Annotated in this window: 57 protein-coding genes, 2 tRNA genes and 1 other RNA gene; 18 read left to right on the plus strand and 42 right to left on the minus strand. The window is 69.5% G+C overall.

Annotated features, from left to right (window positions below; genetic code table 11):
* The coding region (locus AB0M43_RS37845; RefSeq protein WP_363732323.1) for a hypothetical protein at nucleotides 1-700 on the minus strand (700 nt) is incomplete at its 3' end.
* A gap of 51 nt (nucleotides 701-751) precedes the next feature.
* Here AB0M43_RS37845 and AB0M43_RS37850 point away from each other — a divergent pair.
* A complete protein-coding gene (locus AB0M43_RS37850; RefSeq protein ID WP_363732326.1) occupies nucleotides 752-1267 on the plus strand; it encodes an RNA 2'-phosphotransferase in 516 nt (171 codons plus the stop codon).
* A gap of 66 nt (nucleotides 1268-1333) precedes the next feature.
* Here AB0M43_RS37850 and AB0M43_RS37855 read toward each other — a convergent pair whose 3' ends face one another.
* A complete protein-coding gene (locus AB0M43_RS37855; protein WP_363732329.1) occupies nucleotides 1334-2491 on the minus strand; it encodes a thiolase family protein in 1158 nt (385 codons plus the stop codon).
* Between the two features lie 23 nt (nucleotides 2492-2514).
* Between AB0M43_RS37855 and AB0M43_RS37860 the strand changes: the two genes are divergently transcribed.
* From AB0M43_RS37860 to AB0M43_RS37870, 3 genes are all read left to right on the plus strand, one after another.
* Nucleotides 2515-3300 (plus strand): GNAT family N-acetyltransferase, encoded by a 786-nt coding sequence (locus AB0M43_RS37860; protein ID WP_363732330.1) that lies wholly within the window; start codon nucleotides 2515-2517, stop codon nucleotides 3298-3300.
* A complete protein-coding gene (locus AB0M43_RS37865; protein ID WP_363732333.1) occupies nucleotides 3297-3932 on the plus strand; it encodes an NUDIX domain-containing protein in 636 nt (211 codons plus the stop codon). The genes AB0M43_RS37860 and AB0M43_RS37865 overlap by 4 nt, the downstream gene beginning before the upstream one ends.
* A 64-nt stretch (nucleotides 3933-3996) precedes the next feature.
* Nucleotides 3997-4158 (plus strand): hypothetical protein, encoded by a 162-nt coding sequence (locus tag AB0M43_RS37870; RefSeq protein WP_363732336.1) that lies wholly within the window; start codon nucleotides 3997-3999, stop codon nucleotides 4156-4158.
* A gap of 121 nt (nucleotides 4159-4279) precedes the next feature.
* Here AB0M43_RS37870 and AB0M43_RS37875 read toward each other — a convergent pair whose 3' ends face one another.
* The 3 genes from AB0M43_RS37875 to AB0M43_RS37885 form a co-directional block, all read right to left on the minus strand.
* Nucleotides 4280-5269: an inorganic phosphate transporter gene (locus AB0M43_RS37875; RefSeq protein WP_363732338.1), complete on the minus strand. Its 990-nt coding sequence runs from the start codon at nucleotides 5267-5269 to the stop codon at nucleotides 4280-4282.
* Nucleotides 5266-5892, minus strand: a complete 627-nt coding sequence (locus tag AB0M43_RS37880) for a DUF47 family protein (RefSeq protein WP_363732341.1) — start codon at nucleotides 5890-5892, stop codon at nucleotides 5266-5268. The genes AB0M43_RS37875 and AB0M43_RS37880 overlap by 4 nt, the downstream gene beginning before the upstream one ends.
* 115 nt (nucleotides 5893-6007) lie before the next feature.
* Nucleotides 6008-6853 (minus strand): polyphosphate kinase 2 family protein, encoded by an 846-nt coding sequence (locus AB0M43_RS37885; protein WP_363732344.1) that lies wholly within the window; start codon nucleotides 6851-6853, stop codon nucleotides 6008-6010.
* Between the two features lie 31 nt (nucleotides 6854-6884).
* Between AB0M43_RS37885 and AB0M43_RS37890 the strand changes: the two genes are divergently transcribed.
* Nucleotides 6885-7772 carry a sigma-70 family RNA polymerase sigma factor gene (locus tag AB0M43_RS37890; protein ID WP_363732347.1) on the plus strand — a complete coding sequence of 296 codons (888 nt, stop codon included), beginning with the start codon at nucleotides 6885-6887 and terminating at the stop codon, nucleotides 7770-7772.
* Nucleotides 7773-8126: 354 nt separating this feature from the next.
* Entirely contained in the window at nucleotides 8127-8618 is a 492-nt protein-coding gene (locus AB0M43_RS37895; protein ID WP_363732350.1) for a DUF402 domain-containing protein, read from the plus strand.
* Between the two features lie 251 nt (nucleotides 8619-8869).
* On the opposite strand, the gene ffs is transcribed toward AB0M43_RS37895, so the two are convergent.
* Nucleotides 8870-8966, minus strand: an RNA gene (ffs, locus tag AB0M43_RS37900) — signal recognition particle sRNA small type.
* Nucleotides 8967-9027: 61 nt separating this feature from the next.
* On the opposite strand from ffs, the gene AB0M43_RS37905 reads away from it, so the two are divergent.
* The 3 genes from AB0M43_RS37905 to AB0M43_RS37915 all read left to right on the plus strand — a co-directional run bounded on the left by AB0M43_RS37905 (nucleotide 9028) and on the right by AB0M43_RS37915 (nucleotide 10930).
* Nucleotides 9028-9115, plus strand: a tRNA-Ser gene (locus AB0M43_RS37905).
* A 158-nt stretch (nucleotides 9116-9273) separates the two neighbouring features.
* Entirely contained in the window at nucleotides 9274-10107 is an 834-nt protein-coding gene (locus tag AB0M43_RS37910) for a helix-turn-helix transcriptional regulator (RefSeq protein ID WP_363732352.1), read from the plus strand.
* 1 nt (nucleotide 10108) lies between these two features.
* On the plus strand, nucleotides 10109-10930 hold the full coding sequence (locus tag AB0M43_RS37915) for a hypothetical protein (protein WP_363732354.1): 822 nt from the start codon (nucleotides 10109-10111) through the stop codon (nucleotides 10928-10930).
* 8 nt (nucleotides 10931-10938) lie between these two features.
* Here the strand turns inward: AB0M43_RS37915 and AB0M43_RS37920 are convergent, their stop codons facing one another.
* Entirely contained in the window at nucleotides 10939-12192 is a 1254-nt protein-coding gene (locus tag AB0M43_RS37920; protein ID WP_363732356.1) for a hypothetical protein, read from the minus strand.
* Nucleotides 12193-12736: 544 nt separating this feature from the next.
* Here AB0M43_RS37920 and AB0M43_RS37925 point away from each other — a divergent pair.
* Nucleotides 12737-13141 (plus strand): hypothetical protein, encoded by a 405-nt coding sequence (locus tag AB0M43_RS37925; protein WP_363732359.1) that lies wholly within the window; start codon nucleotides 12737-12739, stop codon nucleotides 13139-13141.
* A 50-nt stretch (nucleotides 13142-13191) separates the two neighbouring features.
* Here the strand turns inward: AB0M43_RS37925 and deoD are convergent, their stop codons facing one another.
* On the minus strand, nucleotides 13192-13899 hold the full coding sequence (gene deoD / locus AB0M43_RS37930; RefSeq protein ID WP_363732361.1) for a purine-nucleoside phosphorylase: 708 nt from the start codon (nucleotides 13897-13899) through the stop codon (nucleotides 13192-13194).
* 177 nt (nucleotides 13900-14076) lie between these two features.
* Between deoD and AB0M43_RS37935 the strand changes: the two genes are divergently transcribed.
* Nucleotides 14077-14166: transfer RNA gene (locus AB0M43_RS37935), tRNA-Ser, on the plus strand.
* 85 nt (nucleotides 14167-14251) lie between these two features.
* Here AB0M43_RS37935 and AB0M43_RS37940 read toward each other — a convergent pair.
* From AB0M43_RS37940 to AB0M43_RS38000, 13 genes are all read right to left on the minus strand, one after another.
* On the minus strand, nucleotides 14252-15556 hold the full coding sequence (locus tag AB0M43_RS37940) for a tyrosine-type recombinase/integrase (RefSeq protein WP_363732363.1): 1305 nt from the start codon (nucleotides 15554-15556) through the stop codon (nucleotides 14252-14254).
* Nucleotides 15557-15570: 14 nt separating this feature from the next.
* Nucleotides 15571-15789: a helix-turn-helix domain-containing protein gene (locus tag AB0M43_RS37945; RefSeq protein WP_363732365.1), complete on the minus strand. Its 219-nt coding sequence runs from the start codon at nucleotides 15787-15789 to the stop codon at nucleotides 15571-15573.
* Between the two features lie 440 nt (nucleotides 15790-16229).
* Nucleotides 16230-17378, minus strand: coding sequence for a DUF3631 domain-containing protein (locus tag AB0M43_RS37950; protein WP_363732367.1), 1149 nt, complete (start codon nucleotides 17376-17378; stop codon nucleotides 16230-16232).
* Nucleotides 17375-17695 carry a hypothetical protein gene (locus AB0M43_RS37955; RefSeq protein WP_363732369.1) on the minus strand — a complete coding sequence of 107 codons (321 nt, stop codon included), beginning with the start codon at nucleotides 17693-17695 and terminating at the stop codon, nucleotides 17375-17377. Before AB0M43_RS37955 ends, AB0M43_RS37950 begins: the two co-directional genes overlap by 4 nt.
* Complete coding sequence (locus AB0M43_RS37960; protein WP_363732371.1) at nucleotides 17692-17955, minus strand: hypothetical protein; 264 nt, start codon at nucleotides 17953-17955, stop codon at nucleotides 17692-17694. The genes AB0M43_RS37955 and AB0M43_RS37960 overlap by 4 nt, the downstream gene beginning before the upstream one ends.
* Nucleotides 17952-18194 carry a hypothetical protein gene (locus AB0M43_RS37965; RefSeq protein ID WP_363732373.1) on the minus strand — a complete coding sequence of 81 codons (243 nt, stop codon included), beginning with the start codon at nucleotides 18192-18194 and terminating at the stop codon, nucleotides 17952-17954. Before AB0M43_RS37965 ends, AB0M43_RS37960 begins: the two co-directional genes overlap by 4 nt.
* Before the next feature lie 141 nt (nucleotides 18195-18335).
* The gene (locus AB0M43_RS37970; RefSeq protein ID WP_363732376.1) at nucleotides 18336-20573 is read right to left on the minus strand and encodes a cell division protein FtsK; all 2238 of its coding nucleotides are present in this window, start codon (nucleotides 20571-20573) and stop codon (nucleotides 18336-18338) included.
* 11 nt (nucleotides 20574-20584) lie between these two features.
* Complete coding sequence (locus AB0M43_RS37975; protein WP_363732379.1) at nucleotides 20585-21292, minus strand: hypothetical protein; 708 nt, start codon at nucleotides 21290-21292, stop codon at nucleotides 20585-20587.
* Complete coding sequence (locus AB0M43_RS37980) at nucleotides 21289-21432, minus strand: hypothetical protein (RefSeq protein ID WP_363732382.1); 144 nt, start codon at nucleotides 21430-21432, stop codon at nucleotides 21289-21291. The genes AB0M43_RS37975 and AB0M43_RS37980 overlap by 4 nt, the downstream gene beginning before the upstream one ends.
* A 3-nt stretch (nucleotides 21433-21435) precedes the next feature.
* Nucleotides 21436-21801 (minus strand): RRQRL motif-containing zinc-binding protein, encoded by a 366-nt coding sequence (locus AB0M43_RS37985; RefSeq protein WP_363732384.1) that lies wholly within the window; start codon nucleotides 21799-21801, stop codon nucleotides 21436-21438.
* The gene (locus AB0M43_RS37990) at nucleotides 21801-22049 is read right to left on the minus strand and encodes a hypothetical protein (protein WP_363732386.1); all 249 of its coding nucleotides are present in this window, start codon (nucleotides 22047-22049) and stop codon (nucleotides 21801-21803) included. Before AB0M43_RS37990 ends, AB0M43_RS37985 begins: the two co-directional genes overlap by 1 nt.
* Nucleotides 22049-22360, minus strand: coding sequence for a DUF6284 family protein (locus tag AB0M43_RS37995; protein ID WP_363732388.1), 312 nt, complete (start codon nucleotides 22358-22360; stop codon nucleotides 22049-22051). Before AB0M43_RS37995 ends, AB0M43_RS37990 begins: the two co-directional genes overlap by 1 nt.
* 114 nt (nucleotides 22361-22474) lie before the next feature.
* Nucleotides 22475-22639, minus strand: a complete 165-nt coding sequence (locus tag AB0M43_RS38000; protein ID WP_363732390.1) for a hypothetical protein — start codon at nucleotides 22637-22639, stop codon at nucleotides 22475-22477.
* A gap of 428 nt (nucleotides 22640-23067) precedes the next feature.
* Between AB0M43_RS38000 and AB0M43_RS38005 the strand changes: the two genes are divergently transcribed.
* Together AB0M43_RS38005 and AB0M43_RS38010 are read left to right on the plus strand one after the other, a co-directional pair.
* Nucleotides 23068-23934 (plus strand): winged helix-turn-helix domain-containing protein, encoded by an 867-nt coding sequence (locus AB0M43_RS38005; protein WP_363732391.1) that lies wholly within the window; start codon nucleotides 23068-23070, stop codon nucleotides 23932-23934.
* Nucleotides 23931-24635, plus strand: a complete 705-nt coding sequence (locus AB0M43_RS38010; RefSeq protein WP_363732392.1) for an HAD family phosphatase — start codon at nucleotides 23931-23933, stop codon at nucleotides 24633-24635. The genes AB0M43_RS38005 and AB0M43_RS38010 overlap by 4 nt, the downstream gene beginning before the upstream one ends.
* Here the strand turns inward: AB0M43_RS38010 and AB0M43_RS38015 are convergent.
* The 7 genes from AB0M43_RS38015 to AB0M43_RS38045 all read right to left on the minus strand — a co-directional run bounded on the left by AB0M43_RS38015 (nucleotide 24632) and on the right by AB0M43_RS38045 (nucleotide 28911).
* A complete protein-coding gene (locus AB0M43_RS38015; protein ID WP_363732394.1) occupies nucleotides 24632-25633 on the minus strand; it encodes a hypothetical protein in 1002 nt (333 codons plus the stop codon). The genes AB0M43_RS38010 and AB0M43_RS38015 overlap by 4 nt on opposite strands.
* 622 nt (nucleotides 25634-26255) lie before the next feature.
* A complete protein-coding gene (locus AB0M43_RS38020) occupies nucleotides 26256-26447 on the minus strand; it encodes a DUF397 domain-containing protein (RefSeq protein ID WP_363732396.1) in 192 nt (63 codons plus the stop codon).
* A complete protein-coding gene (locus tag AB0M43_RS38025; RefSeq protein ID WP_363732398.1) occupies nucleotides 26444-27265 on the minus strand; it encodes a helix-turn-helix transcriptional regulator in 822 nt (273 codons plus the stop codon). Before AB0M43_RS38025 ends, AB0M43_RS38020 begins: the two co-directional genes overlap by 4 nt.
* A gap of 62 nt (nucleotides 27266-27327) precedes the next feature.
* Complete coding sequence (locus AB0M43_RS38030) at nucleotides 27328-27792, minus strand: nucleoside deaminase (protein ID WP_363732400.1); 465 nt, start codon at nucleotides 27790-27792, stop codon at nucleotides 27328-27330.
* A complete protein-coding gene (locus tag AB0M43_RS38035; protein WP_363732402.1) occupies nucleotides 27770-28273 on the minus strand; it encodes a tRNA adenosine deaminase-associated protein in 504 nt (167 codons plus the stop codon). Before AB0M43_RS38035 ends, AB0M43_RS38030 begins: the two co-directional genes overlap by 23 nt.
* 79 nt (nucleotides 28274-28352) lie before the next feature.
* On the minus strand, nucleotides 28353-28514 hold the full coding sequence (locus AB0M43_RS38040) for a hypothetical protein (RefSeq protein ID WP_363732404.1): 162 nt from the start codon (nucleotides 28512-28514) through the stop codon (nucleotides 28353-28355).
* Nucleotides 28515-28599: 85 nt separating this feature from the next.
* Nucleotides 28600-28911, minus strand: a complete 312-nt coding sequence (locus AB0M43_RS38045) for a hypothetical protein (RefSeq protein ID WP_363732446.1) — start codon at nucleotides 28909-28911, stop codon at nucleotides 28600-28602.
* Nucleotides 28912-29081: 170 nt separating this feature from the next.
* On the opposite strand from AB0M43_RS38045, the gene AB0M43_RS38050 reads away from it, so the two are divergent.
* Complete coding sequence (locus AB0M43_RS38050; RefSeq protein ID WP_363732406.1) at nucleotides 29082-29939, plus strand: prephenate dehydrogenase/arogenate dehydrogenase family protein; 858 nt, start codon at nucleotides 29082-29084, stop codon at nucleotides 29937-29939.
* Between the two features lie 69 nt (nucleotides 29940-30008).
* Nucleotides 30009-31673: a DUF885 domain-containing protein gene (locus tag AB0M43_RS38055; RefSeq protein ID WP_363732409.1), complete on the plus strand. Its 1665-nt coding sequence runs from the start codon at nucleotides 30009-30011 to the stop codon at nucleotides 31671-31673.
* A 125-nt stretch (nucleotides 31674-31798) separates the two neighbouring features.
* Here AB0M43_RS38055 and AB0M43_RS38060 read toward each other — a convergent pair whose 3' ends face one another.
* The 10 genes from AB0M43_RS38060 to AB0M43_RS38105 form a co-directional block, all read right to left on the minus strand.
* Complete coding sequence (locus AB0M43_RS38060) at nucleotides 31799-33319, minus strand: DUF6114 domain-containing protein (RefSeq protein WP_363732411.1); 1521 nt, start codon at nucleotides 33317-33319, stop codon at nucleotides 31799-31801.
* 91 nt (nucleotides 33320-33410) lie between these two features.
* Nucleotides 33411-34028, minus strand: a complete 618-nt coding sequence (locus AB0M43_RS38065) for a DUF6230 family protein (RefSeq protein WP_363732413.1) — start codon at nucleotides 34026-34028, stop codon at nucleotides 33411-33413.
* 313 nt (nucleotides 34029-34341) lie between these two features.
* Nucleotides 34342-35445: a C45 family peptidase gene (locus AB0M43_RS38070; RefSeq protein WP_363732415.1), complete on the minus strand. Its 1104-nt coding sequence runs from the start codon at nucleotides 35443-35445 to the stop codon at nucleotides 34342-34344.
* A gap of 128 nt (nucleotides 35446-35573) precedes the next feature.
* The gene (locus AB0M43_RS38075; RefSeq protein WP_363732417.1) at nucleotides 35574-36341 is read right to left on the minus strand and encodes a hypothetical protein; all 768 of its coding nucleotides are present in this window, start codon (nucleotides 36339-36341) and stop codon (nucleotides 35574-35576) included.
* Nucleotides 36331-36867 carry a SigE family RNA polymerase sigma factor gene (locus tag AB0M43_RS38080; RefSeq protein ID WP_363732419.1) on the minus strand — a complete coding sequence of 179 codons (537 nt, stop codon included), beginning with the start codon at nucleotides 36865-36867 and terminating at the stop codon, nucleotides 36331-36333. The genes AB0M43_RS38075 and AB0M43_RS38080 overlap by 11 nt, the downstream gene beginning before the upstream one ends.
* Before the next feature lie 43 nt (nucleotides 36868-36910).
* A complete protein-coding gene (gene speD / locus AB0M43_RS38085; protein ID WP_363732422.1) occupies nucleotides 36911-37288 on the minus strand; it encodes an adenosylmethionine decarboxylase in 378 nt (125 codons plus the stop codon).
* Between the two features lie 102 nt (nucleotides 37289-37390).
* Entirely contained in the window at nucleotides 37391-37666 is a 276-nt protein-coding gene (locus tag AB0M43_RS38090; RefSeq protein ID WP_363732424.1) for a phosphopantetheine-binding protein, read from the minus strand.
* On the minus strand, nucleotides 37663-38691 hold the full coding sequence (locus AB0M43_RS38095; RefSeq protein ID WP_363732427.1) for an HAD-IIIC family phosphatase: 1029 nt from the start codon (nucleotides 38689-38691) through the stop codon (nucleotides 37663-37665). Before AB0M43_RS38095 ends, AB0M43_RS38090 begins: the two co-directional genes overlap by 4 nt.
* Nucleotides 38688-39146, minus strand: a complete 459-nt coding sequence (locus AB0M43_RS38100) for a GNAT family N-acetyltransferase (protein WP_363732430.1) — start codon at nucleotides 39144-39146, stop codon at nucleotides 38688-38690. Before AB0M43_RS38100 ends, AB0M43_RS38095 begins: the two co-directional genes overlap by 4 nt.
* A gap of 5 nt (nucleotides 39147-39151) precedes the next feature.
* Nucleotides 39152-40324 carry a bis-aminopropyl spermidine synthase family protein gene (locus AB0M43_RS38105; RefSeq protein ID WP_363732432.1) on the minus strand — a complete coding sequence of 391 codons (1173 nt, stop codon included), beginning with the start codon at nucleotides 40322-40324 and terminating at the stop codon, nucleotides 39152-39154.
* Between the two features lie 257 nt (nucleotides 40325-40581).
* Between AB0M43_RS38105 and AB0M43_RS38110 the strand changes: the two genes are divergently transcribed.
* Nucleotides 40582-40767 (plus strand): DUF3073 domain-containing protein, encoded by a 186-nt coding sequence (locus AB0M43_RS38110; protein WP_363732434.1) that lies wholly within the window; start codon nucleotides 40582-40584, stop codon nucleotides 40765-40767.
* 282 nt (nucleotides 40768-41049) lie between these two features.
* Here the strand turns inward: AB0M43_RS38110 and AB0M43_RS38115 are convergent, their stop codons facing one another.
* Together AB0M43_RS38115 and AB0M43_RS38120 are read right to left on the minus strand one after the other, a co-directional pair.
* Complete coding sequence (locus AB0M43_RS38115) at nucleotides 41050-41250, minus strand: hypothetical protein (RefSeq protein ID WP_363732436.1); 201 nt, start codon at nucleotides 41248-41250, stop codon at nucleotides 41050-41052.
* A 246-nt stretch (nucleotides 41251-41496) separates the two neighbouring features.
* Nucleotides 41497-42477, minus strand: coding sequence for a GPP34 family phosphoprotein (locus tag AB0M43_RS38120; protein WP_363732438.1), 981 nt, complete (start codon nucleotides 42475-42477; stop codon nucleotides 41497-41499).
* A gap of 222 nt (nucleotides 42478-42699) precedes the next feature.
* Here AB0M43_RS38120 and AB0M43_RS38125 point away from each other — a divergent pair, with 222 nt between their 5' ends.
* Both AB0M43_RS38125 and AB0M43_RS38130 read left to right on the plus strand, forming a co-directional pair.
* Entirely contained in the window at nucleotides 42700-43245 is a 546-nt protein-coding gene (locus tag AB0M43_RS38125) for a Pycsar system effector family protein (protein WP_363732439.1), read from the plus strand.
* Between the two features lie 33 nt (nucleotides 43246-43278).
* Complete coding sequence (locus AB0M43_RS38130; RefSeq protein WP_363732441.1) at nucleotides 43279-44007, plus strand: Crp/Fnr family transcriptional regulator; 729 nt, start codon at nucleotides 43279-43281, stop codon at nucleotides 44005-44007.
* On the opposite strand, the gene AB0M43_RS38135 is transcribed toward AB0M43_RS38130, so the two are convergent.
* Together AB0M43_RS38135 and AB0M43_RS38140 are read right to left on the minus strand one after the other, a co-directional pair.
* Nucleotides 44004-45386, minus strand: coding sequence for a DUF4407 domain-containing protein (locus AB0M43_RS38135; protein ID WP_363732443.1), 1383 nt, complete (start codon nucleotides 45384-45386; stop codon nucleotides 44004-44006). The genes AB0M43_RS38130 and AB0M43_RS38135 overlap by 4 nt on opposite strands.
* A partial coding sequence (locus AB0M43_RS38140) for a hypothetical protein (protein ID WP_363732445.1) occupies nucleotides 45379-45721 on the minus strand: 343 nt, incomplete at its 5' end. The genes AB0M43_RS38135 and AB0M43_RS38140, both read right to left, overlap by 8 nt.

Consider the following 45721-nt stretch of genomic DNA (forward strand, 5'->3'; position numbering starts at 1 on the left):
AACTCGGGCGGGAAAGCTTTCGGCACGAAGACATCCTTCCAGGAGGACCAAGATCCTCACAGATCAAGGAGTCAACCAAACCGGGTGCAGTCCCCAACGTCTCCCACTCGTCATGTACCTCTCGGCACAGTCGGGCGAATCGCGGAGCGCTCGCAGCCCCCGCCGACTTGCTCGCAGTCAGATTCCGCATCTTCCAGACTCCGGCCGCCTCTCGTCTCCTGCTGTTCAGCGGGGGACGGTGGGCAAGCTGCAGGTGATGCTCCAGCGCGAGGCCACAGACTGCGAGCCCGTCGTTCCGGGGCTCGGGGCTCCTCTTTTTCGGCAGGGCGTCCAGAACCGCGATCTGGACCAGGTCCGCAGGGTCGAGCAGTTCCGGCCAGCGGACGACGACGACCCGCTCCCACAGCTCGGGCGGAACTGTGTTCGCCAGATGATGGCTCTCCCCGATCAGGAGGTCGCGGAGTCGCCGGTTGGCGTCCAGCGTCTGCCCGATGTAGACGAGCCGCGAACCGCTGAGGTAGACGCCGTAGAGCACCGGGCCGGTGATCTCCGGGGATCCGGGCGGCCCCACCAGCGCGTTGGCCACCCGGTGCGCGAAGGCGAACCGTCGTTCCTGCCAGCTCTCCAGGAGCTCACGGCTTCCGGTCAGGTCGCGTAGGGAGTGCAGCCAGTCCTCGAACAAACTATCCGTGTCCCGCATCCGTCGAATATCCCATCGCCCACAGTCGGGCGGCGAACTAGGTTGCAGGGCATGGACGTAGTCAAAGTCAGTAAACGTATGTCGAAGGCGCTCCGGCACCAGCCGGAGCGCCTTGGTCTCTCTCTGGACCCCGCCGGCTGGGTGCCGGTCGAGGACCTGCTCGCCGCGATGCACCTCACCCGCGAGCAGCTCGACGTGGTGGTCGCCGAGAACAACAAGAAGCGCTTCGAGGTCGTCGACGGGCGGATCCGGGCCAGCCAGGGCCACTCCGTGGCCGTGGACCTGGGGTATGAGCCGGCCGAGCCCCCTGCCGTGTTGTACCACGGCACGCCCGCCGGGAACGTGGCCGCGATCCTGGAGCAGGGGCTCCTGAAGGGCAACCGGCACCACGTGCACCTGTCGGGGGATACCGCGACGGCGGTGCAGGTGGGGGCGCGGCGCGGGCGGCCGGTGGTGCTGACCGTGCACGCCGGGCGGATGGCCGCCGACGGGCACGTGTTCTACCGGTCGACCAACGGGGTGTGGCTGGCGGAGCATGTGCCGGCGGAGTATGTGAAGACGGAATGACCCGAAACCCTTCGTCGGGTACCGCGCGGGCGGGCTCCCCCACGCGGCCCCCGACGACGCGGAGCGCTACTCGACCTTGACCACCATCGCGGTCCCCTGCCCGACCCCGATGCACGCCGCCGCGACCCCGTACCCGCCGCCGCGCCGCTTGAGCTCCCGGCACAGGTCCACGATCACCCGGGGTGCCGACGCGCCCAGCGGGTGCCCGATCGCGAGCGCCCCGCCGTGCGGGTTCACCTTGTCCCGGTCGATCTTCAGCAGGGTCAGGCAGGACAGCACCATCGCCGCGAACGCCTCGTTGATCTCCCACACGTCGATGTCGTCGGCCGTCAGCCCCGCCTTGGCCAGCGCCTTCTCGATCGCGGGCACGGGGGCGACGGAGAACCGGTCGGGCTCCACGCCCACGGTCGCCGAGGAGATGATCTGGCCCATGGGGCCGCCGAGTTCGTCGGCGACGGCGTGGTTGCCCATCAGTACCGCGATGGCTCCGTCGTTGATCGGGGAGGAGTTGCCGGCGGTGACCGTGCCGTCCTTCGTGAACGCCGGCCTCAGGGCGGCCAGCTGCTCGATCGTCGACGCCCGGATGCACTCGTCGCGGGTCACGTCGCCGACGGGCAGCACGTAGTCGTGCAGCCCCTGCTTCCAGGCCTCAGCGGCGAGGGTGTGCGAGCGCAGCGCCCACTCGTCCTGGTCGGCTCGGCTGACGCCCAGTTCGGCGGCGACGGACTCCGCGCAGGCCCCGAGCGACCGGGTCCAGGTGTCGGGGAACTGCGGGTTGACCATCCGCCAGCCGACCTGGGTCTGCACGAGCTCCATGGCCGGCGGCAGGTGCTTGTCGGGCTTGGCCAGCACGAACGGCGCGCGGCTCATGCTCTCCACCCCGCCGGCGAGCATCACCGTGGCGTCGCCGGAGCCGATGGCCCGGGCCGCCTGGGTGATGGCCTCGCCGCCGGAGGCGCACAGCCGGTTGACGGTCACGCCGGGCACGGTGACCGGCAGGCCGGCGAGCAGGGCGGCCATCCGGGCGACGTTGCGGTTGTCCTCGCCCGCCCCGTTGGTGTCGCCGAGGATGACGTCGTCGATCCTCGCCGGGTCCAGGCCGGGCGTACGACGGAGCAGCTCGACGATCGGCAACGCTGCCAGGTCGTCGGTGCGGATGTGCGAGAGACCGCCGCGGTGCTTGCCGAAGGGGGTCCGCACGGCGTTGATGAGGTAGGCGTCCACGGGGCAGAGCCTAGTCTGGGGACGTGACCGAACTACTCCAGCTCGAGGCGTATTTCGACGCCGTCCCCCGCACGGCCGCGCGAACGGAGACTTATGGGCCTCTCACCCTGTTTGTCACCATTGACGGCGGCTGGCCCTACTACGCCCGACCTGGCCTGGGTCTCGACGCGTCGATCACCGCAGCGGACGTGACCAAGGTCCGGGACCGCCAGCGCGAACTGGGCCTGCCCGAGACGTTCGAGTGGGTGGCCGAGCTCAGCCCGAGCATGCGGGAGGCCGCAGAGGAGGCCGGGCTGCGGGTCGAGGCCCACCCGATCCTCGTCCTGGACCAGCTCAGCGCCGATCCGGTGGACGACCGGGTCCGGCGGGTCACGGCCGACGACCCCGACCTGGGCCGGGTGCGCGGCGTGCAGAACGTGGGCTTCGGCACCCCGGGCACGGCGGTCGGCGCGGCCGGCGCCACGGAACGCGACACCGCCGCCGTCGACGGGGAACCGCTGGACGCGTTGCGCGCCAGGATCAGGGCCCACACCACCGTCGTGTACGCGGCGTTCGACCCCGAGGGCCCGGTGGCCGCCGGCATCCACCAGCCCGTGGGTGAGGTGACCGAGATCGTGGGGGTGGCCACGCTGCCCTCGGCGCGGCGCAGGGGCCTCGGCGCGGCCGTGACCCGGGCGCTGGCGGCCGACGCCCTGTCCTCGGGGGTGCGCACCGTGTTCCTGTCGGCCGGCGACCAGGACGTGGCCCGGTTGTACGAGCACGTGGGCTTCCGCCAGGTCGGCACCGCGATGACGGGGGAGCCGGCATGACCGACCCCGCGCGGGTACTCCCCGACTGGCTCGTCGAACGGGCCCGGGCCTGGGCCGAACTCCCCGGCACCCCGGTGGAGCCCCGCCGGGCGGCGACCGTGGCGATCCTGCGGGACGCGCCGGCGGGGCCGGAGGTCTATCTGTTCCGCCGGGCCGCCACGATGAAGTTCGCCGCCGAGATGCACGCCTTCCCTGGTGGGGCGGCCGAGCCGGAGGACCCGGACATCGTGGCGACCGCCGTGCGCGAGGTGCTGGAGGAGACCGGGCTGCGGCTGACCGACCTGGTGCCGTGGGCGCGGTGGATCACCCCGGAGTTCGAGCCGCGCCGGTACGACACCTGGTTCTTCGTGGCCGCGCTGCCGGAGGGCCAGGTCCCCGAGTACTTCGAGGGCGGGGAGGCCGACCACGTGGTCTGGCTGCGCCCGGCCGAGGCGGTGGCCCGGCACGCGGCCGGCGACCTGGCGATGTTGCCGCCGACGGCGGAGACGCTGCGCGAGCTGTCCGGGCTGCCGGACGTGGCGGCCGTCCTGGCGGCGGCGGCCGGCCGGGACGCGGAGACCCCGATCGTGCCGCGCGCGGTGGTCACGGCGGACGGCGCGCGGATGGTCCTGCCCGGCGAGCCCGGATACTGACCGGTAACGGGGGATTTGTCGCTTAGGCTACGGCGAACAGTCGCGCGGGGCGAAGGGGGCGGGGATGGCCAAGCAGGACGCATGGGAGTCGACGACGGATCCGACGGTCGACGAGGGCGCGGTCGGCGGCGGACGCCGGAAGAAGATCGCGCTCCTCGTCGGCGCGCTCGCCCTCGTGGGCGCCGGGCTGGCGCTGACGAAGGGCCGCAGGGCACGCAGGGCCTGACCAGGCCCACGAACGCGGAAGGCGCGGCACCCACCAGGGATGCCGCGCCTTCGCCGTGTCCGACCCGGACCGGAGTCCGCGCGCCCGCGCCGTCCAGCGCCGCGGGGAGCCACCAGCCGGGCTAGCCGAACAGCGAGAACACGAAGTACGACAGCGCCGCCACCGCCGCGGCGGCCGGGAACGTCAGCACCCAGGCGACCACGATGTTGCCGGCCACCCCCCAGCGCACGGCCGACAGCTTCTTGGTCGCGCCCACGCCCATGATCGCCGAGGTGATGGTGTGCGTGGTCGAGATGGGCGCGCCGTAGCCGATCGCCGCGACGTACAGCACCGTGCTGGCCGCCGTCTCCGCGGCGAAGCCCTGGGCGGGGCCCAGGTCGATCACCTTGCGGCCGAGGGTCTTGATGATCCGCCAGCCGCCGGAGTACGTGCCCGCCGCCAGGACGGCCGCCGTCATGAAGTACACCCAGACGGGGATGTGGGTGAGGTTGTCCTGGACGCCGCCCGCGTAGAGGGCGAGCACCACGATGCCCATGGTCTTGGCCGCGTCCTGGAGGCCGTGCCCGAACGCCATCCCGGCGGCGGACACGGTCTGCGCGAGCCGGAAGCCCCGGTTCAGCTTGCCCGGGTGCCCGTTCCGGAAGATCCACATCACCGCGAGCATCACCAGGAAGCCGAGCCCGAAGCCGACCACCGGGGACACCACCATCGGGATGAGGACCTTCTTGATGATGCCGTCCCACAGCACGACCGTGCCGCCCGCCAGCGCCGCGCCGACCAGCCCGCCGATCAGGGCGTGCGAGGACGAGGACGGCAGGCCGTAGTACCAGGTGATCAGGTTCCACACGATCGCGCCGACCAGGCCCGCGCCGACGACCGCCAGCACGGGCTTGTCGATGATGCCCTTGCCGACCGTGGCGGCGACCTTCGCGCCGAAGAACGAGCCGACCAGGTTGCCGATCGCGGCCATGCCGAGGGCGATCCTGGGCGTCAGGGCGCGGGTGGAGACCGAGGTGGCGATGGCGTTCGCGGCGTCATGGAAGCCGTTGGTGTAGTTGAAGCCCATGGCCAGCGCGATCACCACGATCGTGCCGACGAGTTGGGCGGTCATGACTCCTTGACCGAGATGGTCTCGATGGTGTTCGCCACATGCTCGAAGGCGTCACAGGCGGCCTCGAGCTCGTCGGCGACCTCCTTCATCTTCAGGACGGTCAGCGCGTCGTACTCGCCCGAGAAGAGCCGGACCAGCAGCATCCGGTACGCCTTGTCTCCGGCGTTCTCCAGACGGTTGATCTCGACCCAGTAGTCCTTGAGGCCCTTCATGCCCTTCAGGCCGGGCATGGCGGCGGCGGTGACCCGGGCCTGCTCGTTGATGACCTCGACCAGGTCGTGCATCTCCCGGGGCAGGTTGGGCAGGCTGGTCAGGCCGTAGAGGTACACCAGGCTGCCGACGGCCTCGATGTGGTCCATGCAGTCGTCCAGCAGCGAGCCGAGCCGGTAGATGTCCTCCCGGTCGAACGGCGTGATGAACGAAGAGTTGATCTTGTTGTACAGCTCGTGCGTGATCTGGTCGCTGTCGTGCTCGACGTCGACCAGGCGCTCGGCGACCGACGGGATGTCGACCTCCGGCAGTCCCAGCTCGCTCAGGATCTCCGCGCCCTTGACAAGGTTCTGCGCGGCCCGACTGAAGAACTCGTAGAACGCGTCCTCGCTGGGACGAAGCTTGAATGCCACGGCAACCTCATGAGCGTATGTGGGCAGGTCCTGGGGAATGCTAGGCACTACCTCGGCGGCGGCTACAGGCGCGTACCCTAATTTGTCAACGATTCAACGCCAGTTCATCTGACGTTCACCCGCTGGACTCCAGACGTTTGACCTCCTTTTTCAGGTCAAAGTCTGCTTTAGGGTACTTCAGGTCGAGGCGCTCGAACGCCTCCCTCAGCAGCGTCGCCACCGCGTAGTTCCGGTACCACTTCCGGTCCGCCGGGACCACGTGCCACGGGGCCGCGTCGGTCGAACACCGCTCCAGCACCGCCTCGTACGCCTCCTGGTAGTCGTCCCAGAACGCCCGCTCGTCGATGTCCCCCGGGTTGTACTTCCAGTGCTTCGTCGGGTCCGTCAACCGCTCGGACAGCCGCTTGCGCTGCTCCTCCTTGGAGATGTGCAACATGACCTTGACCAGGGTGTACCCGTCGGCCACCAGCTCCGCCTCGAACCGGTTGATCGTGTCGTACCGCCGCGCCCACACCCGGCGGGGCACCAGGTCGTGCACCCGGACGATCAGCACGTCCTCGTAGTGCGACCGGTTGAACACGCCCACGTACCCGGCCGGCGGCAGCGCGTTGCGGATCCGCCACAGGAACGGGTGCTCCAGCTCCTCCTTCGTCGGCGGCCCGAAGCTCACGATCCGCAACCCGAGCGGGTCGAACTGGCCCACGACGTTCTTCACCGTGCCGTCCTTGCCCCCGCAGTCCATCGCCTGGAGGACCAGGAGCACCCGGCGCGGATCGGAGCCGGCCTTCGCGTCCGCGTACAACATCTCCTGGTACGCGGCGAGCTCCGCCCCGATCAGCGAAACTTCGACCCGGGACCACTGTTTCGGGTCCTTTCTCGACGTGACCCCGGGCGTGCCGCGCGGATCGATGTCGGCGAGACGCACACCCGGTCTTGCCCTGAGCAGGTCGGAGGTCAACATCCTGCAATCCTGCCCCCGTTACGGTGTCCGCGTGGACGTTTTCGAGGAGCACCGCCCCCACCTGTTCGGCGTGGCCTACCGCCTGCTCGGTACCCGGGCCGACGCGGAGGACGCGGTCCAGGAGGCCTGGCTGCGCTACGCCGCCGCCGACCGGGCCGCGATCAACGACCTGCGCGGCTGGCTGACCACCGTCACCGGCCGGATCTGCCTCGACGTCCTGCGCTCCGCCCGGGTCCGCCGCGAGGCCTACGTCGGCCAGTGGCTCCCCGAACCACTCGTCTCCCGCCCGGCCGCCGACCCCGACCCGGCCGACACCGTCACCCTCGGCGAGGACATCAGCATGGCGCTCCTCGTCGTCCTGGAGACCCTCGGCCCCGAACAACGCGCCGCCTTCGTCCTGCACGACGTCTTCGGCGTCCCGTTCGAGACCCTCGCCGAGACCCTGGGCACCACCCCCGCCGCGGCCCGCCAGCTCGCCACCCGCGCCCGCCGCGCCGTCGCCGACGGCCGCACCCGGCACACCACCGACCGCGCCGAACAGCAGCGGGTGGTCGGCGCCTTCCTCAACGCGGTCCAGGGCGGCGACCTGGACGCCCTGCTCGCCGTCCTCGCCCCGAACGTCGTCGTCACCGGCGACAGCAACGGCCTCGCCCCGGCCGCCGCCACCCCGATCGGGGGCGCGCTGCGCGTGGCCCGGTTCATGCTCGGCCTGGCCCGACAGGGCAGGAAGGCCCAGGCCTACGCCGAGCTGGTCGACGTCAACGGGGACCTCGGGCTGCTCATCCAGGACGGGCAGTCGACGGTGGTGATGTCGTTCGCCGTCGCCGACGGGACGGTCACCGCGATCTACGACCAGCTCAACCCGGAGAAGCTCCGGCACCTGCCCCCGGCGGACCCGACCCGCTCGATCACCTTCTAGCCGGACCGGGTCCGTCCCTACCGTCCGACACGGCTGGGCATGACCGAGCGCGGCCGGGGTAGCGGGCACCGGCCGGGTAGCGGGCACGGCTGGGCCCGCCCTGGGGAGCGGGCGCGGCCCGACCGTCCGACATGGCTGGGCCTGTCCCGGGTAGCGGGCGCCGCCCGGTCGGCGCCCAGGGAACGGCCGGCGGCGCCCGACGCTCGGGTGCGGGCGGCCGGGGGCCACGTTTCGGGGCGGCGGGGACCTCGTACCCGTCGGAGGGGTTTGATCGTCGCCCTGGTGAACGGGAGGTGACGGGCCCCGGCCCGGGATGTGACGGCTGTGACCGGAGTCTCCGGTTAGTGTCTACAGATGGAGACTTTCGTTCGGTACACGAAATACGACGGCAGTCTGCACTGGAACCACCCGGCTACCTACCTGGGTGAGGACCAGCACGGGACGTGGCTCGGGATCCCGGCCGGCGCGACCCTCCTGCGGGACACGACCCCGAAGACGCTTTCGTATAAATTTGTCATGCTTTTCCCCCGGGACGCGTGGTGGACGGCCTGCTTCAACGCCCAACCCACCCGCACCGAGCTGTACTGCGACATCACCACCGTCCCCGTCCTCACCCCCGACGAGGTCACCATGGTCGACCTGGACCTCGACGTCACCCGGTGGCGCGACGGCACGGTGAACCTCCTCGACGAGGACGAGTTCATCGAGCACCAGGCGAAGTACGACTACCCGCCCGAGGTGGTCAAGTCCGCGCAGGCCTCGGCGGACTGGCTGTTGCGTGCCGTGCGGGAGCGGCAGGCGCCGTTCGACGGGATCCACGAGGAGTGGCTGAAGCTCGTGCCGTAGGCGAGCGGCGGCGTGGTCCTGGGTTCGGGGCGGGGCTCCGCTGACGCCTTTGCCCTGCCGGGGCCGGCTGCCCGCTCAGCTGGTGGTCGGCGAACCCGGCTCGGGCCTGGCGCCGAACGTGCGGCCGGGCTGGCGACGTGGTCGGGGTGGCACCGCAGGCGGGCGATCTGGTCGGGGTGGCACCGCAGGCGCGGTGAGCGGGGTGGGCCGCTCACAGGAGCTGGTGAGGAACCCGGGGCTGGCCCGGAAAAATTAAGGGCCCCCCGTGCACCCGTCAGAGCCCGCTTATCCTTGCTGCCTTCCGGCCCTGGGGAGGTTCACGAGATACACGCCGCACGAGGAGCTTCGACAACCATACCGGGGAGTCCCGGAATGCGCGGACCGGGGGGCATCATGTAGCCTCTCCCACGGAGGATTCGCCTAGTGGCCTAGGGCGCACGCTTGGAAAGCGTGTTGGGTGAAAGCCCTCACGAGTTCGAATCTCGTATCCTCCGCCAGCCTGTACAGGCGAAACGTAGGGCCGGAACCCATCGGGTTCCGGTCCTACGTCGTTTCGTAGCTCCCTCGTCTCCGTCTCCGAGAGTGCCCGAATCCCAGGTTTCCAAGCTGACGGCACTACCCTGATGCGAGGCCCGTTGAGGAGCTGGGGGTTCGGATGCCGGACGTAGGCCATGTCACGCGGATTCTCGATCCCGAGGAGCGCGTGAAGGCCGCCACTGCACTGATCAACGATTACCAGGCCACGGTTCTGGAGCTAGCTCGCATCCGGCGTGCGGCGTTGGACGAGTTGCTGGCGCTCGGTAAGACACAGACCCAGCTCGCCGACCTGCTCGGCATCTCACGCTCTCGAATCTCCGCGATGCTGAACGCCGGCACCCGACCGGAGCGCGCGTTCCTGGGCACGAGTCGGCTCACGATCGCGATCGGCAGCGAGGAGGGCGGGACCGACCCTGGCAGCGTCCTGTCCGCCGAGACGTCCAACGCGTACGAGACGCTAAGCGACCTGGCCAAAGCCGTCGACCTCGAAGCCTCGAATGAGGTGGTCCCGCCGCCCGGACTGGTCGACCTGAACCGGCCGAACCTGATCGTCCTGACCAGTCCGCGGCTGCTGCCGTTCGTCGGCCAGGTCATGGGAGCAGACGCTCACCTGCGGTTCGCCACCGACGACAGCGGCTGGTACCTCGTGGACCAGACGACGGGAACCGAGTACCGGTCGCCGCGCGATCAGGGAGCCTCGACCGACTACGCCTACGTGGGACGGCTCCCGCGCCCGGACGGCAAGGGGAACTTCCTCTACCTGGCCGGCATCCACGCCCAGGGCACGCTCGGCGCAGCCCACTGGGTGGCCGACAACATCACGGAGCTGTACCGGGAACTCAAGGCCCGGAGGTTCTCCACCGTGATCTCGTGCCGCTTCGACCCGAAGGACAAGCGGAAGATCCTCGCCACTGAGCGCGTCACGCCGCTGTACAAGCACGAGGGGAACTGACGTGCGGGTCGACATCGCAACCGAGCCCGGCTCACCGGACAAGCCGAACGAGGACTACGCAGCCACCGGCCCGAACATCGTCGTCGTCCTTGACGGCCAGACGGCCCGGACTGGCACGGGCTGCATTCACGGAGTCGCGTGGTACTCCGCCCGCGTCGCGGAAGCGATCATCGAAAATGCCGCACTCGGCCCAACCAAGGCACTCTCAGCTGCCATCACTCGGACGGCAGACCTGCATCGGGACACGTGCGACCTATCCCACCCCGGCACGCCTTCAGCGGCTGTCGCGGTTGTGCAGCTCGACGGCGACACGCTGCGGTACCTCGTCCTGGGCGACGTAACCGTGGTGCTCGACTCCGGCACCGACGTACGGGTCATCAGCGACCACCGGGTGAGCCAGACGGCGCTTGCAGAACGCGCTATTGCCGACGCCATGCCGGCCGATTCTCCCGAGAAGCCAGCCGCCCTGGTCCGCATGAAGCACGCCGAGCTCGCGGCTAGAAACACTCCCGGAGGCTTCTGGGTGGCCGCGACTGAACCAACAGCCTCCGAGCACGCGCTCACGGGAGAGTTCGCCATCGCAGAGGTACAGCGAGTAGCCGTGCTGAGTGACGGAGCAACCCGTGCCGTCGAGGCATTCGAACTGTACGGCTGGACCGAACTTCTCGACATTCTCAATACCTCTGGGCCTGGCGAACTCATCAAGCAAGTTCGAGCCGCAGAGGCGTCCGACCAGACCGCAACTCGGTGGCCAAGAAACAAGCTTTCCGACGACGCGACGGCCGTCTACTGTGTTGTTGGATTCCAGAGCCTTAGGGCTTGACTCCGCACTCAGTGATGCACACTTCCCAGTCTCCACAAGAAGTACAACTCGTGCACCTCAAGATCTCGGACTTCCTCCAGATACTTGGAGTAATGCACTGCCGGCGTCATGCCAGCAGCAATTCCAGCAGGAAGCAGTAGCGGCATATGAGCCATCAATCCCACGACCGTCGCAATTGAGGTAACGGCGACGCTTGCCCCACTCTTTCGAATTAGGACCTTTCTAGCCGCCTTTAACTTACTCTCAATTTCCAGCAGGGCAGGCTCCACGATGTCCTCTCGGATCTCCCGAGCAATCGCCTCCGAGGAAAGTTCCTCTTCACCTCGAAGCCTTTCCTTGATTGCACTCCTCATTGCTACTCGAAATCGATCAAAACTCAGCGCTTCGTCTTTTCGGATGCGTAGTAGTTCTTTGAGAGGAACGCCTTCGAGTGCGGGCAACTGGAGCGCCATTGCAACGTCGGCCTCGTTGGCAACCTGCTTACCGGACATCGTCAGCGCCGATGGCGCGAGCGCACTACCTAGAGGCAATCCATAGACCTGGGATGTCTGTACATCCGCTACGATCCGGCTCGCAAAGTACTTAAAAATGCTCTCGGCTACGGCGCGTCGGGGGTGAGTGTCAGGATCCGCAGAATCCTCCTCCCGAATCAAACCCCCAAAGATCGGACCGGCCCCTAGGGCCGGATGCTTATACGCAAACGTCCATCCATCGCCCTCCCCCTTCCCAAAGGACTCCAACTCTCCTTCACGTTCAAAGATCGAAATGATGTCGGGGGCGGCTTGAATAAGCGAGTCTAATCCAGCTTCCTCCAGATGGTCACTCCAGTGGTAGACGCAGGGCACCTTCTTTTGCCTGAAAATCAGCATGTCCTCGGCACCGATGGCGCGAACATCAAAGAGAATGTTCATGTGCGCCGACAGAAAACTCGCTGCCAACTCCTCGGAATCATCAGGCCAACTCAGCATATCGCTAGCCTGCATGCCGCTGAGCCCCTCAACTACCACAGCATCAAAGTAGTGCCATACGGAGCGGAATATCCGGTCGAGAACGTCTCCTTCACACTCCACACATGAGCCGAGAGCCGACAAGTCGATTGATCGTCCCGCCAGAACAGCATCTATCGAACCATCAACGGGAACTACCGTGCGACTCTGGAATGCAGCGGCACGTTCGGCATGGTCCCGCATTCTCTGGCGCATCAGCCTGGACGAGAACGCCTTAGCAATGTCCGATTTTTTGGCAATGCCCTCTTCATCCATAAAATCAGACAACCAAAAAGAGCCCGACATCGCTCACCTCCACCCGACCAGTCTCGCGCCTACGGATGATCATCTACAGCAATGGGGTGCACTGCCCGCCAACAGTAATACGCCCTGTGAGCCTTCGCCTCGCACACAGTGTCTCGGGCACGACAACACCGGGCGCAACAGTCTCAGTTTTAGTCTCATTCAGGGACGTTCACAGACGTTCAGCCCACTCACAGCCAACCCAAGAACCCCCATTGGCAACGTAAATGAACCCCCATGAACAACGATCAACCGAGTTGGAAAGCGTGTTGGGTGAAAACCCCACGAGTTCGAATCTCGTATCCTCCGCCAGCCTGTACAGGCGAAACGTAGGGCCGGAACCCGATGGGTTCCGGCCCTACGTCGTTCCCGGTCCCAGTTCTGGTCTCAACCGGGGCGCACCGGCGGGTTCTTCACAAAACCTCCCCGCGACCCCCACCCCAACACCCACCACCTGCCTAGCCTCGGCGCAGACGGTCGTCGGTGTCGTCGACCAGCGGACGGACAGGAGACTCGGGTGCGGGTAAGCGGAGCGTTGGGCCTCACCGGTGCGGGCATGTTGATGTGCACGCTGCTCACCGGTTGCGGCACGGGTGGCGAAGCCCAGTTCGCCGACGTCGCGGCGGCACGGGCAGCCGGCGGCGGGCCGGCCTCGTGGGTCCCGGACTGGGTACCCGACGGCGCGGCGGACATCCGGGTCCGGTGGGACCTGGACTCCAACGACTCGATCCTGCGGTTCCGCCACACCGGCGCCTGGCAACCACCGACGGCGTGCACGGCGACCACCGCGCCCGGCGGGGCGGCGCTGACCGCGTCGTGGTGGCCGGCACAACTGCCCGACGGTACCGACTACACCTGCGCCCAGCAGCCCATGGCGCTGCGGATCGCCGGTGACGCCGTCTACGCCTGGAGCACCCGCTAGCCGCCGGGTTCGACGTGAGGCCCAATCCGGGCCTCACGTCGAACCCACGACTACACGATGATCGTGTCCAGCGCGATCTCCGCCATCTGCGAGAACGTCCGCTCCCGGTCCTCCGCCGGCATGGCCGTCCCCTGCAGGATGTGGTCGCTCACCGTCAACAGGGTCAGCGCCCGCGCCCGGAACCGCGCCGCGATCGTGTACAGCGCCGCGGTCTCCATCTCGACCGCGAGCACGCCGTACTTGGCGAGCTTGCCGTACAGGTCGGGCTGGTCGCCGTAGAACGCGTCCGCCGCCATGACGGAGCCGACCCGCAGGTCGATGCCCTTCGCGGCGGCCGTGTCGACGGCGGTGCGCAGCAGGCTGAAGTCGGCGACCGGCGCGAAGTCGACGAAATTGTCGAAGCGCTGCCGGTTCATGGCGGAGTCGGTGGTCGCCCCGATGGCCGCCACGACGTCACGGAGATCCAGATCCTCCTGGATCGAGCCGCAACTGCCGACCCGCATGATGCTCTTCACGCCGTATTCGGCGAGCAACTCGTGCACGTAGATCGAACACGAGGGCATTCCCATCCCGGAACCCTGGACAGAAACATCTATTCCTTTGTACTTCCCAGTGAAGCCAAACATATTGCGCACCGTCGAGTAGCACTGGGCATCCTCGAGGTAGGTCTCAGCGATCCATTTCGCGCGCAGCGGGTCCCCTGGCATCAGTACCCGTTCGGCGATCTCGCCCGGCTTCGCTCCGATGTGCGTACTCATGCCAGTGATCCTGCCAGGCCCCGCACCCCGGAGGCGGGCCGCTCGCCGGATCCCGCGACCCACGTCACCCGCCCGGGGCCGCCCGGGACGGTGCCCATCCGTGCCCCGAGGGCAGGTCAGAGTGCCCGGCGTAACCCAGGAGGACAGCCCCCGGGGGGATCCTGTAACCTTGCTGGCGGTGGCGTGTCCGAGTGGCCTAAGGAGCACGCCTCGAAAGCGTGTGAGGGTGCAAGCCCTCCGAGGGTTCAAATCCCTCCGCCACCGCCAGTTAGCAGCAACAACGAAAGAGCCGGTACCCGATGGGTACCGGCTCTAGTCGTCTCTGGTCTCATTTCTGGTCTCAGTTGTACCTTTATGCAGCCGCCGGGAACCCGTTCGGGCCATCGTCCGGGCCTTCCCGCTTGCCCTTCTTCTTCGGCTTCGGGTCCTTCTTCTTCACCTTCCAGATAGCCCCGCCGACCCGCTTCGCGACGTCCTTACGGACCGGATCGGTGACGTGCTGGTACCGCTTCGTCATGTCCCCGCTCGACCAGCCCATGACCCCCATCACGGCTCGCTGCTGGGCGCCGACGATCAGGAGCACCGTCGCGGCGGTGTGGCGAGCGTCGTGCAGTCGGCCGTCCCGCAGCCCGGCGGCCACGAGGAGCCGCTTCCACCCGTCGTAGTCGTAGCGGGGGTTGATCGGGCGACCCTTGGGAGTGGCGAACACCCAACCGCCCTCTTCCCAGAGCTGGCAGGCTGTCCGCCGTTCCTCCTCCTGCGTCGCCTGGTGCTCCCGCAGCAGACGAACCAGCTCGGCCGGTAGCCCGATCTTCCGGCGACCGGCCCGAGACTTGGTCTTGTCGGTGTCCGCGTTCGTCTGGTGGCGCTGCGGGCAGTAGCCGGCCTTCTTCCCGCAGGTGTCCCCGCACCCGTGCCCGTACGTCGGCCGAAGCCGGCTGCGGCGAACGTGGATCTCCCCCTTGTCCAGGTCGACGTCCTGCCACTGGAGCCCCAAAGCCTCTCCCTGCCGCAACCCGAGTGCGAGCGCGAACGCCCACCGGGTGCTGTTGCGACCCTCCGCAGCCTGGGCAAGCAGCCGCTGAGCCTCCTCGATCGAGTACGGCTCGATCTCCTCGTCATCGAGCTGCGGGGCGGTGGCCAACAGCACCGGATTGCGGGGCAGGTACCCGCGCCGGACGGCCTGATTGAGTGCGGTCCTCAGCGTGCGGTGCGCCTGGTGCGCGGTCGCCGCAGCACTGCCGTTGTCCTGCATCGTGCGGTACAGCTTCTCGACGTGCTCGGGTGTGAGCTTGTCGAGGCGGTGCTTCCCGAGTCCAGGAACGAGGTGTACCCGGACAGCGACGCGGTAGCCGGAGATCGTGTTCTGACGGACGTTCGGCGCGGCGATGTTGTCCAGCCAGTGGGCCAACCACTTCTCCAGCGTCCACGGCTTGCCTGGGCGCTTCACGTTGCCGGCGTCGCGGTCCTTCTCCAGCTTGCGGACCTTCTCGATGACCTGGGCCTCGGTCTGGCCTCGGACGTGTCGTCGGTCCGGCCGACCGTCATCGAGAACGCCCATGGTGACTCGGCCGTGCCAGCTTCCATCACTGCCGAGATAGATGCTCGCCGCGTTGTTCGGTGCGCGGGTGCCTTCCTGGCGCTTCTTGCGAGGCATTCCGTGATCTCCTGTCAGGCTGCGAACGTCGGGGGGAGGTCGGTGGCGAGGTTGCGGACGTAGGTCTCCAGGTCGGCGGGGCGGATGCGACGGAGCCGACCGACGGGGACGGACTTGAGTTCGCCGTTCTTGATCAGCGAGTACACGTTGGTTCGGCCGATCCGGAGGAGTCCGGCGGCTTCCTCGACGGTGAGTAGCAGCGCGGGCAGTGCCGAGAGGTGGTCGGTGCTCACAACTGGTCTCCTTCCGCTTGTCTGGGGTAGGGCAACTGCCCGCTGAGGGCGTCCGTACGGCTTCGGCGCGGCCCGACCGTCCTCTATGGAGGCTGCGGATCTGATGCCAGCACAGGTCATTTCAGAGGGGCTCTGAGAGCGCCGTAGAGCCAAGATTTCGAACGGGCCGGTAGCCGAGTAAGGGTCGGTTGCTCTCAGAGCCTCTGAGGGGGCCGGTTTGCGACTCCTCGGTCCGTGATCGTTCGTTGTCGGTGCCGGTTTGGCGTGGGGTAGCCGTCCCAGCCGTCCCAGCCGTCCCAGTGCAGGTCAGCCCCGGGACGGCTTAAACGGTGGGACGGCTTAAGCCGTCCCAGGGACACCACGGCAGCCCGCAGCCGAGTGCCGGCCCGGGGTTGCGTGGGACGGCTTGAGCCGTCCCACGCTTGGAGCCGTCCCGGGGTCTAGCTGGGCGGGGACGGCTGGGACGGCTGGGACGGCACCCCGGCGGGTACCGGCTCCTCGGGCATCGCCGGGGCCGGCGCGTAGCGGTTCCACGCGTCGGTGAAGTCGGCCCGCTGGTAGCCCTTGGCCTGCCCGAGCGGCGGGGCGAACCGGATGTTGCGCGAGCGGATGTCGTACTCCCGCAGCAGGTCACCCAGCTTCATCGCCGTAAGCCCCGCCGACCCGTAGTTGACCCACGGGGCCTCGGGGTCCGCCTTGAGTCTCTCCAGGAGCAGGCCGGTCGGCAGCGCGTCGAGGTCCCCGAACGCCGTGCGGCAGTCTGCGAGGAGCCGGATGCGGTCGGACGCCCCGGCCGTGTCGTCGGCGGCGGCGGTCAGGGCGACGGCGGCGGCCCGTGCCCGATCAGGCCAGTCCCCGCCCGCCAGGTCTGCCACGGCGATCAGGGGTTCCCAGGTGTCGGCGGCCCGGTCCTCCAGGGGCATGAGCGGTTCGGCGGCCTCCAGCGCCGGCAGGTGCTGCTCCAGCCACTTCGTCAGCTCAATACCCAACGCCCGCAGCGCCGGCCCGTCCCGACGCACCCGGTACGGGGCGACCTTCTCCCCCGGTGCGCGTCGGCGCATGCGGATGATGACGGCCCGGTCCTCGATCGTGTCCGGCATCGCGCCGATGCCGGCGAGTGCGGCCATGGCGAAGGTGGGGATGTGCTCGACCTGGCGGGTGTTGTTGTCCCACCGGATCGTGGCCCGGTTGCGCTGATGCCCGGCGTTGAGCAGGCCGCGCAAGTCCTCGTTGTCGCCGGCCTTGACGCCGAAGATGGTGTCGGCCTCATCGATCAGCAGCGTCGGAGGGGTGTCCGACCCGATGGAGCGGTACACGGCAGCCGTCGAGCAGTTCACCGTAATCAGCGGCTGGTGACACGTGCCCTCCACGACGTCGAGGAGCCTCGACTTGCCGCACCGACGCTCCGGCGCCCGGATCACCAGACGCGGGGCGTGAGCCCACGCGGTCTGAGCGTGCGTGGCCGCGATCCACAACACGGTAGCGTCGGCGGACTCGGGGTTGGGGGCGACGACATAGCGCACGAGCGCGGCCCGCAGCGCGTCGAGCAGGGCGGCACCATCGATCTTCACGGCACGTTGGGTGGTCATGCGGCGGCCCTCCGGTTGATCGGGTGAACAGTTGCGATGCGGTCGGCGGCACGGCGGGCGGGGCCGTGCGGGTTGTTGGCGGCGTAGGTCTCCATCTGCGCGATGCGGTCCGCGACCTGCTGCTCCCACGTGCGGGCGAGCAAGGCGGGCGCGGCGTCGATCTCGACCTGCCGGGCGGCGACGTGCCGCAGGGCGTGCTGGTAGCCGGAGTGCCAGGCGGACTCGATCAGGTAGCCGATCAGCTCGTGCAGGGTGTCGGGGTTGGAGAACGCGGCGTGCATCGTGTGTTCAGCCGCGGCTTGCTGGTCGGGGATCACGACAGGACCTCCGGGATGGTGGCGGTCAAGGTCTGGAGCTGAAACAGCAGGGCGAGCAGCCGGGCGTGTGCGGCGGTGTCGTCGGCGGGGAGCCGGATCGACAGGCGCACCTCGGCGTGCTGCGCGGCGGCGGTGGCTACCCGGGTGAGGACGGCCGAGCCGTTCGGCAGCGGCAGGCGCACCGGGTGCGCGCGGTGCTCTCCGAGTGCGCAGCCGTGTCCCCGGCACCAGTCGGGGCAGCCGGCGCGTTGGCGGGTCATCGGGTGCCGTCGCGGTATTCGGAGCGTGCCCACACGATCAGGCGTCGGCCGAGCCGCTGTCGCAGTCCGGTGCCGTCGCAGCGCGGGCACGGCCGGGCGAACTTCCGGCCGGTCCGGCGGGTGCCGGAGCAGCGCCGGCAGCGCCCGAACGGGCTGACCGTGCACTTGAGCAGGTAATACGCTGCGTAACCGAAGGTCAGCAGCGCGGCGAGTCGGGCTAGCAGGTTGGCGGAAGGCATCTGGTGTCTCCTGGGCCTGTTTTCGGGCATGACCTGGGAAGACTGCTAGCTACTAGCAGCCTGATCAGGGATCGAATGGGGTGCTAGCGGGACTGCTAGCGCTAGCAGGTTGGGGTGCTAGCGCTAGCAGCCGTACGGGACCTAGCTCGCCTTCCGCTTTCGATCACGGTCAGTGATCGCGGCGGTCAGGTCGTCGCGGCTGATACCGCGTCGGGTGACGGCCTTACCCTCGACCCGCTTGCCGACGTCGGCCACCCGGATGCCGTACGGCTTGACCGCAGCGGTGAGCTGGGCGGTCTTGCGGTCGGGCTCCAGGTCGGCCCACGGCCCGTACGCGTCGGGACGCAGCTCGGCCAGGCGGTCAACCACGGTCTCGTTCCACACCTTCGCCTCACCCGCCGGGATGACCGAGAGGATGTCGGCGAGCAGGTCGAACGAGGACGCCGTGGGTGCCGCGTCGGGCTGCTGACCAAGGGCGTGACCGGACAGCCTGCCGGCCTTCTCCCGCATGCTCCGGGCTCGGGCCACCACGATGTCGGCGGCGGGGCCGTCGATGAAGTAGGTGCGGGTGATCGCGGGATCGTCTCCCTCGCCCTTGAGGAACCCGATGCCCTTGTCCGACCGGCTGAACAGCGTGGCGCGGATCCCGTTCTTGTGCGCGGAGGTGCCCAGCACCATGTCGTTTTCGGTGTGTCCCATGACCTTCAGGCAAAACCGCAGGACGGCGTTACCGGAGATCGCGGGCGGCAGGGACTTGGCGTCGGGGCGCTGCGTGGCGAACAGCGGGATGATCCCGACCGCAGGTCCCCGCCGGACCAGGTCCTCGCAGATCGATTCCAGGTCCGATCCGTAGGTGGGGTGCTCGAACCAGATCTGGCACTCATCGACCCCGATGACGATCGGGTGCAGCCTCAGGGCCTTCTTCGATGCGATCTCCGGTGTGATCTTGTTTTCCGGGCAGAGGTCGCGGGGCAGTGCCCGGATCGCCTTGGTGCGGCGGCGCATCTCGGTGTGCACCTCCCGCAGATCCGCCAGACACGCGGCGATCTCCTCGTCCTCGTCCCCCGCGCGGTGGCGGTGCGCAACCGGCATCAGGACGTCGAAGTCACCGGTGCCTTTAAGGTCATAGGCGTAGATCTCGGCGCGGACGTCGAGGGCGGCGGCGAGCAGGACCAGCCGGGCGGCGAACGTCTTGCCCATGCGCGGGACCGACCCGATCACCATGGACGCGAACATCATCGTCAGCTTGATGACGCGTCCGCGCTGGTCGGTGCCGAACGGGAACGGCTCGAACAGGTCGACCTTCCCGGACTTCAGGAGCGGCCAGGCGGGCTGACGGGCCGACGCCATGTCCTTGTCACCCACCCACAGGACCAGCCGGCCGGGATGCACCTCGGGACGTCCCTCAGGCCACACGCAACCCAGCGGGCGGGACAGGCCAGCGGCCAGGTTGGCGCGCTTTTCCATCACCTGACCGGCCGTCACGCCCGCCGGCAGGTCCACCTCAGCGCGCCAGCCGTCGCCGTCACGGGCGATCGGGGCCGGGAAGCTGATGCCCCGCGACCCGCTCTTGCCCAGGGCCTGATTGATACCGGCGATCCCGAGGGCGGCGAGCGCGGTGACCACCGCGTCCGACGTGAGCACCGGCACCGCCGAGCGGACAACGGCCGTGTCGAGCAGGGGCTTGTCGGCCGGCTTGCCCGCGATCCCGAGCAGCCCGATCAGCGCGGCGAGGGTCAGGCCCTGCTGCCAGCCCGGCAGCCCCAGCGCGGCCAGGGCCACGATCGGCGCGACGACCAGCACACCGGTACCGGCGACCAGTCCCCGCCACCGGACGCGCCGGTCGCGCTGCTTGGACAGCTTCAGGTACAGCTCCGCGTCCGCCCGGTCGGCGGTCGCCTGCCGGGCCAGCTTGCCCTCCAGGTCCCACGTCCAGTGCACCACCGCCCGCAGCACCCGCCCCAACCCGCGCGGCGAGCGGAACGCGACCTTGACCGCGTACTTCGGGACCCGCAGCGCGTGGTAACCGGACACGTGCAGCGCCAGTCCGGCCAGCCAGCGGGCACCGGACAGGGCCTGACTGCGCGACGTGGCCCACGCCGGCAGCAGCGGGCGGCGCTCACCCTCCCGCAAACCGGACCACGTGAACCGGGGAACGCGCTGGGCGTCGGCGGAGTCGACCAGCACCGGCACGGCCGTGGGGTCGTCGTAGTTGTCGCCGTCATCGGCGGGGTCGTCGGGGCGGATGTCGTCGGGGCCGGGCGTCGGGCGGGTGCGGTTGGCCCGGGCCGCGTCCAGGTCGAGAATGTCGGCGTTGATGTCGAGTTCGTCGGCGTGCCGGTCGAAGTCGAACGGCTCGCCTTCGGGGTTGCTTGCCATGTCGATGCTCCTCACGCGGCCTGAAGGGCAGCGGACTCGGTGTCGGGGATGTCGGCGCGTTGGGCTGCCAGGTGGCGGCGCACGGTGCGCGGGGCGACGGACAGCCGGGCGGCCATCTCGTCCTGAGACATGTCCGGGTGCTTGGCCCGCAGCTTGGCCACAGCAGTGGCCGTATCCGGCTTAGCCGGCATCCGGCGCGATGACCGCACGGGTGGCCGGGGCGTGTCCGCCGGCATGTCCGCCACCGTGACCGGTGCGATGACCGGCGGCGCGGCCAATTGGGCGGCCACCGGAGCGGCCACAGTCATCACGGCGTTCGCGGCGGTGCTGGCGACGATCGGTACCCGGGACAGGACCATCTTGGTCAGGGCCAGGAACCCGATCGCGGGCACCGCCGCGAGCAGCCAGCCCGACGCGGAAGCCTTGGCCTGGGCCACCTGGGCGGCCAGGGACAGCAGCGCGAAGCCGATCATGACGGCCATGGCGTAGCCGGTCGGCTGACCGTTGCGCCGTCTGCGGCGGATCTCCAACGCGGCGGCCATCGGGATCAACTCCGACACCACCGCGTTTGCCCACCCGAACCAGTTCCCGGTCCCGGTCGGCGCGTTGGCCATGGTCCAGTCGTGCATGTGCGTGAAGCTCGCAGCCCCCGCCACGCCCCCGACCGCGAGCAGGACCAGGACCTGAACGGTGTTCTCGACGCGCTCGGACTTGTTCATCGGGCACCGCCGACGAGGTTCGTGCCGAACTCGGTCAGGCCAGACAACAGCGCGTGTGCGAAGTCGGCCGACCCGTTCGGGTTGGTCACGACCACGAACACCGCGAACGCGGCGCCCACGTAGACCCACAGCTTTTTCACGTCTCAGTTCTCCTGTCCAGCGCACGGGACGCACTCGCCCAGCGAACGGCGGATGTAGTACGGGCGCACCTTCCGGCACGTCGGGCAGATCCGGCGGCACAGCAACGCCTTACGGATCGCGCGCAGCTGCGCGGGGGTCGCGGTGCGCTTCGGCAACGCCAGATCGACGCGGAACAGGTGCGCCTCGCGCACCTTCCCCCGGCTGGGCCAGAGGATCTGTGCCGCGATCGGCTGACCGCCCGGGCGCAGGCCCTGAGCACGCAACTGGCGGCGGGTGGCGTAGCCGGCGGGGGCGGACTGCCACGGGAACGTCGGTACCGAGTGCCGCTCGGCGTCGGGGTCGTAGAACGCGGCGCGGTGGCGGGTCACTACCGGCCCCAGGTCAGCGCGTCGTGGGCCACCGTCCGGATCGTGCGGGCCGGGATGGCCGAGTCGATCCAGGTGCGCCCGCAGGCGCAGGTGACGTGAACCTCGCTGGTGGTCTCGGTGTGCAGCGTGAACCGCAGGCCCGTCGTGGCCTCACAGGCCGGGCAGGTCGCGGTGACGATGTCGCCACCGACGCGGACCCGCAGCCGGCCCTCGACCGTCAAGGTCAGGGGGTAGCCGAGGAAGGCCATCAGGCCACCGCCCGCAGGCTGGGCATGTCGGTGGCCAGGCCGTAGACGGCCAGCTCGGCGGCGATCAGCCGACGCCGGGCGCGGCGCAGGCGGCGGGCGTCGAACTCGCTGACCGAGGTGCGGTCGATCAGCGCGATCTCGACGTCCAGGACGTCCAGACCGGCGACGATCACCGGCGACTCGGCCTCGAGGTCGGCCAGCTCCTGGGCGGTCGGGCCGTCCAGGAGGTCGAGCACGTGCACCTCGACCAGCTCGGCCGGGGGGAAGTCCGCACTGACGACCCGCAGGCCGTTGCGTGGGATGCTGTTCATGGGTCTAGCTCCTTCGGTAAAAGGTGTGGGTAGGCCCGATCGAGGCCCGGCGGCGGCAACCGCTGGGCCTCACCTGTGAGCCGGTGAAGCAGGGCTTGTGGGGCCGACCGGCACCTACGCAGTGCGGCGGCAGGGCTGCGACGCGGCCGGCGGGCGGCAGCTGTTGCAGCGGGTCTGGGTACCCGGCAGGACGGTCAGCTTCTTGCAGCCACCGCACTGCCGGATGGTGGAGTTCTTCTTGATCGTCAGCCGCAGACCAGCGGCGATGCTCTGGCGCATGACAACAACCTCTCTCCGCTCACGAAGACCGGCAGCACCTGTATCCGTGCCGCCGGTCGCTTCCGGGAAGCCGCACGAAGCCAAGCTCCGCAGCGGCTGACACCCCCGCCGGACGGCGAGAGCTGAAACACACAGGCACGGACCTGAGCCGTGCGCGGCCACCTTTTCAAGGGAGGTGACTGCCCCACACTGTTGAGTTCTCAAAGAACCAATGGCCTGGTAGCTCGCAGACAAAGCACCCGAAGGCGCGAATCCCGACGACTGACCAACCCGAGGACCAGCGAAAACGTCGGCCCTCACTTGCCTTCCAAGCTCCCCAGGTTCCCTAGGCAACTTGCTTGGGATGAAGGTAGGCCGGGTTGCCTAGGCAAGTCAAGAGGCGCACCGAAACTTTTCCAACTTGGCTAGGCAGGCTGTAGCCTGGGGTCGTGGCTGAGAACCTTGACTACCTCGGGGACGTAGACCCCACCGCACCCAAACCGGGGTCGCGCGACATCGCGAACCGGCTCCGCGCCGCGATCCTCACCCAAAAGCTGGCCCCGGGCGCACAGGTCCCCTCACAACCAGCACTCGCCGACCACTTCGGCGTAGCCAGAGAAACCGCCCGGCGAGCCGTCGACATCCTCAAGGCTGAGCGCCTGGTCATCACCCGCCAGGGAAGCGGCGCGTACGTCCGCGCCAAGACTCAACGACCGGTTGAACTGCGACCGCACATCGAAGCGGCGTTCGAACGCATGCACGTTGCGATCGACTTCGCGGGGTTCTCGGGCGAGACGCTGCGGGACGCGATCACCGAAGCACTGGACAAGGTGCGAGCCGGCGACCTTACGCCAGAGTCGATCACCATCCGCGTCATGATCTCGGACATGACGGTGCCCATGGCGCTGCCAGCACGGGCCGAGACGCAGTCCGATGACCCCGCAGTGCGGGAGCGCGCCAACCGCATCACCCGGCGTGCGGCGGACAGCATCATCGATCAGGTGCAGGAGCTGTCGGACCTGGGTCTAGTGCGGTCGGCCCAGGCTGAGGTGCGCGTGCACAGCGCCGCGCCGCTGTTCAAGATGTACATCCTCAACGGTGAAGAAGCGTGGTTTGGGTTCTACCCGGTCATTGAGCGCACCGTGGCGATCAAGGGCGAGCCGACCGCGATCTATGACCTGCTGGGCAAGGATGTCCCGCTGTTCCACTACACGGTCAGCGATGACAGCGCCTCGCACGGCACCCAGTTCGTAGAGGGTGCGGCGCAGTGGTTTGACTCGGTGTGGGACACGATCACCCGCGAGTACGAGGCATGACCGACGCGCCCGCACTCGCCGCACTGCTGGCCGGACACGGCCCGCTGCTCCTCGACTTCGACGGACCGGTGTGCAGCATTTTCGCCGGGTACCCCGCGCCCAAGGTAGCCGAAGCACTCCGCCAGGTGCTGCGCTCCGAACGGCTCGACCTGGGCGAGATCGAAGACGAACCCGACCCGCTAGAGGTACTGCGATGGACCGACCGCCAGGGGCACTCAAGATTGACCCGCGCCGTCGAGGACGCCCTATGTGCTGCCGAGCTGGTCGCCGCCCGATCGGCAGAACCGACACCGTACGGACGTGAAGTCATCGTCGCGGCTCGGCAGGCAGGGCGACCGGTCGCGGTAGTCAGCAACAACTCAGAAGCCGCAGTCACGGCCTACCTGAAGGCCCACAGGCTTGCCGGGCACTTCGCCCTGGTTGTCGGACGAGCCTATGCAGATCCGGACCGGATGAAGCCAAGTCCGGAGCCATTGCTCCGCGCCTCTGACGCTCTCCGCGTCGATCCGACGTCCTGTCTGCTCATCGGTGACACCGTGACCGATGTTGCGGCAGGCGTATCCGCAGGTGTTCCAGTACTCGGCTACGCGAACAAGCCCAGGAAGGTGCCGGAGCTACGCCGTGCCGGGGCCGCCTCGGTGGTTACCACCATGCGGGATGTCGCTGCCGGCCTACTCGCTGTGGTGGAATCCAACAACTAGAGGCTCCTTATCCAGCGAGTGGCGCGCCGGGCCGAAAGAATCCAACGGTAGATCGTCGCAAACTGCTCCTCTTCGGTAAGTGAGGTAATCGCTGTGCTGAATTTACCCGTATGCATCAACTTGTTGCGCTCTTGGTAGGCCGACTTGATATCTTCAAACGCATCTGGCGCTTCGCTTTGAAATGACTTCCCTGCAACAGCTAGTGGAAGCAAATCGTAGTAACGTTCCGCGAACGATGCATCTGCTTTGACAATCCGAGCCAACTGGCTCTTGGAAATCTTCACCTGATTGCTTGCGTACAACGCCGCCTCGGATTCGCACGCCGAAGCCGTGCAGAGCACTGACTCCCTGAGGCCAATCCTAATCGCGGATTCTTCGGCGTCCATCAACAAGGATTCAGCCAGAATCGGGTCGTTGCCAGGTCCGACGCTTGCGGCAAAACGTTCCCAAACAGCAAGCCCCGTTTCAGGAACCTTGATGGCCCCCGAACTTCCATATCCATTCAGCCCCTCAACAAACGGAACCGCCTCTTGCGTGTCAGCGTTTACCCAGATCACCGTATGGGGAATTTGGACGCCAGGGGTACCCGTACCCGGCTTCCAGTATTGGGGAATCAGCGTGATTCGAGCAACGCCCGTGGATACACGCAGATGTGCGAGAATGTAATTCGCCGCTTTTACTGCTTTCCTGAACCAAAACTCGGCATCGCCAGGCTGTACTTGATAATCGTCTTCAACTTCACGAACCAGAATCACAGTGAGTCGATCTGCGACGTCATCCACTGTTCGCTTTTGTAGATTGACACCAGGGACGGCAAGAGGGTTCAATTTTATTTGCGCGCTCGAAAGCGTTTTACAGACCTCAGTTGGGAACAGCTCCTCCGTCGCGCGATCCCAAGCCCGTATTTGAGCGAAGTAGTCGGGATACTCGATATCTACGAATAACGCAGCTTCATCGAATGGGGGTAGCAGGAAATCCAGGTAGAAGTTGTGCGCCATAGATATCTTCATGTCTCTCCAACCCAATGGCGGGATGCCGCACTCCAGAGTGGCCAGTCCAGTCGATCCTCGCACGCTGATCAGATGACGTATAGCGACTTTTCGGTCGCCGAGTCGGGAATGTGCGACCACCATCAATCTCGCGACAAAGGGGTTAGGCACGTCTAAATCCCTCCATACAGGCCGGCCTGGGCCGGCTGAACCACGTGGGGGCAACCGGCTTCGTGGTCTCATTCGCGGTCTCATTCACTGACGTACAACCGCGTCCAGGCAGGTCCGCGATCATGAATCACGGCAGCTCAGAACGCTCACGGCCATTCGTGAACAGCGACCGGCAGACCTCGAAAGCGTGTGAGGGTGCAAGCCCTCCGAGGGTTCAAATCCCTCCGCCACCGCCAGCAAGAACACAGAGCCGGTGCCCGACGGGTACCGGCTCTGGTCGTCTTCCCCCACACCGCGCCGGAGCACAGAGGCTCCCGGAGGCCCCGGTCCACCCGGATACACCGCCCCAGGAAGCCGTCCGACGCACCCAGCCAACTCCACAGCCCTCAGAAGCCCCGACCCCGGACACGCCGAGAGCCGGCACCCCACGGACACCGGCTCCCAGGGCCAAGACGGTCACCTAGCGGTCGAAGCTGCCCCGCTTGGCCGCCGCCACGAAACTGACCCACGCACGGGCCTCGAACGCCAGCACCGGACCCCGTCCCCGCTGCTTGGTGTCGCGCACGCCGACGACGCCCCGGCCCGTTCCCACTTCTACGCAGTTGGCACCGCCGTCGCTCCGGAGGCTCTTCCGCCAATTGCTGATAATCATCTCTTCGCTTCCGCTGACTGAAGAATGAACTCCCGCGAATCCTCGATATTCAGGGCCGCGTCCCGCAGCCGATCATAGGCGTGTCGATAGGACGGCAACTTGTCAGCATCAATTGGCTGGGGGCCAATTGCCATCGTGTCGATCAAACCGATCTCGTCGCCGCCGGGGAGCCGGTACAGGGCGAATGTGTTCTGCGGTAAAAGGAAATCGTCGATCACGCGGTTGAGCAGCAGGACCCGCACGGTGACCCGGGGCAGGTCGGACGCGAGGTGCCGGAGTTGCTGGGCCATCACGGCGGGCGGGCAGGACGGGCGGAGGAGGACGACCTCGTCGAGGATGACCTCGAAGTCGATGGAGCCGATCACCTTCTGCCGGCCGAGGCGGACGGCGAGGTTGGCGTCGGTGGCGATCTGGTCGCTGTCGCCGAGCTCGGAGCGGATCCGGTACCGGGCGTAGTCCTCGGTCTGGAGGAGGCCGGGCACGATGGCGCCACTGTAGGCGTTGATCGCGGTGACGCCGCTCTCCAGTTCGGCGTAGGTGCGCTGGCCCGGTTTGGAGCCCCGGTGTTCTCGCCACCAGCCCTCGACGGAGAGGTCCTGCGCCTGGTCGAGGAGGTTGCCGTATTCGGGCTCCCTGATCCCGTACAGGTCCAGCAGGGGGCGCACGCGGTCCACACTGGGGCGGGTCTCGGCCGTCTCCAGTCGGTGCAGCCGCACATAGGACCAGCCGATCTCGCCGCCGACCTGCTCCAGGGTCAGGTCCCGTTCCTCACGGAGCCGCCGGAGCGCCTCACCGAACCGAGCCCGCCGGACATCCATCGAGTTTCCCTTTCGGGCCGCCGAAGTCACCCGTCTATCTTGTCCGGCCACGCACAGCGGCGCTAGCGGCGGTTTGTCTGGAACCAGTCGCGGAGGGCGTCGGCGCACTCGGTTTCGCACACGCCGGCGTACACCTCGGGGCGGTGGTTGAGGCGCTGGTCGCGGACGACGTCCCACAGTGAACCGACGGCGCCGGTCTTGGGTTCCCAGGCGCCGAAGACGACCGTGGAGATCCGGGCGAGGACGAGGGCGCCCGCGCACATGGTGCACGGCTCCAGGGTCACGGCGAGGGTGCAGCCGTCGAGCCGCCAGGTGCCGAGGACGGCGGCGGCGGCGCGCAGGGCGTTGATCTCGGCATGGCCGGTCGGGTCGCCGGTCTGTTCGCGGGTGTTGAAGCCGGTGGCGAGTTCACGGCCGGCGGCGTCGTAGACGACGGCGCCGACCGGGACGTCCAGCGGGTCCGCGGTGCCGGCTACGGCCAGCGCCCGCCGGACCCACGCCTCGTTAGCGGAGCTCCTCGACGTCATCCGCGCAGCCGAGCGTCTCGCAGATCCTCGCCGTCACCTCGGACGGCAGCATGCCCTCCTGGGCGCAGAGCTTGAGCAGGGCCACGGAGGGGATGCCCAGATCGGCGAGCAGGTCCGCGTCGCCGACCGGGTTGCTGTCCGGGTCGGCGGCGGGGCGCTCGTCCTCTTCCTCGTCTTCGTCCTCGTCGTCGAGGTCCGGCAGCCGCTCGGGCTCCAGGTCCCCGAGGAGGGCGGCCCCGAGGGCGGTCTCCTCGGCGTACTCGGCGTCGGAGCCGAAGACGCGCAGGTCATTGTCCTCGTCGATCCGCACGACGACGAGATACTCGTCCTCGGCTTCGACGAACAGTAGGGAGAGCTCTCCGTCGGCCACGTCCCGGAGCCGGTCGCCGGCTTCCTCGACGTCCCGGACCCCACGCAGCTCGAGCTCCGAGACGGTCCATCCGGAGCCATCCCGTACGACTGCTACAGCAAAGTGCGACACGATCCCCCCGGCCAAGTCGTCAACTTGCCGGAGCGTACCTGGCCGGCAGTCGTGCCAACAAGCGGCGCGCGCGCTGGGGCTACGTGGCCCAGCGGCGGCGTAGTGCGATGAGCTCCCGGAGGCGCTCGGAGCGGGCTCGACGCGGCTGCATCCTGTCCCGCAGCGCCTTCACGTCGGCGAGCTCGGCGAGGAGCTGCAACCGGCGGCGACGGCGATCGGGTTCAAGTCGCTCGAGCCTCATCGACATGTTCTTACCGTGCCGAACCCACGGGAGGTCCGTCAAGCTCGACATGCAAATTGGGCATAGACCAATACGTTGAGTAAGGCTACCAGAGCAGCCAGTTGCCGCCGACCCAGTAGGTGGTGAGGACCACACCGAGGGCCGCGAGCGCGAAACCGGCGGCGAGCGCGATACCGACCGCCACGCCGCGATCTCCGCGCAGGGCCAGCAATCCGGCCGCGAGGGACGCCAGGGTGCCGGCGAGCAGGGTCAGCCACGCGTAGCCCACCGCGCCGCCCCAGACGAAGGCGAACAGCATGAACCACGCCGCCGTCGCGCCGGCCCCGGCCGCCAGGGCCGGCAGGCGGACCGGGTTCGGCTCCCGGAACTGCGGCCGGCCGGGCCGGGGATAGGGCATCACACCGTCGAGCCTAGCCCACCGGGGCCACCCTGAGCTGCTCGATCGGGCGGGCGCGCCGGGTCCACTGAGGAGCTCGAACCCATGCGGGGGGTACGCGGGTCGCGTACCCGGAAAAAGGTGTTGAAGGGGTGAAAGGGCTCGGGGGGTGGGGCGTTTAGGCTGTGGCCATGCGGATCGCGGTACTCGGACTCGGCCTCATCGGCGGATCGCTCCTCCGGGCGCTCACGGCGGCCGGGCACCAGGTGACCGGCTACGACGCGGACCCGGTCACCCGGCAGCTCGCCGGCGCGGCGGGTTCGGTGCGCGAGGCCGTGCGCGGCACCGACGTGGTGTTCCTCGCCGTGCCGCTGCCCGTGCTGCCCGAACTCCTCGGCGACCTCGACGGGTACCCCGGACTGATCACCGACGTGACCTCCGTGAAGGGGCCGGTGGCCGCGCTGATGGCCGGCCGGCGGTTCGTCGGCGGGCACCCGATGGCCGGCAAGGAGCACTCCGGCTTCGGCTCCTCCGACCCGCTGCTGTTCCGCGACCAGCCCTGGGTGCTGTGCCTGGACCCCGACACCGACCTCGCCGACTGGCAGGCCATGGCGGAGCTGCTCGGCGGCCTGCGCGCCCGGATCATCCCCGCCACCAGCGCCGAGCACGACGCGGCCGTCGCCCGGATCAGCCACGTACCGCACCTCGTCGCCTCGGCCATCGCCGCCTCCGCCGCCGAACCGGGGGTGCTGGCGCTGGCCGCCGGCTCGTTCCGGGACGGCACGCGGGTCGCGTCCACCGCGCCGGCCCTCGTCGCCGCCATGTGCTCGGGCAACGCCACCGCCGTGCGGCCCGTGCTCGACGAGCTGATCGCCGCGCTCACCGAGGCCAGGGACGCGCTGGACGACCGGGCGGTGCTGACCGGGTGGCTCGGGCGGGGGCACGAGGTGCGCAGGAGGTGGCCGCTGCGGGCGACCCCCGCGGGGGAGGTGCCGACGGACCGGGAGGGGCTGCTCGACCTCGGGCGGCAGGGGCATTCGGTCACCTGAAGCGGGGTCGCTCCGGCACGGGGAAAACCGGCCCCGGGGCGCCGTGGACGTGCCGTAGGGTCTCTGCGCATGGGAAACATCGACGACATCGCCAACCGGTACGTCGACGAGTGGGCACCGTTGGAGCCCCTCGGCGCGTCCGGCGTCGGCATCGCAGGCTACGACGACAAGATGTCCGACCTGAGTCCGGCAGGGCTCGACGCCCTCACGGAACTCAACCGTCGGACCCTCGCGGCCCTCCTCGCGGCCACCCCCGACGACGAGCACCAGCGCGTCGCCCAGGAGGCCATGGTCGAGCGGCTCGGGCTCTCGGTCGAACTGGACGAGATCCGGTACCGGTCCCGGATCAACGTGATCGCCAGCCCCCTGCACGAGGTGCGCGGCTCGTTCGACCAGATGCCCACGGACACCGCCGAGGCCGTGGCGAACATCGCCACCCGGCTGGCACTCGTGCCGGGCGCGCTCGCCGGGTACAAGGAGACGCTGCTCCTCGACGCGCGCGACGGCTACGCCGGGGCGCGGGCCCAGATGGAGAAGGTCGCCGCGCAGTGCGACACCTGGACCGACCCGGACGGCGACGACTTCTACCCGGGCCTGGTCCGCCGGCTCGACGCCACCGGGGAGCTCCGCGAACGGCTCGACGCCGGGGCGGCCGCCGCCAACGCCGCCACCGTCGACTTCGCCCGCTTCCTCCGCGAGGAGCTCGCCCCGCTGGGCCAGGAGCGCGAGGCGGCCGGCCGGGAGCTGTACCAGCTGTGTTCGCGGTACTTCCTCGGTGCGACCGTCGACCTCGACGAGACGTACGCGTGGGGCTTCGAGGAGGTCGCCCGGCTGCGCGCCGACATGCTCGTCACCGCCGACCTGATCGTGCCCGGCGGCACCGTCGAACAGGCCGCCGCCGCGCTCGACACCGACCCGGCCCGCCAGATCGGCTCCAAGGAGGAGTTCCGGGACTGGATGCAGGCCGTCGCCGACAAGTCCGTCGCGGACCTCGCCGACACCCACTTCGACATCCCCGAGCCCGTCCGGCGGATGGAGTGCATGATCGCGCCGACCAGCGACGGCGGCATCTACTACACCGGCCCCAGCGAGGACTTCAGCCGGCCCGGCCGGATGTGGTGGGCCGTGCCGGCGGGCGTCACGTCGTTCGCCACCTGGCGGGAGGTCACCACGGTCTTCCACGAGGGGGTACCGGGGCACCACCTCCAGGTCGCGCAGACCGCGTACCGCAGCGAGGTCCTCAACCGGTGGCAGCGGGTGCTCTCCTGGTGCTCCGGCCACGGCGAGGGCTGGGCCCTGTACGCCGAGCGCCTCATGGGCGAACTCGGCTACCTCGACGACGCCGGCGACCGGCTCGGCATGCTCGACGCGCAGCTGTTCCGCGCCGCCCGGGTGGTCGTGGACATCGGCCTGCACCTGGAGCTGGAGATCCCGGCGGGGGTCGGCTGGGACCAGTACGCGGGGCGGACGTGGACGCCGGAGATCGCGTACGAGTTCCTGCGCGCGAACTGCATGATGCAGGACGAGTTCCTGCGGTTCGAGCTGGACCGGTACCTCGGGTGGCCGGGGCAGGCGCCGTCGTACAAGGTGGGCGAGCGGATCTGGTTGCAGGCGCGGGCGGACGCCGAGGCGCGCAAGGGTGCCGACTTCGACCTGAAGGAGTTCCACCGGGCGGCCCTGGACCTGGGTTCGCTGGGGCTGGACCCGTTGCGGGCGGCACTGGCCCGGATCTGACGCGGACGCCGCCGGGCCCGGGCTCGGCGGCCTCGCTGCGCCCGGGCACGGCGGCCTACGGCCGCTGGACGTGACGAAGGGAGGGCACCCGGGCGGGGTGCCCTCCCTTCGCGTCGTCGGCGCGCCTACACCTCGGTGAGGCGCAGGTCGTCCGCCTGGAGGCGGTCGCACTTCAGGTACACCAGCTCGATCTCCGCGCTGGTGAAGATCGGGTCAGCGATCTGCAGCGGCGGCGGCGAGTCCGGGGTGAACGTCAGCGGGATGATGCCGAACAGCCACCCGTGGAACCGGCTGGTGTAGAACTCGACGTCGCCGCTGATCGTGAGCTGCGTCGACTTCTGGTTCACGCTTCTGCCGTTGCCCTTGTCGGGGCTGGTCATCTCGAACGGCGTCGACTGGGCCTTGGTCATCGTGAACTTCAGTACCCGGATCGAGCCGCCCTCCTTGGTCTTGAGGGTCTTGACCCCGTCGTAGTGCATGCCCCACATCTGCTGCTTGGCGGCACGCATGTCCGAGAACTTCGCCGACGGGACCGGGTCGCCGGCCGCCGCGGCCAGCTGCCGGTGGCACATGGGGCTGCCGGTCGGGGTCGGGGTCGCCTTCGCCGGGGCGGCGGCGACCCTGCGCGGGGCCGAGGAGTCCGACTCGCGCTTGAGGTCGAACGGCCACCACCACGGCTTGGTGGGTTCCGGCGACACCCCCGGGGCGGGGGCCGTGGCGGTCGGGGTCGGCGCGGGCTGACCGCTCTTCGTGGGTTCCGGCTTCGCCGTCGGCCCGGGGGCCGGCTGACCGGACTTGGTGGGCTGGCCGGCCGGCGGCTGCCCCGGGGCGGTCTGACCCGGGGCGCACGGGATGGCACCGGACGGCGGCGCGGCCTGGACGGGGCTGTCCATGCCCATGGCCATCAGGCCGGTGGCCGCCACGGACACGGCGAGGATCGCCACGCCCATGGCCTGCCGGGACCGCGCACCGGACCGGGCGTCCTCCGGAACGACGACGGCGGGGGCGTCGGTGTTCTGACGGTGCCGGGGCTGGTGCGGCCGGATACCGGGGGCCGCACCGGAGTCGTGCTGCCCGGCGTGACCGGGACCGGGCTGGCCAGGCTGTCCGGCGTGACCGGGGTGTTCGGATGCCGGCTCCGCCGCAGGCTCGTCCTGCCCCGCTGCCCGGGGCTCACCGTCCTCCTCGGGCAGATCGGCGTCCGGCTCCCCGAACCCCGGCAGGATCGCCGTCGAGTAGTCCCCGTCGTCGGGCACCCGGGCGGCCGGCGGTGCGCCCCCCGCCGGGGTGACCGGCGTCCACGCGAACCCCAACGAACCACCGACGAGCGCCAGCAGGGTACCGACGACGAAGCCGCCGAAGTTGGTGAACGGGAACGCCGCCAGCCCCGCCACGATCGTGATGACGCTGTAGAAGACGCGCTGCGCCGGCTGGAACCACATCATCACGCCGCACAGCGCGATCAGGGAGCCGAGGATGACGCCGCCGAGCGCGCCCATCCCGGCGCGGATGATCGTGCCGATGGTCGTCCACGGCAGCCAGATGAGCAACGAGCCGGAGAGCAGGGCGAGCAGGCCGCCCCAGAACGGACGGCCGCGCCGCCAGGTCCCGAAGGACCGCCAAACCTGACCCAGGTTGGTGGACACGCGTGCCTCCTGCTTTTCCTAACCAGTAAAGGGGGATGTCGCGTGACGGGGCCCGCCGAGTGCTCCGGCGGGCCCGGTCAGCTTTTACTGCCTAGAAGCAGGGCTTGTTGCCCATCAGGACCTCGAGGTGCATGCCCTTGAGCCGGAAGGTGCCGGCGTTGGTCGCCCACGCGACCTGCTTGACGTTGGTGATGGTGGCCCGGCTGGCCTGCTGGCCGAAGCCGCCGACCATGCCCGCGCCGGCACCCTTGGTCATCGTGGAGGCGTCGACGCCGATCTCGATGTTCTCGAAGACCGCGTCGCCGGTCAGGGAGGTCATGTCGAGGAACAGGTTCTCGGCCGTGACCGGGCCGCTGCCCGCGCCGCCGGCGTGGATCTGCATCGTGACGGTGCCGATCGGGGTCGGGGTGACGACCGACTGACAGAGGTTCTTGACGGTGGCGGACTTGGCCGCGGCGACCGCGACCACGTGGACCTTCGACGGGTCCTTGTCGGCGCCGACCTCTTTGTCGATGCTGCCGTACTGCGCGAAGCCGTCGACGACCATCTCGTCGGCGGAGATCTGGAACTGCTGACCGGAGACCGCGAACGAGGCGGCGATGGCCCCGTTGCTCATCCCCATCACCATGACAGCGGCGGCGGCGGTGGCGGGGACCATCGCGATGGCGAACTTACGCCACCGGGTACGACCAACCAGTGTTTCCTTCACAATTCCTCCTCGGGCGGCGCCGCCGTCCGCACGGGGGGCGCGGACGGGCGCGGGGTGTGGTCTCCTGCGGGGGTGATGAGGGTCACCCACTCCAGTGGTGCAGATGCTGCCGCGATCCACGTCACAGGACAACCCCTGTGGCTACCCGCCAGTAACACTCTCGGGTAACCTGTCGCTCGACCGGCTTTGCGCTCGGTAGTCAACGGCGTGGATATTCCGCCGAAACACGGATGAAACACCGCGCGAACGCTCTCGATCGACTCACTGTCCGCGACGGGAACCTACAAGTTACGGTTAGGTAACAACTTCGGTTCTAGAAGCCGGAATCCGGACGAGCACTCCCGAATACATCGCTCAGATCGATGGTCTGGTATGGGTTCTCGCACGGCGGGCCGCTCGTGACCAGCATCCGGCGCTCGTCGAGGTCCATCACCACCGAGCTCGCGGTCAACGACCACAGCTCCTGCGGGTCCTCGTGATTGACGTGCCGGCAGATCGCGTGCGGGAACCCGAGGTGGTCCTGCAACGCCGCCATCACGTCCTTGTCGGTCACCCGGCGCTCGGCCGCGGCGGTCTCCAGGACCTGGCGGAGGCGGAAGTCCCGGAACAGCGAGGAGCCGCCGCCGAGGTCGTAGAACCGGTCCCGGACGTCGATGCCGGAGACGAAGTGGTTGGCGTGGGTCAGGATGCCGGCCTGGGGCAGGACCCGACCGGTCAGGCCCGGGGTCAGTTCCAGGTCCACGGCGGTGCCGCCAGCCACCCCCACCAGCAGGTTGATCGACGCGCTGCGCGGCAGCGAGCACACCCCGAGCGAGCCCGCGATGCCGTGCCGGGCGTCCAGGACCGCGCGGATCAGCACGTGGTACGGCACGCCGCCCGGGGCGCCGTCGCGGTCGCTGGTCAGCAGGTTGACGCCCACCCCGACGCCGTGCGAGTTCAGGCCGGCCTTGGCGAGCATGCCGGCCTCGGCGAGCGCGAGCACCTCGTGGCCGCGTTCGTCGCGGGTGGCCAGGACCAGGGTGAAGGGGCTCTGGGACGGGTACCAGTCCCAGTTCTGGCCGAGCAGGGTGTGCCCGGAGGCGGTGTGCTCGGGCAGGACGGCCACGCCCGTGCACTCGGTGATCGGCGGGACCATCAGCTCGGTCCGCGCGTTGAGGGCGTAGATGTCGCCCACCGGCAGGCCGGAGCCCTCGGCGACCCCGTCGAGCATGGCCGCGATCCGGGGGGTGTGCCGGTGCGTCGTCGCCCGGAACTCCTCGCCCAGCCGGGTCACCTCGGCCGGGTCGTGCCCGCCCGTGTCCTGGAACTTCACCAGGTAGTCGGCGAAGTTGCCGGCGATCAGCTCCGCGGCCTGGCGGCCGTAGCTGACCCCGATCTCCGTGGGGGTGCCTTCGGCGATGATCAGGGGCAGCGTCATGCCCCGAGGCTAGCGAGGCGGCGACGCGTTAGCCAGGAGGATTCCGCCCCGGGAAGGGTGCCCCTGACCACGAACAGATCAAGGACACCCCTTTTCCTGGTACGAGGCGCCGCGCGCTCAGCCCGGGGTCACCGTCCGGGCGGCGTCGACGGGAACGGCCCCTGCGGGGTCGGCGTCGGCTGGAAGGGGCTCGACGGGGTCGGGGTCGGGTGCTGGGGCTGCCCGGACGGGGTCGGCGTCGGGTGGGTGGCGCCGCCCGACGGGCTCGGCGGGGCCGGCGTCGCGGGGCCCACGGGGCTGGGTGTCGGGTGGGTCGTGGCGCCGCCCGGGCTCGGCGGGGCGGGGGTCGCACCCGGCGTGCAGGACGGGTCGACCGGCGACGGCAGGGGGTACCCGTCCGGGCCGGTGCTCGGGACCGGGGCCTGCGAGGCACCGTCCAGGAACGTGCTCCCGGGCGACGGGGTCGGCCAGTTCGGCGGCGGGGTCGACGGGCCGGCGGACGTCGTGGGGAACGGCGAGGTGCTCGGCTTGTGCGACGGGGGCGGGGTCGGGTCCGGCGACGCCGGCGCGGACGTCGGATAGGGGGTGCCGAACGGCGACGGCTGCGGGGTCGGCCAGGAGGAGGTGGCCGGGCTGGGCCCGCAACCCCCGGGGCCGCCCCCGGCGGGGCTGACCACGGTGTCGCCGCCCCCGAAACTGAACGCCGCGGCCGCGGTCGCCGCGAGTACCAGCGGGGCGACCCCCGCCACCGCCACGATCCCGACGGTGCGCCGCCGGGCGGCCGCGCGGACGGCGCCGACCCGGTGCGGGGACAGTTCGAGCCGGGCCTCGTCGTGGATGCCGGTCAGGGCCCGACGCAGCAGCAGGTCGTCCTGGGTACGGAACTCATCGGGCATGGGGGGATGCCTCCTCGGATTCGCGGAGCTGGGTGGCCAGGGCGGCCCGGCCTCGGTACAACCACGTCTTGACGGCCCCTTCGCGGGCCCCGCACATGTCGGCGATCTGGGCGACCGACATGTCCGCCAGGTAGTGCAGGACGACCGCGCGGCGCTGGTTCGCCGGCAGGGTGGCCAGGGCGGCCATCAGCGCGACCCGGTCGGGGGCGGGGCCCTCGACGGTGCGCGGCCGGTCCAGCCGGGCGTACCGGCGGGCGATGATCATGCGGCGGATCCGGCTGGTGGCCAGGTTCCAGGCGACGCGGCGGACCCAGCCGACGGGTTCCTCGTACCGGCTGATCCGTCCCCATCGGACCCAGGCCCGGCAGAACGCCTCCTGTACCACGTCCTGCGCCTCGGCCATGTCGCCCAGGTACACGTACAGCTGGGCGGCCAGGTCGGAGAAGTTGGCCCCGTAGAACTCCACGAAGCCCGGTTCCAACGAGCTGGTCGCCAGTGTCCCGTCCCGGGCGTAGGTCATCATCATGGTCAGAACACGCGCGGGCGGGCCGGAAGGTCACACCCGGGTTCTACTGGACGTCGCGCAGCACCCTGGTGATGTTGATCCGGGTGATGTCCAGCGCGGTGCGCAGGTGCTCGATGATCCGCTCGCCGTTCAGCCGGCCGCAGGTCAACAGATCGAAATTCGCCGACTGGTACTCCGGCCAGGTGTGCACGCTCAGGTGCGACTGCGACAGCACCAGCACCCCGGTGACCGCGCCGTTCGGGAAGCGGTGCACCGACTCGCCCAGCACCTGGGCGTGCCCGGCCTCGGCGGCGTCGCGCATCAGCGCCATCAGGCCCGCGTCGTCGGTGAGCAGGGCGGTGTCCTTCAGCCACACGTCCACGGCGTAGGAACACATCTCATCCGCTTCGCCGTGCTCGCCCGGCAGCGGTGCCTCGCTCATCTGGGAACCCTTCGATGGACGGCCTGCCACGACCGGCGCACCGCTCCGCCCAGTGTACAGACGACTACAGGCAGGTCAGGGGCTCGAACCGGGCACCGTGTGCTATACGGCGGCAGCCCGGATGAACGCGCACAACGAGCCGATCGAGCGCAGGGAGTCCAGCGCCCAGTCCTCGGCGGCGACGTCCACGCCGTACCGGGCCCTGACGAGTTCGAGCAGGCGGACGCCGTTGAGGGAGCCCAGGCCCAGGCCGCCGTCGAAGAGCGGGGTGTCGAGCGGGAACGCCGAGACGTCGAGGTCGAGGACCTCGGTGAGGGCCGCGCGGACGCCCGTTTCGACGTCGTCGGGGGCGGCCTGGGCGCCGGTGTCTTCGGTCATTCCTTCTCCTCCAGGGTCAGGTGGGCCACCGGGGGGATCTCGGTGAGGTCGCGGCGGAGGAGCAGCGCCCCGCCGGCGGTCGGCCCCTCGCCGGGGACCGCCTCGAAGCCGACCCGGCGGAGCAGCATCCGGAGTTCCAGGTTCGCCAGGTCCGTGCGGATCTCGACCAGTAGTTCGCGCGCCCCGTCGGCGCGGGCCCGGTCGACCAGCCAGCCGAGCAGCGCCACCGGTACCTCCCGGCCGGCCGCGCGGCACGACACCATGAACAGCCGGAGCCGCCAGGACGGGCCGCGCTGGACGAGCGCGGTGCTGATCTGGCCGTACTCGCCGAACCGGTCCGCCAGCCGGGCCACCGGCACGAACCAGTCCGGGTCGTCGACCAGCGCCGACAGTTGGTCCGCGGACCACTGTTCCCCGGTCGTGTTGAAACGGTGGGTGCGCGCGACCAGTTCCGCGATCCTCGGCACGTCCGCCGGGGAGGCCCCGCTGACCGTGAGTACCATGCCGCAGGAGCGGAGGAACTCGTCCCGGGAACCGGCGAAGTCCTGCTCGGCGGCGAGCCGGCGCTGCTCCTCCCGGTACCGGTCGGGTCGCCTGCGCGCCTCGTCGGTCGTCGCCTCGGGGAACAGATCCTCGAACCGTTCGCGCAGCTCCTCCGGGGACAGCACCAGCACCCCGGGCAGTAGCGCCGCCACCTCGGCCCGCTCGAACGGGTTGTCGTCCACGAACGCCACCGCGTCCACCGCGATGCCGAGCGCCGCCGCGATCCGCCCGATGGCCTCGCTCTTGTCCCCCCAGCCGAGCTGCGGGGCGACGAACCGGTCGGCCAGGTCCGGGTGCGCGGCGAGCGCCGCCGCGAGGGTCGGGTCGGTGCGGCTGGCCACGCTGTTCACGACGCCGCGGGCCTCCAGGGCGGCCAGCGCGGCGAGTACCCAGGGAAAAGGGGTGGGAAGTTGGTTCTCCGGTCCTTCGATCGCGACCCCGGGCCAGACCGTGCCGTCGAGGTCCCAGACCACGCACTTCACGGTTCGATCTTCCTGCGGAGCGTGAGGTGTACGGGCTCGAAGTCGAACTTGCGGTACAGCACCCGCATGCCCTGGTTGCCCATGTACACCTTGCCGACGATCTCCCCGGCACCCTTGGCCTTCGCGAACTCCAGCCCGTGGGCCAGCAGCGACTCGCCGACCGCCTCGCTGTCCGGGCCCGGGGAGACGGCCAGGGACCGGAAGTTGATGTAGCGGTCCTCGGTGAGGAAGTTGGTGTTCACGGCCAGCCACATCCAGCCGATCACCTGGTCCGCGCCGTCTACGGCCACGACCATGCCCTCGGCGTCGCGGGTCAGCCCCTTGCGCAGCTTGCCCCGGTGCACCTCGGGGTCGACCACGGCGTCCGCGCCGAAGGACACCTCCGCGATCACGATCTCGTAGGCCACCAGGGCGTCGAGGTCTGATTCCGTCGCCTGGCGGAGTGTGTGCGCCATTCAGGTCACCTGTCCCGGATCAGTTGCAGGGGCCGGAAGCGGTCCCCGCCGCACTCCCGGCACGTGGCCTCCTTGAGGGCCGCGATGGTGGGCCACTCGGCGTCCTTGCCGACCGCGTACCGGGTGGCGCACTTGTTGCACACGTACTCCCGGGAGGCGCTGCGCTGGTCGGCCGTGTACAGCGGGCCGGCGTGCGCGCTGGTGATCAGCGGCGCGGTCTCGGCGGTCGTCGACAGGTACTGCAGGTGGCTGACGCCCGCGATGACGCCCGCCCCCAGGTACTCGTTGAAGTTGCGGTGCATCGCCTGCACCGTCAGCCCCAGCTCCGTGATCACCCGCTGCACCTGGAGCGTGTTCGACGGCCCCTTCGGCCCGAACGAGAACACCACCGACCGGCCCGGCCCCGGGACCAGCGCCTCCACGGCCCGGGACAGGAACAACCCCGCCCCCTCCGTCGTGTACGGCGGATCCGTCAACGCCAGGTCGAAGCCCTGCCGGAGCGCCTCCGGCAGCGGTTCGCGCAGATCGTGCTCGACCAGCTCGGCCGCGACCCCCAGCTCGGCCAGACACGCCCGGGTGTACTCCAGGATCTCCGGCGAGATGTCCACCACCGCGAGCCGCCCCACGAGCGGCCGGTCGATGGCCGCCCCCACCGCCGCGATCGCCACCGCCATCAGGTCGTCATCGCCCACGCAGAGCGCGGCGCGCGACGGCAGCAGCCCGTACCGCATGAGCAGCAGGACCCGGCGCACCTTCGTCTCGACGGTCGCGAACGACTGGTCCAGCGTCAGGTCGACCCCCGGCGCGCCTTCCATGATCTTGGCGAGCTGGACGAGGATCGGGTCGAAGTCCGCCGGGATCTCCACCGAGTGCCCGTCGCAGCACTGGCAGGTCGCCGCCACGCTCAGGTCGATCGGCAGGCTCTCCAGCAGGGTGCGGCCCTCGTCGGTGAGCCGGCTCGGCCGGTCCTTCGTCACGACACCCCGGGTGCGCAGCTCGTTGTTGATCGCCGCGATCACGGGCAGCGGCAGGCCGACGTGCCTGCTCACGGCCTTGGTGGACGCCGGCTCCAGCTCCCGGATGGCACGCAGCACCCGCTCGACCCCGGATTCACCCTCCTGGAGGCCGACCGCCTCGGCCACTTCGGTGAGCAGGCCGGCGAGGTCGCCGTTGATCATGCGTTGTCCTTTGTTCCGGCGGCCGTTCCGGCGAGCGGGACAAGTCTACCGTTCGGCCAGGCCACACCCGCCCGGCCGGGCGGCGCGAACCCGACCACCGGTGCCCGATCCCGACATCTGGACCGCCCGGAAAGTGACCGGCAGGGTGAGTTCTGCACGTGGCCGAAGCGCTGTACTGTGGTCCGCACGAGTGATACCTGACGTCTTCGGGGCCCGCCTGTTGAGGGCCGCCCCGATTGTGTGCGAGGGGAGCGGCCATGGGGCGCGGCCGTGCGAAGGCCAAGCAGGCGAAGGTGGCTCGGGAGTTGAAGTATTCCTCCCCCACTACGGACTTCGACCAGCTTCAACGCGAGCTTGCCGGCGGAGGGTCGCTGCCGGCGGGACAACGCGACGACGTCGACGAGGACGACGACCCGTGGACACCACGGTTCTCCCGGCTCTGACCGTCTGAGGCTGGCACTTTTCACCGGTAGGTCCCGGGGCTGACGCTCCGGGGCTTTTCGGGCTTCCCACGACCGGGGGTTACCGTCCGGCCGTGGTCGGCTTATCCCGGCACTTCGCGTGTCTGGGGCCAGGGGTGTCTTCGTCGTGCGCGTCGGTCTCAGGCGTGTGTGCCGGTCTCAGGCGTGCGCTTCGGCGGGGCTGAAGCCGGCGGTCTGGGGTTCGGGCGCGCCAGCTTCAGGCGGCCTGGGGTTCGGGCGCGTCGGCTTCAGGCGTCCGGCGGCTCAGGCGTCGACGATCGGGCGCGGCGCGCTGGTGGCCCAGTCCGGGTCGGCCGGGGCCACGGCGTTCTTGACGTTGCACGCCGGGCAGTCGTAGCGGACCCGGTAGGTGACCTCGGCGCCGGTGACGCGTTCGATGGGGCCGAGCAGCCGGATCCGGTGGCCGCCGTTGCGGGGGCAGACGGGCGCGTTCTTGCTGGCCATGGGTCGCTCCCCTGCTGACGGAGGCACGTGACGGGTACGGGGCGCGCCCGCCGGGACGGGCCGAATCCTACCCTTGCGCCCGGGTCGGCCTCGAACGGCGGCCGCCGGCACGCGGCATCCCGGCGTCGACGTTCCCGGCTCGACGCGTGTCCTGATCCCCGACTCGTCTCCAACTCCCCGACTCACTGGGTGTCCGGCTCACGGGCGCGGCGGGGATGCGTGAGCCGGGTTCAGCGGATGTCCGGCTCACAGGCGGGGTAACAGCGCGATCTTGACGATCGCCGTGTCCACCGCCGCCGTGAGCACCCGCGCCTCCGGCCCGAGCCCGGCCGACAACCGGATGAGCCGGCGGCGCGCGTCGGCGGCCCTGAGCCCGAGCGGGATGGTCCGGTACCCGTCGAGGAGGTTCACCAGCGCCGCGAGCATCGCCGTCTGCACGTCCGGCGGCGTCCGCTCGTCGAGCAGGTGCCTGCCCAGGTTCACGGTCGGCGACCGGCCGATCCCGGCGGCGGTCGGCGGGCACCGGACCTCCGGGCGGAGCAGGTAGCTGAGGCCCCGTTCGCGGGTGATCAGGCCGTCGGCGGCGAGCCGCTGGCCGACGAGGCGCGCGGACTCCCCCTTGAACACGGTCACCCACCGCCACGGTTCGGGGTGTGGCTCCTGGCTCAGCGAGGACATGGACCGCAGGAAGTGGTCGGCGACCAGGTCCTCCGCCTGGGCCTCCCGGGGCGTGAGCCGGCCCTCCTCGACCGTGAGACGACCCTCCAACCACAACTCGGCGAGTACGGCGCCGACGAGGCCGATGCCGAGGAGCTCCGCCCCGATCAGCGGCCGGCCGTGCCGGGGATGGTGCACGAGGAGGAACAGTTCGTCGGCGAGCCGGAGCCGACCGGTGTCCCGGGGCGGCGGCTGCGGACGCTCGGGCGGCGGCGGCGCCTCCTCCGGGGTCCGGCCCCCTTCCGCCTGGCGCGCGGCGATCCACAGTTCGCGGAACACCTGCGCGTCCCCGCACAGCTGCGCGACGACTGTCAGCAACTGTTCGAGCCGGGGCAGCCGGGGGCCGACGAGTACCTTGTGGACCGTGTTGTGGCTGATGACCCCGCGACCGCAGGCGGCCGCGATCGTGCGCGTGCTCGGCTCGCCCGCGCGGAGATGGAGATCCCGCAGCGCGGCGAAGAGCGCCTGCGACTGCTCGGATGCGGGCTGATCAAGCGGTGTGGCCGGCATGGCACCTCGACCCGATGTTCTCCGGCGTTCAGACTTGTCACTGATTCACGTATGTAATCACGTTGCTGTCATCGTTGGCGAGCTGAGTGTCACGTGTCTGTCGCTGTTAGCACTCTTTCCGGTCACCGGCGGGCCTGTCGTCCTTGCGACGCGGTACTGCGGGCCGTGCCGCACCGTGTTCTACTGACCACAGGTAAGACGCACGCTCGAAGGAGCTCGCCTGTGTCGTCCCGTCGACCGCCGGCCGTGTACCCAACAGCACCCGAACCTGTCGACTTCGCGTGGCGCGTGCACGGCACGCAGGAGTCGTGGACAGCGAAAGCTGACGTCAAGGCGTCGATCATGCTCGCGTTCGAGGGCGCGCTGCTGTTCTTCGTCCTGTCCGGACAGACCTGGCCCGCACCGGGCGTGCCCCGGGCGCCGTGGCTGCCCCTCGCGGAGGGCTGCGTCGCCGCGCTCCTCCTGGTCGCGGTCGTCGCCACCACCTCGGCGATCCTGCCCCTGACGGGCACCCAGCGGGAACTGGCCCGCGAACGCCGCCGGAACCTCATCTACTTCGGCCACGTGCGCCTGTGGTCACCCGCCGAGCTGTCCGCCCGGCTCGGCACGCTCACCCCGGCCGAGGAACTGCGGATGGTGAGCCGGCAGGTGGTCGTGATGAGCCGGCTGAACTGGTGGAAGCACCGCTGCCTCCAGGTCTCCGTCGCGCTGACCGTTTCCTCGCTCGTCATCCTGACCACCGTCGCCGGCGCCCACACCCTGGGCTGAGACCCGCACCTGTTCACTCACCCAGGGAGGGACATGGACAACACCTGGCCGGCCCGGTCGGCCCGGCCGGACCCGGCGGCACGCTGGCGGCCCCGGAGCCTGCTGCGCCGCCTCGACGACCGCACCCGCGACGCCCTGCTGGAACTCGGGATCGCCCGGTCGTACGGGGACGGCGACATCCTGATGTTGGAGGGCTCGGCCGGCGGCCTGGCGGTACTCATCGAGACCGGGTTCGTGAAGGTGACCGTCTCCAACGGGGACAGCTCGGCCCTGTTGGCGGTGCGCGCCCCGGGCGACCTGGTCGGCGAGCTGGCCGTGATCAGCGGCGGGACCCGCAACGCGACCCTCACCGCCTGCGGCTCGGTCACCGCCCGGGTGGTACCCCGCGACACGTTCCTGGCGTTCATGGGCCAGCACCCCGCGGTGTTCGGCCTCCTGACGTCCATCGTCGGCGACCGGCTCGCGTTCTCCAACCGGCGGCGCGCCGAGTTCGGCACGCACACCGTGTTCACCCGGCTGGCCGTCGTCATCCACGACCTCGGGACCACCTGCGGGGAACCCACCGCCGACGGCGGCATCCACGTGCACATCCCGATCAGCCAGAGCGAACTGGCGAGCATGGTCGGAGCCTCCGACGCGTCGGTGTCCAACGCGTTGCGGAGGCTCCGCATCCAGGGGCTGCTCGAGACGCGGTACCGGGGGCTGAAGATCCTGGACCCGGCCGGCCTGCTGGCCGCGTGTTCAGCCCCCGACGTCCCCTAGGGTCCCGCGTGCTGGCCGCCGCGCAACCGGGCGGCCAGCGCGTCGATCTCGGCGTCGATCTCCTGCTCCCGCCGCGAGCTGGCCGTGCGGTCGTCCTCCTCGATCTGGGCGACCTTGCCGCGCTGGTCCTGCTCCATCCGCCGGATCTCGTCCTGCCAGGTACCGGAGTCCCGGTGCTCGCGCATCGTCAGGTACGTGTCGTGCAGGCGCTGGCCGGTGTCGACCTGGCGGCTGACCAGCCGGTCGTACTTCGACACCCCGGACATCAGCTTGGCGAGTACGGGCATGGCGTCGATGGCCACGAGGAGCAGCCGGACCATCCACTCCGCCACGTGCACGAAGGCGCTCTCGTCCGCGAGCCTGCCCAGCGCGGCGCCCTCGTCCAGGAGCCCGATCATGCCCTGGTCGTCGCGCTTCGCCTGCACCTTCGCCGTGATCTGGGTGCCGACCTCGGCGCTGTACCGCTGACCGATGGTGCTCTTCTCCGCCTCCAACGTGCGGAGCTTCTCGTTGAGCGCCGCCAGGTCCGACTGGTGCTTGCCCAGCTGGCTGTCCCGGAGGAACCGGTCCGCGATCTCCCGGTTGCGCTGGCACTCCGGCCCGTCCCCGGCGAGGCCCGTGGTCAGCGGACCGGCCGTGCCGGCGCACTCCGCCTGGGCCAGCTTCTCCTTCTCCCCCCACTCCTTGTTGAGCCGGTCGACCTCGGTACGCAGCTTGTCCCGCTGGTCCTGGGTGGCGGCGAGCTCGGCGCTCTTCGCGTTCGGGGTGTCCTTGATCGTCAGGTGCAGGTCGGCGCACTGGTCCGCGGCGGGTACCTCGCCGGTGACCGGGTTGCAGAGCTTGAGCTGGCTCTCGTACACGTCGAGCTCGTGTTTGCGGGTGTCCTGCACCTCCTTGGTGATCGAGGGCTGGAACACCCACAGGAGCATGGGCTCCGCGATCGCCGCGCCGATCAGCACGGAGATCACCAGCCGGGGGATCAGTACCCGGATCTTGGCCGTGGCGCTCAGGAAGCCGTGCGTGCTCGCGACCATCCAGCTGTCGAGGCACAGGATCAGGAAGCCCCAGAGCAGGGCCGGCGGGATCAGCAGGATCCACCACGTGTCGACGACCTTGTTCAGCGCCATGAACAGCGACAGCGCGGCCATCACCCCGGTGTTCAGCACGATCGCGCCGAGCCGGGTGTAGCCGGGCCGGTGCTCCGGGACCCAGTCCAGCACGTCCTCGCGGATGCCGACGATCCGGCGGAACAGCTGGCCGACACCCCGGTCCGAGAACGTGGGCCGGTACGTGCCGGCGAGCATGCCGTCCGGCGTGGGCTCCGGCGAGACGTGCGGCAGCCGGATGGTGTCGGGATCCCGGAACAGGGTCTCAGTCATCGTCTTCCTCCCGCAGCGGCGCGTCCTGCTCGTCGTCGTCGTCGGTCTCCGAGTCGAGGGCGTTGTCGGCCGAGCCCTCGATGGGCAGCGCGGCGGGCAGACCGGAACCCTTGACCTCCAGGTACGGAACGCCCGACACCTCCGCGATCAGCCGCTCCACGTTCAGGTTCAGCATGTCCGTGTGCCCGTGCTTGGCCAGTTCCTTGAGCATCTCCAGGTTCATCTCCAGCTGCCGGGACCGGTCCTGGCGCGCCTTGTCCCCGTCCTCGCGGTCGTACAGCTGGGCCTGGATCCGGTCCTCCCGGTCCTCCTTCTCGCGCCGCCGCTGGTCCGCG

This window comes from Longispora sp. NPDC051575, from assembly GCF_040681875.1.
GTDB lineage: Bacteria > Actinomycetota > Actinomycetes > Mycobacteriales > Micromonosporaceae > Longispora.

Excerpts from the sequence above, each read along its gene's own strand:
- AB0M43_RS38040 (WP_363732404.1), bottom strand. The coding sequence starts at position 28,514 with ATGAGGCTCGAGCGACTTGAACCCGATCGCCGTCGCCGCCGGTTGCAG.
- AB0M43_RS38100 (WP_363732430.1), bottom strand. The coding sequence starts at position 39,146 with ATGGCGCACACACTCCGCCAGGCGACGGAATCAGACCTCGACGCCCTG.
- AB0M43_RS38110 (WP_363732434.1), top strand. The coding sequence starts at position 40,582 with ATGGGGCGCGGCCGTGCGAAGGCCAAGCAGGCGAAGGTGGCTCGGGAG.
- AB0M43_RS38025 (WP_363732398.1), bottom strand. The coding sequence starts at position 27,265 with ATGGATGTCCGGCGGGCTCGGTTCGGTGAGGCGCTCCGGCGGCTCCGT.
- AB0M43_RS38130 (WP_363732441.1), top strand. The coding sequence starts at position 43,279 with ATGGACAACACCTGGCCGGCCCGGTCGGCCCGGCCGGACCCGGCGGCA.
- AB0M43_RS38020 (WP_363732396.1), bottom strand. The coding sequence starts at position 26,447 with ATGATTATCAGCAATTGGCGGAAGAGCCTCCGGAGCGACGGCGGTGCC.
- AB0M43_RS38030 (WP_363732400.1), bottom strand. The coding sequence starts at position 27,792 with ATGACGTCGAGGAGCTCCGCTAACGAGGCGTGGGTCCGGCGGGCGCTG.
- AB0M43_RS37965 (WP_363732373.1), bottom strand. The coding sequence starts at position 18,194 with ATGCCTTCCGCCAACCTGCTAGCCCGACTCGCCGCGCTGCTGACCTTC.
- AB0M43_RS38080 (WP_363732419.1), bottom strand. The coding sequence starts at position 36,867 with ATGATGATGACCTACGCCCGGGACGGGACACTGGCGACCAGCTCGTTG.
- AB0M43_RS38090 (WP_363732424.1), bottom strand. The coding sequence starts at position 37,666 with ATGACCGAAGACACCGGCGCCCAGGCCGCCCCCGACGACGTCGAAACG.
- AB0M43_RS38105 (WP_363732432.1), bottom strand. The coding sequence starts at position 40,324 with ATGATCAACGGCGACCTCGCCGGCCTGCTCACCGAAGTGGCCGAGGCG.
- deoD (WP_363732361.1), bottom strand. The coding sequence starts at position 13,899 with ATGAGTACGCACATCGGAGCGAAGCCGGGCGAGATCGCCGAACGGGTA.
- AB0M43_RS37960 (WP_363732371.1), bottom strand. The coding sequence starts at position 17,955 with ATGACCCGCCAACGCGCCGGCTGCCCCGACTGGTGCCGGGGACACGGC.
- AB0M43_RS37920 (WP_363732356.1), bottom strand. The coding sequence starts at position 12,192 with ATGGATGAAGAGGGCATTGCCAAAAAATCGGACATTGCTAAGGCGTTC.
- AB0M43_RS37885 (WP_363732344.1), bottom strand. The coding sequence starts at position 6,853 with ATGTTGACCTCCGACCTGCTCAGGGCAAGACCGGGTGTGCGTCTCGCC.
- AB0M43_RS37975 (WP_363732379.1), bottom strand. The coding sequence starts at position 21,292 with ATGAACAAGTCCGAGCGCGTCGAGAACACCGTTCAGGTCCTGGTCCTG.
- AB0M43_RS38015 (WP_363732394.1), bottom strand. The coding sequence starts at position 25,633 with ATGGCGCACAACTTCTACCTGGATTTCCTGCTACCCCCATTCGATGAA.
- AB0M43_RS37950 (WP_363732367.1), bottom strand. The coding sequence starts at position 17,378 with ATGACCACCCAACGTGCCGTGAAGATCGATGGTGCCGCCCTGCTCGAC.
- AB0M43_RS37870 (WP_363732336.1), top strand. The coding sequence starts at position 3,997 with ATGGCCAAGCAGGACGCATGGGAGTCGACGACGGATCCGACGGTCGAC.
- AB0M43_RS37940 (WP_363732363.1), bottom strand. The coding sequence starts at position 15,556 with ATGCCTCGCAAGAAGCGCCAGGAAGGCACCCGCGCACCGAACAACGCG.
- AB0M43_RS38075 (WP_363732417.1), bottom strand. The coding sequence starts at position 36,341 with ATGCCCGATGAGTTCCGTACCCAGGACGACCTGCTGCTGCGTCGGGCC.
- AB0M43_RS38050 (WP_363732406.1), top strand. The coding sequence starts at position 29,082 with ATGCGGATCGCGGTACTCGGACTCGGCCTCATCGGCGGATCGCTCCTC.
- AB0M43_RS37970 (WP_363732376.1), bottom strand. The coding sequence starts at position 20,573 with ATGGCAAGCAACCCCGAAGGCGAGCCGTTCGACTTCGACCGGCACGCC.
- speD (WP_363732422.1), bottom strand. The coding sequence starts at position 37,288 with ATGAGCGAGGCACCGCTGCCGGGCGAGCACGGCGAAGCGGATGAGATG.
- AB0M43_RS37850 (WP_363732326.1), top strand. The coding sequence starts at position 752 with ATGGACGTAGTCAAAGTCAGTAAACGTATGTCGAAGGCGCTCCGGCAC.
- AB0M43_RS37895 (WP_363732350.1), top strand. The coding sequence starts at position 8,127 with ATGGAGACTTTCGTTCGGTACACGAAATACGACGGCAGTCTGCACTGG.
- AB0M43_RS38135 (WP_363732443.1), bottom strand. The coding sequence starts at position 45,386 with ATGACTGAGACCCTGTTCCGGGATCCCGACACCATCCGGCTGCCGCAC.
- AB0M43_RS38010 (WP_363732392.1), top strand. The coding sequence starts at position 23,931 with ATGACCGACGCGCCCGCACTCGCCGCACTGCTGGCCGGACACGGCCCG.
- AB0M43_RS37990 (WP_363732386.1), bottom strand. The coding sequence starts at position 22,049 with ATGGCCTTCCTCGGCTACCCCCTGACCTTGACGGTCGAGGGCCGGCTG.
- AB0M43_RS38120 (WP_363732438.1), bottom strand. The coding sequence starts at position 42,477 with ATGCCGGCCACACCGCTTGATCAGCCCGCATCCGAGCAGTCGCAGGCG.
- AB0M43_RS37995 (WP_363732388.1), bottom strand. The coding sequence starts at position 22,360 with ATGAACAGCATCCCACGCAACGGCCTGCGGGTCGTCAGTGCGGACTTC.
- AB0M43_RS38055 (WP_363732409.1), top strand. The coding sequence starts at position 30,009 with ATGGGAAACATCGACGACATCGCCAACCGGTACGTCGACGAGTGGGCA.
- AB0M43_RS37875 (WP_363732338.1), bottom strand. The coding sequence starts at position 5,269 with ATGACCGCCCAACTCGTCGGCACGATCGTGGTGATCGCGCTGGCCATG.
- AB0M43_RS38000 (WP_363732390.1), bottom strand. The coding sequence starts at position 22,639 with ATGCGCCAGAGCATCGCCGCTGGTCTGCGGCTGACGATCAAGAAGAAC.
- AB0M43_RS38070 (WP_363732415.1), bottom strand. The coding sequence starts at position 35,445 with ATGACGCTGCCCCTGATCATCGCCGAAGGCACCCCCACGGAGATCGGG.
- AB0M43_RS37910 (WP_363732352.1), top strand. The coding sequence starts at position 9,274 with ATGCCGGACGTAGGCCATGTCACGCGGATTCTCGATCCCGAGGAGCGC.
- AB0M43_RS38115 (WP_363732436.1), bottom strand. The coding sequence starts at position 41,250 with ATGGCCAGCAAGAACGCGCCCGTCTGCCCCCGCAACGGCGGCCACCGG.
- AB0M43_RS37865 (WP_363732333.1), top strand. The coding sequence starts at position 3,297 with ATGACCGACCCCGCGCGGGTACTCCCCGACTGGCTCGTCGAACGGGCC.
- AB0M43_RS38045 (WP_363732446.1), bottom strand. The coding sequence starts at position 28,911 with ATGCCCTATCCCCGGCCCGGCCGGCCGCAGTTCCGGGAGCCGAACCCG.